This window comes from Nocardia sp. NPDC058518 (assembly GCF_042719655.1).
In the GTDB taxonomy this organism is placed as follows: Bacteria; Actinomycetota; Actinomycetes; order Mycobacteriales; family Mycobacteriaceae; genus Nocardia.
In genome coordinates, this window is record NZ_JBHXNJ010000021.1 from 46701 (window position 1) to 103709 (window position 57009).

General features: G+C 67.1%; 53 protein-coding genes (1 of these 53 cut by a window edge). 17 read left to right on the top strand and 36 right to left on the bottom strand.

The genetic code is table 11. The features are described from left to right. Positions 1-99: 99 nt before the first annotated feature. The gene (locus tag ACFWPX_RS29240; RefSeq protein ID WP_378930803.1) at positions 100-5565 is read right to left on the bottom strand and encodes a carboxyl transferase domain-containing protein; all 5466 of its coding nucleotides are present in this window, start codon (positions 5563-5565) and stop codon (positions 100-102) included. 566 nt (positions 5566-6131) lie between these two features. On the opposite strand from ACFWPX_RS29240, the gene ACFWPX_RS29245 reads away from it, so the two are divergent. Together ACFWPX_RS29245 and ACFWPX_RS29250 are read left to right on the top strand one after the other, a co-directional pair. Then, the gene (locus tag ACFWPX_RS29245) at positions 6132-7877 is read left to right on the top strand and encodes an FAD-dependent oxidoreductase (RefSeq protein WP_378930805.1); all 1746 of its coding nucleotides are present in this window, start codon (positions 6132-6134) and stop codon (positions 7875-7877) included. 139 nt (positions 7878-8016) lie between these two features. After that, the gene (locus ACFWPX_RS29250) at positions 8017-9570 is read left to right on the top strand and encodes an acyl-CoA carboxylase subunit beta (protein ID WP_378917214.1); all 1554 of its coding nucleotides are present in this window, start codon (positions 8017-8019) and stop codon (positions 9568-9570) included. Here the strand turns inward: ACFWPX_RS29250 and ACFWPX_RS29255 are convergent, their stop codons facing one another. The 9 genes from ACFWPX_RS29255 to ACFWPX_RS29295 all read right to left on the bottom strand — a co-directional run bounded on the left by ACFWPX_RS29255 (position 9571) and on the right by ACFWPX_RS29295 (position 18139). Beyond that, entirely contained in the window at positions 9571-10842 is a 1272-nt protein-coding gene (locus ACFWPX_RS29255; RefSeq protein ID WP_378930807.1) for a PucR family transcriptional regulator, read from the bottom strand. It lies immediately after the preceding gene. 243 nt (positions 10843-11085) lie between these two features. Further along, positions 11086-11253, bottom strand: coding sequence for a hypothetical protein (locus ACFWPX_RS29260; RefSeq protein ID WP_165610405.1), 168 nt, complete (start codon positions 11251-11253; stop codon positions 11086-11088). 183 nt (positions 11254-11436) lie between these two features. Then, positions 11437-12102 carry a GNAT family N-acetyltransferase gene (locus ACFWPX_RS29265; RefSeq protein ID WP_378930810.1) on the bottom strand — a complete coding sequence of 222 codons (666 nt, stop codon included), beginning with the start codon at positions 12100-12102 and terminating at the stop codon, positions 11437-11439. A gap of 51 nt (positions 12103-12153) precedes the next feature. After that, entirely contained in the window at positions 12154-12816 is a 663-nt protein-coding gene (locus ACFWPX_RS29270) for a hypothetical protein (RefSeq protein ID WP_378930812.1), read from the bottom strand. A 118-nt stretch (positions 12817-12934) separates the two neighbouring features. Then, a complete protein-coding gene (locus ACFWPX_RS29275) occupies positions 12935-13765 on the bottom strand; it encodes an alpha/beta fold hydrolase (RefSeq protein WP_378930814.1) in 831 nt (276 codons plus the stop codon). Between the two features lie 46 nt (positions 13766-13811). Beyond that, positions 13812-14324, bottom strand: coding sequence for a DUF1772 domain-containing protein (locus ACFWPX_RS29280; protein ID WP_378930816.1), 513 nt, complete (start codon positions 14322-14324; stop codon positions 13812-13814). Positions 14325-14372: 48 nt separating this feature from the next. Next, a complete protein-coding gene (locus tag ACFWPX_RS29285) occupies positions 14373-14834 on the bottom strand; it encodes a VOC family protein (RefSeq protein ID WP_378917226.1) in 462 nt (153 codons plus the stop codon). 49 nt (positions 14835-14883) lie between these two features. Next, entirely contained in the window at positions 14884-17079 is a 2196-nt protein-coding gene (locus ACFWPX_RS29290) for an MMPL family transporter (protein ID WP_378930818.1), read from the bottom strand. A gap of 118 nt (positions 17080-17197) precedes the next feature. Continuing rightward, positions 17198-18139, bottom strand: coding sequence for an alpha/beta fold hydrolase (locus ACFWPX_RS29295; RefSeq protein ID WP_378930887.1), 942 nt, complete (start codon positions 18137-18139; stop codon positions 17198-17200). Between the two features lie 90 nt (positions 18140-18229). Between ACFWPX_RS29295 and ACFWPX_RS29300 the strand changes: the two genes are divergently transcribed. Both ACFWPX_RS29300 and ACFWPX_RS29305 read left to right on the top strand, forming a co-directional pair. Beyond that, positions 18230-19078 (top strand): SDR family NAD(P)-dependent oxidoreductase, encoded by an 849-nt coding sequence (locus ACFWPX_RS29300; RefSeq protein ID WP_378917228.1) that lies wholly within the window; start codon positions 18230-18232, stop codon positions 19076-19078. 131 nt (positions 19079-19209) lie between these two features. Further along, positions 19210-19560 carry an Lsr2 family protein gene (locus ACFWPX_RS29305; RefSeq protein WP_056822989.1) on the top strand — a complete coding sequence of 117 codons (351 nt, stop codon included), beginning with the start codon at positions 19210-19212 and terminating at the stop codon, positions 19558-19560. A 58-nt stretch (positions 19561-19618) separates the two neighbouring features. On the opposite strand, the gene ACFWPX_RS29310 is transcribed toward ACFWPX_RS29305, so the two are convergent. After that, positions 19619-20869: a lipase family protein gene (locus ACFWPX_RS29310; protein ID WP_378930889.1), complete on the bottom strand. Its 1251-nt coding sequence runs from the start codon at positions 20867-20869 to the stop codon at positions 19619-19621. Between the two features lie 379 nt (positions 20870-21248). Between ACFWPX_RS29310 and ACFWPX_RS29315 the strand changes: the two genes are divergently transcribed. Continuing rightward, complete coding sequence (locus tag ACFWPX_RS29315) at positions 21249-21890, top strand: hypothetical protein (RefSeq protein WP_378930820.1); 642 nt, start codon at positions 21249-21251, stop codon at positions 21888-21890. Here the strand turns inward: ACFWPX_RS29315 and ACFWPX_RS29320 are convergent. After that, the gene (locus ACFWPX_RS29320) at positions 21855-22226 is read right to left on the bottom strand and encodes a cupin domain-containing protein (protein WP_378930822.1); all 372 of its coding nucleotides are present in this window, start codon (positions 22224-22226) and stop codon (positions 21855-21857) included. The two genes, ACFWPX_RS29315 and ACFWPX_RS29320, sit on opposite strands and share 36 nt — an antisense overlap. Positions 22227-22290: 64 nt before the next feature. On the opposite strand from ACFWPX_RS29320, the gene ACFWPX_RS29325 reads away from it, so the two are divergent. Then, the gene (locus ACFWPX_RS29325) at positions 22291-23715 is read left to right on the top strand and encodes a PLP-dependent aminotransferase family protein (RefSeq protein WP_378930891.1); all 1425 of its coding nucleotides are present in this window, start codon (positions 22291-22293) and stop codon (positions 23713-23715) included. Between the two features lie 15 nt (positions 23716-23730). Here the strand turns inward: ACFWPX_RS29325 and ACFWPX_RS29330 are convergent, their stop codons facing one another. After that, a complete protein-coding gene (locus ACFWPX_RS29330; RefSeq protein WP_378917237.1) occupies positions 23731-24237 on the bottom strand; it encodes an SRPBCC family protein in 507 nt (168 codons plus the stop codon). 103 nt (positions 24238-24340) lie between these two features. On the opposite strand from ACFWPX_RS29330, the gene ACFWPX_RS29335 reads away from it, so the two are divergent. Both ACFWPX_RS29335 and ACFWPX_RS29340 read left to right on the top strand, forming a co-directional pair. After that, positions 24341-25243: an alpha/beta fold hydrolase gene (locus ACFWPX_RS29335; RefSeq protein WP_378930824.1), complete on the top strand. Its 903-nt coding sequence runs from the start codon at positions 24341-24343 to the stop codon at positions 25241-25243. Positions 25244-25253: 10 nt separating this feature from the next. Then, a complete protein-coding gene (locus ACFWPX_RS29340) occupies positions 25254-25982 on the top strand; it encodes a MerR family transcriptional regulator (RefSeq protein WP_378930826.1) in 729 nt (242 codons plus the stop codon). Positions 25983-25988: 6 nt separating this feature from the next. Here the strand turns inward: ACFWPX_RS29340 and ACFWPX_RS29345 are convergent, their stop codons facing one another. Continuing rightward, complete coding sequence (locus tag ACFWPX_RS29345) at positions 25989-26885, bottom strand: LysR family transcriptional regulator (RefSeq protein ID WP_378917243.1); 897 nt, start codon at positions 26883-26885, stop codon at positions 25989-25991. 120 nt (positions 26886-27005) lie between these two features. On the opposite strand from ACFWPX_RS29345, the gene ACFWPX_RS29350 reads away from it, so the two are divergent. After that, a complete protein-coding gene (locus ACFWPX_RS29350) occupies positions 27006-27881 on the top strand; it encodes an alpha/beta fold hydrolase (protein ID WP_378930828.1) in 876 nt (291 codons plus the stop codon). A 16-nt stretch (positions 27882-27897) separates the two neighbouring features. Here ACFWPX_RS29350 and ACFWPX_RS29355 read toward each other — a convergent pair whose 3' ends face one another. Next, positions 27898-28776 carry an alpha/beta fold hydrolase gene (locus tag ACFWPX_RS29355; RefSeq protein WP_378930831.1) on the bottom strand — a complete coding sequence of 293 codons (879 nt, stop codon included), beginning with the start codon at positions 28774-28776 and terminating at the stop codon, positions 27898-27900. Positions 28777-28884: 108 nt separating this feature from the next. On the opposite strand from ACFWPX_RS29355, the gene ACFWPX_RS29360 reads away from it, so the two are divergent. Further along, entirely contained in the window at positions 28885-30864 is a 1980-nt protein-coding gene (locus ACFWPX_RS29360) for a BTAD domain-containing putative transcriptional regulator (RefSeq protein ID WP_378930833.1), read from the top strand. A gap of 26 nt (positions 30865-30890) precedes the next feature. Here ACFWPX_RS29360 and ACFWPX_RS29365 read toward each other — a convergent pair whose 3' ends face one another. The 5 genes from ACFWPX_RS29365 to ACFWPX_RS29385 are packed head-to-tail and all read right to left on the bottom strand — an operon-like array spanning position 30891 to position 36033. Then, entirely contained in the window at positions 30891-32162 is a 1272-nt protein-coding gene (locus ACFWPX_RS29365) for a hypothetical protein (protein WP_378930835.1), read from the bottom strand. 43 nt (positions 32163-32205) lie between these two features. Beyond that, positions 32206-33690: a flavin-containing monooxygenase gene (locus ACFWPX_RS29370; protein ID WP_378930837.1), complete on the bottom strand. Its 1485-nt coding sequence runs from the start codon at positions 33688-33690 to the stop codon at positions 32206-32208. After that, positions 33687-34247 (bottom strand): NAD(P)/FAD-dependent oxidoreductase, encoded by a 561-nt coding sequence (locus ACFWPX_RS29375; RefSeq protein ID WP_378930839.1) that lies wholly within the window; start codon positions 34245-34247, stop codon positions 33687-33689. Before ACFWPX_RS29375 ends, ACFWPX_RS29370 begins: the two co-directional genes overlap by 4 nt. Next, positions 34244-35170 (bottom strand): ferritin-like domain-containing protein, encoded by a 927-nt coding sequence (locus ACFWPX_RS29380; RefSeq protein WP_378917258.1) that lies wholly within the window; start codon positions 35168-35170, stop codon positions 34244-34246. The genes ACFWPX_RS29375 and ACFWPX_RS29380 overlap by 4 nt, the downstream gene beginning before the upstream one ends. 26 nt (positions 35171-35196) lie before the next feature. Then, entirely contained in the window at positions 35197-36033 is an 837-nt protein-coding gene (locus tag ACFWPX_RS29385) for an SDR family NAD(P)-dependent oxidoreductase (protein WP_378930841.1), read from the bottom strand. Between the two features lie 108 nt (positions 36034-36141). Between ACFWPX_RS29385 and ACFWPX_RS29390 the strand changes: the two genes are divergently transcribed. Next, entirely contained in the window at positions 36142-36783 is a 642-nt protein-coding gene (locus ACFWPX_RS29390) for a TetR/AcrR family transcriptional regulator (protein WP_378917324.1), read from the top strand. A 43-nt stretch (positions 36784-36826) separates the two neighbouring features. On the opposite strand, the gene ACFWPX_RS29395 is transcribed toward ACFWPX_RS29390, so the two are convergent. Both ACFWPX_RS29395 and ACFWPX_RS29400 read right to left on the bottom strand, forming a co-directional pair. Next, complete coding sequence (locus ACFWPX_RS29395) at positions 36827-37834, bottom strand: phosphotransferase family protein (protein WP_378930843.1); 1008 nt, start codon at positions 37832-37834, stop codon at positions 36827-36829. Positions 37835-37845: 11 nt separating this feature from the next. Next, positions 37846-39054 (bottom strand): acyl-CoA dehydrogenase family protein, encoded by a 1209-nt coding sequence (locus tag ACFWPX_RS29400; protein WP_378930845.1) that lies wholly within the window; start codon positions 39052-39054, stop codon positions 37846-37848. A 129-nt stretch (positions 39055-39183) separates the two neighbouring features. Here ACFWPX_RS29400 and ACFWPX_RS29405 point away from each other — a divergent pair, with 129 nt between their 5' ends. Further along, entirely contained in the window at positions 39184-40107 is a 924-nt protein-coding gene (locus ACFWPX_RS29405; RefSeq protein ID WP_378930847.1) for a TetR family transcriptional regulator, read from the top strand. 37 nt (positions 40108-40144) lie between these two features. Here the strand turns inward: ACFWPX_RS29405 and ACFWPX_RS29410 are convergent, their stop codons facing one another. From ACFWPX_RS29410 to ACFWPX_RS29420, 3 genes are all read right to left on the bottom strand, one after another. After that, positions 40145-40624: a DUF6328 family protein gene (locus tag ACFWPX_RS29410; RefSeq protein WP_378917266.1), complete on the bottom strand. Its 480-nt coding sequence runs from the start codon at positions 40622-40624 to the stop codon at positions 40145-40147. Between the two features lie 140 nt (positions 40625-40764). Further along, entirely contained in the window at positions 40765-41907 is a 1143-nt protein-coding gene (locus tag ACFWPX_RS29415) for a N(5)-(carboxyethyl)ornithine synthase (RefSeq protein ID WP_378930849.1), read from the bottom strand. A gap of 108 nt (positions 41908-42015) precedes the next feature. After that, positions 42016-42306: a hypothetical protein gene (locus ACFWPX_RS29420; protein WP_378930851.1), complete on the bottom strand. Its 291-nt coding sequence runs from the start codon at positions 42304-42306 to the stop codon at positions 42016-42018. Between the two features lie 516 nt (positions 42307-42822). On the opposite strand from ACFWPX_RS29420, the gene ACFWPX_RS29425 reads away from it, so the two are divergent. Continuing rightward, on the top strand, positions 42823-42984 hold the full coding sequence (locus ACFWPX_RS29425; protein ID WP_378930854.1) for an SAM-dependent methyltransferase: 162 nt from the start codon (positions 42823-42825) through the stop codon (positions 42982-42984). Positions 42985-43270: 286 nt separating this feature from the next. Next, a complete protein-coding gene (locus ACFWPX_RS29430) occupies positions 43271-43987 on the top strand; it encodes a GNAT family N-acetyltransferase (protein WP_378917273.1) in 717 nt (238 codons plus the stop codon). Between the two features lie 31 nt (positions 43988-44018). On the opposite strand, the gene ACFWPX_RS29435 is transcribed toward ACFWPX_RS29430, so the two are convergent. Beyond that, on the bottom strand, positions 44019-44855 hold the full coding sequence (locus ACFWPX_RS29435) for an alpha/beta fold hydrolase (RefSeq protein WP_378930856.1): 837 nt from the start codon (positions 44853-44855) through the stop codon (positions 44019-44021). Positions 44856-44939: 84 nt separating this feature from the next. Next, positions 44940-46196 (bottom strand): aspartate kinase, encoded by a 1257-nt coding sequence (locus ACFWPX_RS29440; RefSeq protein WP_378917277.1) that lies wholly within the window; start codon positions 46194-46196, stop codon positions 44940-44942. Between the two features lie 206 nt (positions 46197-46402). On the opposite strand from ACFWPX_RS29440, the gene ACFWPX_RS29445 reads away from it, so the two are divergent. Then, a complete protein-coding gene (locus ACFWPX_RS29445; protein WP_378930893.1) occupies positions 46403-47536 on the top strand; it encodes an ACT domain-containing protein in 1134 nt (377 codons plus the stop codon). Between the two features lie 28 nt (positions 47537-47564). Here the strand turns inward: ACFWPX_RS29445 and ACFWPX_RS29450 are convergent, their stop codons facing one another. Further along, positions 47565-48317, bottom strand: coding sequence for an SDR family oxidoreductase (locus tag ACFWPX_RS29450; RefSeq protein WP_378930858.1), 753 nt, complete (start codon positions 48315-48317; stop codon positions 47565-47567). A gap of 102 nt (positions 48318-48419) precedes the next feature. On the opposite strand from ACFWPX_RS29450, the gene ACFWPX_RS29455 reads away from it, so the two are divergent. Next, the gene (locus ACFWPX_RS29455; protein WP_378917281.1) at positions 48420-49274 is read left to right on the top strand and encodes a helix-turn-helix transcriptional regulator; all 855 of its coding nucleotides are present in this window, start codon (positions 48420-48422) and stop codon (positions 49272-49274) included. A gap of 9 nt (positions 49275-49283) precedes the next feature. Here the strand turns inward: ACFWPX_RS29455 and ACFWPX_RS29460 are convergent, their stop codons facing one another. Together ACFWPX_RS29460 and ACFWPX_RS29465 are read right to left on the bottom strand one after the other, a co-directional pair. Beyond that, the gene (locus ACFWPX_RS29460; protein ID WP_378917283.1) at positions 49284-49559 is read right to left on the bottom strand and encodes a YggT family protein; all 276 of its coding nucleotides are present in this window, start codon (positions 49557-49559) and stop codon (positions 49284-49286) included. Between the two features lie 175 nt (positions 49560-49734). Then, positions 49735-50622, bottom strand: coding sequence for an alpha/beta fold hydrolase (locus ACFWPX_RS29465; RefSeq protein WP_378930860.1), 888 nt, complete (start codon positions 50620-50622; stop codon positions 49735-49737). A 90-nt stretch (positions 50623-50712) separates the two neighbouring features. Between ACFWPX_RS29465 and ACFWPX_RS29470 the strand changes: the two genes are divergently transcribed. Continuing rightward, entirely contained in the window at positions 50713-51309 is a 597-nt protein-coding gene (locus ACFWPX_RS29470) for a TetR/AcrR family transcriptional regulator (RefSeq protein ID WP_378930862.1), read from the top strand. A 52-nt stretch (positions 51310-51361) separates the two neighbouring features. On the opposite strand, the gene der is transcribed toward ACFWPX_RS29470, so the two are convergent. The 6 genes from der to ACFWPX_RS29500 all read right to left on the bottom strand — a co-directional run. Then, on the bottom strand, positions 51362-52777 hold the full coding sequence (gene der / locus ACFWPX_RS29475) for a ribosome biogenesis GTPase Der (protein WP_378930864.1): 1416 nt from the start codon (positions 52775-52777) through the stop codon (positions 51362-51364). Continuing rightward, positions 52774-53478, bottom strand: coding sequence for a (d)CMP kinase (gene cmk, locus ACFWPX_RS29480; RefSeq protein WP_378917328.1), 705 nt, complete (start codon positions 53476-53478; stop codon positions 52774-52776). Before cmk ends, der begins: the two co-directional genes overlap by 4 nt. Before the next feature lie 38 nt (positions 53479-53516). Next, on the bottom strand, positions 53517-54902 hold the full coding sequence (locus tag ACFWPX_RS29485) for a pseudouridine synthase (protein WP_378930866.1): 1386 nt from the start codon (positions 54900-54902) through the stop codon (positions 53517-53519). An 8-nt stretch (positions 54903-54910) separates the two neighbouring features. Continuing rightward, entirely contained in the window at positions 54911-55567 is a 657-nt protein-coding gene (scpB, locus tag ACFWPX_RS29490) for an SMC-Scp complex subunit ScpB (RefSeq protein WP_378917293.1), read from the bottom strand. A 70-nt stretch (positions 55568-55637) separates the two neighbouring features. Beyond that, entirely contained in the window at positions 55638-56522 is an 885-nt protein-coding gene (locus ACFWPX_RS29495) for a segregation and condensation protein A (protein WP_378917295.1), read from the bottom strand. Beyond that, positions 56519-57009: the 3' portion of a ParA family protein gene (locus ACFWPX_RS29500; RefSeq protein WP_378917330.1), read on the bottom strand. Its footprint extends 343 nt past the window's final position; only the last 491 of its 834 coding nucleotides appear in the window; its start codon lies beyond the right edge, outside the window; its stop codon occupies positions 56519-56521. The genes ACFWPX_RS29495 and ACFWPX_RS29500 overlap by 4 nt, the downstream gene beginning before the upstream one ends.

Below are 57009 nucleotides of genomic sequence, written 5' to 3' on the forward strand. Positions count from 1 at the left end.
CCACCCGGGCCCGCCCCGGTCCTAGCGGCGCTAGGGCGCCTGTAGGGCCCGGGAAGACCGGGCCGCGTGGAATTCCGAGCCCGGTCAGCCGAGTACTGACTACGCGGGCAGTCGAGCCTCGATCGCGCCGATGATCCGCGGACGCAGATCCGCGACGCTGACGATGGCGTCGACCGAGCCGACCTCGACCGCGCGCTGAATGTTGTGCACGCGGTCGAACTCCGCGGCCACATCGCCCAGCTTCTCCGCACGAACCGAGGACCGCGTCTCGTCGAGTTCGGCGCTCAACGTCGCGCGGTCGGTGCCGACGGCAGTCGCGACCCGGGATTCCAGCTCCCGCACGCGCGGATCGGCCGCGGTCCTGGACTTCACCTCACCGGCGAACACCACCGCGGCGGCAGGCGCACCGCCGAGGACCGAGGCGAACGACCCCTCCAGTGCCAGCACCGTCATGTTCGGGTTCAGCGCCTTCGAGAACACCACGAACGCACCGCCGTGGTAGCGCGAGATCACGCAGAACACGATGGGGCCGTCGAAATTGACGATGGCGCGGCCGATTTCGGCGCCGTACTCGAGTTGCAGCTTGCGCATCGATTCGGGCGAGCCGTCGAAGCCGGACAGGTTGGCCAGCACCACCAGCGGGCGGTTACCGCTGGCGGCGTTGATGGCCCGTGCGGCCTTCTTCGACGAACGCGGGAACAGGGTGCCCGCGGTGTAGGTGTCGGGCCCGTCGGTGGACGGGAAGCCGCGCCGTGCCACATTGCGTGACTCGATACCCAACAGGCACACCGGGATTCCGCCGAGGTGCGCGTCGTGCACCACCGCGGTCTCGGCGTCGGCCATCCCGGCCCAGCGTTCCAGGACCGGGTGGTCCTGATCGGCCAGCGCCCGCATCACCGTGCGAATGTCGAAGGGCTTCTTGCGATCCGGGTTGGCGGCGGCGGAGAAGATCTCGCCGACAGTGGCGAAAGTGCTGTCCGCCAGCACATGCGGGAAGGCCGAGATATCGCGATCGACGGGATCACCGGTCTCGGCACGGCGCGGTGCCTGCTCGCCGGGGGCGACGTAGGTGTGGTCGTAGTGCGCCATCAGTACACCGCGGGCGGCGGACAGGTTCGGTGCCCAGTACTGGGCCTGCCCGTTCGGGCCCATCACGCGGTCGTAGCCGCCGATGCCGAAGTTGTCCTCGGCCGAGACGCCGCCGGAGAAGTCGAGCGACTGCTTGCCGGTCAGGACCATGGCCGAGTCGGGGGTCATGACCAGCACGCCCTTGGTGTGCATGAGCATGGTGGCCTCGGCATTCCAGTACGGCTGCGCGCCGACATTGATGCCCGCGACCACGATGTTGATCTCGCGACCGTCCTGGGTGAATTCGACGATCCGCTTGAGCGCGGCCGCGACCCAGTCCATGTTCTCGGTACCCGAGGCCATCGAGATCCGCGCGCCCGAGGACAGCGCGTACCACTCGAGCGGTACCTGCATGCTCTCGGCCAGATCCAGCGCCGCGATCACGCGACGGCATTCCGGTTCCGAGAGCGCGCCGAGGGACTTGGTGGGGTCACCGAGCAGCAGCACGCGGGTGACGCCCTGCGGATGCTGCGCGGTCGGCGTGGTCACCACACCGGCGACGATCGCCGCGGTGTTGTGGCCCTTCGGCCGATCGACCGGCACCAGCACATGGTCGGCATCGAGATCGTATTCGGCGAAATCGCCGAGCAGCGAGGTCAATTCGTACGGGTACACGGTGTTGCGCGCCGCGGCACGCAGCACCTTCTGCCGGTACTCGTCCAGCGGTTCGACGGGTTCGTCGGTCCGCTCGCCGACCGTCACCTCGGATTCGCCGTTGGGACGGAACGAGATTCGCACACCGACCTTGGTCAGCTCGCCGGTCTCGGGATCGCGCTGGCGGGCGATGAGCAGGATCTCCTCGAGCCCGGCGCCCGCGGCCGTCGGCAGCACGTGGCCGCCGATGGTCTCGAGCTCCGCGCGGGTGACATCCATGTGCGGCCAGATGTACATCACGATGCGGTTGGTGTTGAGCCGCTTGGCCGAGGGGAACCGCGACTGCGCCCGACGGATCGAGTCGACGCAGGTGGCGATGGCGCTCTCGGCGGTGGGCAGAGCCACCAGTCGGCCGTCGTGATCACGCAACGCCGCGAGGTCACGGACCTGGGCGAAGGCGATGAGGCGCTCGTCGGAGGGGTTCTCCTTGGCGACGCCGCGGAACAGGTAGACCTCCTCGTCCGAGGACGGCAACCGGGTGAGGTCGAACTTGCGCAACCGCTCCAGCTGCATCCGCTGCGCGATGTAGGGGTGCAGCCCGCGGATCAGCCGTTCCTCGGCCATGCCGGTCACCGACGGACGGAACGTGAAGTGGTGGTGCATGACCGAACCGCCGCTGCCCGCGACGGTGGCGGTGATCCGGTGCACCTGGTTGGGCACCGGGTGCGCGCCGAGCACCTCCTGCAGGGCCGCTGCCATCGCGTCGAAGTCCTCCGGCTGCGATTCCCAGCTGAGGTAGATGTCGGCGTCGATGGAGACAGCGCCGCTGGCCAATTCGGCGAGCCCGTCCAGTGCCCCGTCGAGCTTGTCGAAACTCACGGCGGTCGAGACCAGCATCGAACCGTAGCGTTCGGCGACGACGAACGTGGTGTCGCCGACCTGTTCGGTACGGACCCCGGTGAGACCCTTGTTGCCGTAGTAGCGCCGCGTCAGTACCTCGAGCATCGAGGTGTGGTCGGGCTTGTCGCGCTCGAGCCGCTGGCCGAGCAATCGCACCAGCGGTTCGGTGCTGCGCACCATCTCGGCGATCCGGGCGCCACGATCGTCGGCGGCCGGATTCGCGTCCAGGTAGCTCAGGTGCTTGCGGACGTTGGTGTACACGCGAGCGCGGTTGCGGCGCAGCAGCGGCTGGCCGTACCAGCTGTAGACCAGTCCGCGGGCGAGGTCGGCGATCGCCGGGAAACGCACCTGCGTTGCCGCCACCAGGCGCTCGAGCGCCAAACCGACGGGTTCGCGCAGCACCTGGTCGGGCATCGGCTCGGTCAGCCATTCACGCAGCAGCGTCGTGATGACGGCGACGGTGTCGGCGGGACGCTGCTGGGCGAGGAAGATCCGGAAGACCGCCGCTTCCAGCTCGGGCGAACGATCCAGCTCGGTGACGCCGTAGTGCCCAAGCGCCGCGCCGAGCTCGGCCTGGTAGGCCTGCGGCAACCCGGCCCGCTCGACGTCGAGGCTCTGCAGATAGGTGTGGAAGTACTCGCGGGCACTGTGTACGTGACCGTTGCCGTGGTCGTCGTCGGCCGAACGGTTGTGGCTCAGTTCGGCGAGGTCGGCGAAGACCTGCACCAGCTCGAGCTCTTCACCCAGCGGGCGCCGGTTGTCGCTGACGGCTTCGCGGCGGGCCGTGAGGTAGTCGTCGAGGACGCGGCGGTCGTCGTGCGGGTCCACGTCGAAGCCGAGCAGCAGACTGCGCAGATCCTGCAGGCCACGCGCCACCCGCTCGTGGGCACGCAACGGCGTTGCCTCGCTGGGCAGGTCGAGTTCGACGGTGCCGGTGGTGGTCACGGTCTCGGCGGCTTCGTCGTCGTCGGCGAGCGGTTCGAGCCGCAGCAGCGGCGCGCCCGCCTCGACCTGGGTGCCGACCGAGACCGTGCACTCCTTCAACTTGGCCCGGAACGGTGCGCGGAGCACCGTTTCCATCTTCATGCTCTCCAGCACGAGCAGGGGCGCACCGGCCTCGACCTCGGCGCCGACCTCGAGCGGTGTGCCGACGACCAGCGCGGGAGCGGGCGAGCGGACGACACCGCCTTCGTCGCGGCTGATCCGATGGGTCACGCCGTCGACGTCCACCACGTGCGTGGGCCCATGGGTGCCGGTGATCAGGCGGTAGCGGGTGCCATTGACGACGATCTGGCCGGTGTGGTGATCGAAACGTTCGAGATCGACGTCGGCGGTGCGCAGGTCACCACCGGCCTCGATGCCGACACGGAATCGGTTGGCACCGATCCGCGCGACGCGCACGCGATAACCCGCGCCACGCAGTTTCAGATCGAGCGGCCGTCCGCTCTCGTGCTGCACCTGCGGACGTCCGCCGGACGCGGTCGACAGCAGTCGATGCCGCTCGACCCGCTCGTCTTCCTCGTAGGCGTCGATCGCGGCCACCGCCAGCGCGACGGTGGAGTGACGGTGGGTCACCAGGCGGCCTTCGCCGCGCACCCGGTCGATCCAGCCGGTGTCGGCGCTGGCGTCGATGACCTCGGGCTGATCGAGCAGGTCGAGCACGAAACTCTTGTTCGTCGCGCCGCCTTCGATGACGACCCTGGTCTGGGCCATGGCCCGGCGCAGTCGACCGAGGGCTTCGTCGCGGTCGCGACCGTAGGCGATGATCTTGGCGATCATCGAGTCGAAGTCGGCGGGGATCGTGTCACCCTGGCTGACGCCGGTGTCGACGCGAATGCCGGGGCCCGCGGGCAGATCGAGTCGCACGATGCGACCGGGGGCAGGCGCGAAGTCGCGGTCGGGGTCTTCGGCATTGAGGCGAGCTTCGATGGCGTGGCCGCGCTCGGCCGGCGGCTCACCCTCGAGCCGGATACCCGATGCCACCCGCAACTGGGCGTGCACGAGATCGAAACCGGTGGTGAGCTCGGTGATCGGGTGCTCGACCTGCAGGCGGGTGTTGACCTCGAGGAACGCGAACAGTTGGTCGCCGGGGTGGTACAGGAACTCGACGGTCGCCGCGCCGCAGTACTCGACCGCGATCGCGAGGCGCTCGGCCGAACCCTTGAGCTCGGCGGTCTGCTCGGCACTCAGCACGGGAGAGGAGGATTCCTCGATCACCTTCTGGTTGCGTCGCTGCACCGAGCAGTCGCGCACGCCCAGCGCCCACGCGGTGCCCTGACCGTCGGCGATCACCTGGACCTCGACGTGCCGGGCGCCCGTGACCAGGCGCTCCAGGAAAACGACGCCGCTGCCGAAGGCGCGGGCGGCTTCCTGCTTGGTGCGCTCGTAGGCGTCGACGAGTTCGGCCTCGTTGGTGATCACGCGGATGCCGCGACCGCCGCCACCGGCGGTGGCCTTCAGCATCAGCGGGTACCCGATCTCGGTGGCCGCTTCGATGGCGTCTTCGACGGTGTCGACCGCGCCCCGGCTCCACGGCGCGACCGGCACACCGACTTCCTCGGCGATCAGCTTGGCGCCGATCTTGTCACCCAGCTTGCGCATCGCGTCGGCACTCGGGCCGACGAACGTGACACCGATGTGGTCGCACAGTTCCGCGAAGGCGGGATCCTCGGCGACGAAGCCCCAGCCCACCCACGCCGCGTCGGCCTTGGTGGCGACCAGTGCGTTCTCGAGGGCCTTGAGGTCCAGATACGGCCGTGCCGACGCCGGACCGAGGTCATAGGCGATATCGGCTTCCCGGACGAACGTGGCATTCCGGTCGACGTCGGTGTACAGGGCGACGGTTTCGATCGGTAGCCCGGTCGCCGCCGCCAGATCACGGACGGCGTGGATGAGGCGCATAGCGGCCTCGCCCCGATTCACGATGGCGATACGGCTGAACACTCGCCGACTCCTTCCATTTACCCAGGACATCGTCCTGCGGGTGAGGTTTGCAACTCCCGGTCCGTGCGCAGTCTGCACCTCCGTGTCCTATAAGGAAACACTGTGCGCGGGTTACCGGCACGTAGCCAGGACACAGGAGGCCGCCGAGCACCATACAACTCGACGAACGCGAGCAATCGAAGACGCCGAGATGACGGCTGGCGGGCGTGGCGATGCCCCCCAGTTGAACAATCACATCCCCCAAGCGAGTGGACGGCCAAGGTCTGCGGTCCCGGACCATCCACTCACTTCGAAATCCTATCAATCATGTTGACCTACAACATATTCGAGGTGACATCCCTCTCGTCCCACGGATCGCCGTCACCGGTGTCGTCGGCCCGGAAGGTCCGTCGGCACCGGCGCGGCGCGGACCGTCGGCGGCGGGACGTTCGCGTACCGCGAGATGTGAAACGCGGGTGAACCATCCACTGTCATCCGTTCCATAACTTCGCACCCGGAATCGTGAGTTCTGCCAGTGGGCGCGCCGGATCGGTCCCTTCGGCGCGCGGGCTTCTACCGTCGGGTCCGTGTCAGAAGACTCCCCAGGTAACGCCACCCCCTCCTACGACTACGACGTTTTGATCGTCGGGTCGGGGTTCGGCGGCAGTGTCACGGCCCTGCGCCTGGTGGAGAAGGGGTACACCGTCGGCGTTCTGGAGGCCGGTCGCCGGTTCGCGGACGCCGACTTCGCCGCGACCAACTGGGACCTGCGCCGATACCTGTGGGCCCCCCGATTCGGCTGCTACGGGATCCAGCGCATTCACCGCCTGCGCGACTGCTTCATCCTGGCAGGCGCCGGCGTCGGCGGCGGTTCACTCAACTACGCCAACACCCTCTACAAACCCGGAGCGGCGTTCTTCGGCGATCGACAGTGGGCCGGTATCACCGACTGGGACGCCGAGCTCAGCCCCCATTACGACCAGGCGCGCCGCATGCTCGGCGTCGTGCGCAATCCACACATGACACCGGCCGACACCATCATCGAGTCGGTGGCCGAACAGATGGGAGTCGGTGACACCTTCGTGCCGACCCCGGTCGGCGTGTATTTCGGCGAACCAGGCCGGACCGCCCCCGACCCGTACTTCGGCGGCGTCGGACCCGAGCGCACCGGCTGCATCGAATGCGGGGAGTGCATGACCGGCTGCCGTCACGGCGCCAAGAACACCCTCGTCAAGAACTACCTCGGGCTGGCGGAGCAGGCCGGGGCCGTGGTCTCGCCGATGACCACCGTGACCGCGATCCGGCCGCAGTCCGACGGCAGCTGGCTGGTCGACACCGCGCGCACCGGACGCTGGGTCCGCAAACACCGCGCCACGCTGTCGGCGCGACATGTCGTCCTGGCCGCGGGCACCTGGGGAACACAGCACCTGCTGTTCCGGATGCGTGACACCGCGATTCTTCCCGAGCTCTCGCCCCGGCTGGGTGTGCTGACGCGCACCAATTCCGAAGCGATCCTCGGCGCCGGGCGTACCGAGGTCGACCCGGCCGTCGACATCACCAAGGGCGTGGCGATCACGTCCTCGTTCCATCCCACGCCGAACACCCATGTCGAGCCGGTGCGCTACGGCAAGGGGTCCAATGCCATGGGGTTGCTCAACACCTACCTCGTCGACGGCGATCACCGGCTGCCGCGCTGGTCGCGAGTCCTGCTGATCGCCGGGCGCCACCCGGTACAGACCGTGCGGCTGTTGCGCACCAACCGGTGGAGCGAGCGCACGCTGGTGCTGCTGGTGATGCAGAGCCTCGACAATTCGATCACCACCTACACCCGGCGCGGGGTATTCGGCCGACGGTTCACCAGCAAGCAGGGTTTCGGCGAACCCAATCCGTCCTGGATTCCGCCCGGTCACGAGGCGACCCGCCACGTCGCCGCGAAACTCGGCGCCACACCGGGCAGTACCTGGCCGGATGTGTTCAACGTCCCGATGACCGCGCACTTCATCGGCGGCTGCGTGATCGGTACCGATGCGAGCGACGGCGTCATCGACCCCTATCACCGGGTCCACGGCTACCCCAGTCTGAGCGTCGTCGACGGTTCGGCGATCTCGGCCAACCTCGGTGTCAATCCGTCACTGACGATCGCCGCCCAGGCCGAACGCGCGGCCGCGCTGTGGCCCAACAAGGGCGAACCGGATCCGCGCCCGGCGATGGGCGTTGCGTACGAGCGGATCGCCGCGGTGGCACCGAACAACCCAGTCGTTCCCGTCACCGCGACCGCCGCCCTTCGCCTGCCGATCTGGCCGGTGACCGCGTCCACCCGCGAGGACCGCTGAGCGCGGTGTAGAGAATGCGATGAGATCGCCGACCGAGACTTTGTGACCTCTCCCGCCTCCCCCGCTTATCGCGCTGCCGCACCGTGATTCGACTACCGTCGCGCACAGCATTTGAGTTGGTTGGAAGGTGGCAGTAAGCGTGGTAAGTACCAAGGCGAAGCTCGACGGGCTGGCCGAGATTCTGGCGATCGCCGCGGAACCAGCAGGTGAGGCCGCCGTAGCCAAGCGAGCGAAGAAGGGCGTTCCCAGCGTTCGCGAGCGGATGAACATGCTGCTCGACCCTGGGACATTCATCGAAATCGGAGCGTTGGCACGACAGCCCGGACAGCCTGATGCCCTCTACGGTGACGGACTGGTGACCGGTCGTGGGCTGATCCATGGCCGGACAGTGATCGTGATCGCTCATGATCCGACCGTGTACGGCGGGTCGGTCGGCATCACGGCGGCGCGCAAGTTCATGCAGGCGCTGAAACTCGCGTTCGACAACGGTTGCCCGGTGGTGACGATCAACGAATCCCCCGGTGCACGGGTTCAGGACGCGGCCGGTTCGCTCGCCTCGTTCGGCGATATGACCCGGGTTCTGGAGAAGCTGTCGGGCTATGTGCCGCAGGTGTCGATCATGCTCGGCAAATGCGCCGCGGGCTCGGTCTACGGGCCGATCAATACCGACGTGCTCGTCGGCACGAAGGATACCTACATGTTCGTCACCGGGCCCGACGTGATCAAGGCCGTCAACGGTGAGGACATCAGCGCCGAGGCGCTCGGTGGCGCGGAGGTGCAGGCCAAACGCGGCACCCTGCATCACGTCGCGGACAACGAGCAGGAAGCCTTCGACTGGGCCCGCAACTACCTCAGCTACATGCCGGCGAGCTGCCTGGAACAGCCGCCGGTCGTCAATCCCGGCCTGGAACCCGACATCACCGCCTACGACCTGGAACTCGAGACGATCATCCCGGATTCCGATCGTGCGGGGTACGACATGCACGACGTCCTGTTGCGCCTGTTCGACGATGGTGAATTCCATGAGATCCGAGCGGCTTTCGCCCCGAACCTGATCACCGGGTTCGCCAGGGTCGACGGCTATCCGGTCGGCGTGATCGCCAATCAGCCACTGGTCCTCGGCGGGTCCGTCGACGCCGCCTGCTCCGACAAGGGCACCTACTTCATCCGGCTGTGCAACGCCTTCAACATCCCGCTGATCTTCGTCACCGACACTCCCGGTGTACTGCCCGGCCTCGATCAGGAAGACGCGGGCGTGATCATCCGGGGCGGCCGGATGCCGCGGGCGATCATCGAGGCGACAGTACCGATCATCAGCCTGGTGGTGCGCAAGTCCTATGGCGGCGCCTACGGAATGATGGGCTGCCGTCAGGTCGGTGCCGACGTGAGCTTCGCCTGGCCGACGGCCCGGATCGCCGTGATCGGCGCCGAAAGCGCGGTCGACCTCGCCGCCAAACGCCAATTGGCCGCTGTCCCCGAGGAACACCGCGCCGCAGCGCGCGATTTCATGATCAACCAGTACAACGAGACCATCGCCACCCCGTGGGTCGCCGCCGAGCGCGGCTACATCGACGCGGTCATCGAACCCTCACGCACCCGCCTCGAGATCCGGCACGCACTGCGCCTGCTGCGCGACAAGCCGCCGGTCAAGCCGGAGTTCAACCCGCGTAAGCACCCGCTCTATCCCATGTGATCAGCCTGCGCGCGAACTGGTTTCGCTAGGACCTCGATAGAGCTCTGTTGATCCGGATCCACGATGGGCCCGGATCAACAGAGCGGCACGTAGATGGCAGAGACCGGAAACATCGTTGAGATCGAACCCGGTCATCTGGCCGATCCGTTTCAATCGGTAATCGACGGTATTCGTGTGGATGAACATGGTGCGCGCGGTCCGCGAACGCTGCATATTCGTGGACATATATACCTCGAGCGTTCGCAACAGCTCCGGATGCGCTTCGAGCGAATCGACGATGGAACTCAGATAATCGCGCGCGGGGCCCGGCCGGGTCAGTTGATATTCGAATGCCAATTCGTGCGGGCGATATACCTTGCTCGGACCACCGAATCGATGCACGATTTCGACGAGTTCGTGGACCTGCTCGGCGGCGCGCGGAATTTCGGTCGGCGTCGCCAGCGTCGCCACCGCGCGCACCGGCACCTGTGCCGCGGCGGACAGGTGGACGATCAACTCGTCCAGCTCGGCTTCGGCGAATTCCGGGGCCGGTAGCAGCAACGTGCCGCCGTCCACGCTCAACAGCGAGAGCACCTTCCCGTCGCACCGGTCGGCCAGTTCGGCCTGAACACGGCGCAATTTGCGGCGAGCGACGACTTTCGCGTCGAGGGACGGGTCGAATTCCTCCGCGTGCGGCGGGAGCTCGAGGGCCATCACGTGATAGCGGTCGGCGACTTCGATGCCGCACTCCCGTGCCATCGTCGAGGTGTTCTGGCCGCCGAGCAATGCCGAGGTCAGGGTGTGCACCGCGGTGTGGTGCTCACTGTCCACCGACCGCAGTTCACGGACGTAGGCCACCGAGACCGCCGAGGTGATCATGTTCTGGGCGTCCATCAGCCGCCGGGACACCCCGACGACGGTGTCGTAGTCGTGGTTGGTGACATTGGTGATGACTAGGTCGAAGCCGAGTTTGAAGCCCTCGTGCACGGCGTCGTGGATGGTGTCGATCGGGATTCCCTCGCGCGCCCAGTCGGCGGCGGCGGCCTGTACCCGCTCCACACGCCCCGGGATATCGCGGCCGTCGAGCATGCTTCTGGTCAGTTCCAGACAGACGCGAGTCACCGTGGTGACGTCTCCGTCGAGCGCTTCACCGGGCAACGTGCCACACGGTACGACGTTCTCGATGAAATGCACCACCATCTGGCGGGATATCGTTCGCACATCCTTCAAGGGGTTCGAAACCGGCCGCCCCGAAACGGTCAGGAACGGTTCGATGGAAGTTGCGCCAGCCATGATGAATCCTTCCCACCCAGATCACTGGGCAAGCCCCCAAACTACCGTGAACAACAATCCCCCGTCCAACCTTCGCTTGTGACAAAGAGTAAGAGAAGGCTGAATCATTGATGCTTTCCGACAAAGACGCCCGCAGCCTGCGGGTCCACTACGGTGCGGCGGTGGCGGCTGTCGATCAGGAGCCGCGCACATCTTCACCCCGTGACCGGTGTCGCCACCGCCGCATGTATCCGTGTTAGCCGGTTACAGGCACAGGCTGACCTCGAGCACGGGGAGCGGAAGGGGGACACACACTTCCACCGAACCCGAGACGGGCGCCGGAGCCGCTGCCGTGGCGGTACCGGCGCCGATCGCACCGGCGGACAATACGATGGCGGCGACGGCGAGCGGACGGGAAATTCTGGAGTTCATACGGTCATCCTTATTTGCACTGTGTGAAACATCCCAGCTTCGGGACATCTCGATCAGATCACGAACACCACGCCGATCGCTATCACCGTGCACAGGTTTTGACGTTCCTATTCCCTATCCGCGGAATTGTCATGGATTCCCACAACAATTTCCACCGCGAACTACTCGCGTTTCGTAGCGCCTTCAGGTATCGCGTGACCTTCTACTGCGGGCATGGTCCGGGATCGATTGCGGCACTTGACGCATGAGCCATCTGCGCGGGCCGCCGCCGGGCAGGTCGATCACCGCGGTCGTGTCGAATCCGAGGCGTTCATAGAAGGAGACGTTGTTCGGGTTCGTTGTTTCCAGGTGCACGGGAACGCCGTCGGCGGCCGCCCGATACATTCCCGCCGCGATCAGGTCCCGTCCATGTCCGCGTCCGCGTGCCGCCGCGGAGACGCCGACCGCCATCAGGTGCCAATGCTGCTCCTGCACGCCTGCCGCGCCGGTTACGCGGGCGCCCCTCCGCGCACGTGCGGCGTGCGAACCATAGATGTGCCACTCTTTCAGCTCTCGACCCACCGTCGCTCGGGGCAGGATGTGAAAGGTGGCCAGCCACACCGCCACGCCGACGATCGAGCCGGTGCTGTCGAGGGCGAGGTCTACTCCATCGCTGCAATCGCGTGAATCATCGAGAGACGAGCGAAACGACCGGACGAGTCGGGTCCTGCGGCTGGATTCTTTGGGGTGCAGCCACAGGGTCGCCGGGTCCGCCGCCAAGGACGCTGCCAGCAGTTCGGCGGCGACGCCGAAGTCCTTCCTGTTGCCGGGGCGAATCCGCCGAGCATTTTCCTGTACCGCATCTCCCACGGTCGCCAATGTTAGTAGCGGAGTTGTCCGTCGGCTCCTCGAGCAGGGCAGTCAGACCGGAACCGCTCGGCCGCGCAAGTAAGCGACGACGTTCTCGGCGCCTGACTCGTCCGTATCCGCAGCCGATAATCGGAACCGGGTCACCGCATCATCGAGTCGTGGTCCCGGGCCGTGTTCGGCGAGCAGAACGACGATCGCCTCCAGGGCTGCGAGTTGCGGATTCGGGTCCGCCAATAGTTCGTTCAGGTAGGCGTCCGGTTCCAGCAGGCGCAGCGCCCGGCGCGCGTAGGCATGGACACGCACCGGCAAGTCGGCACGAATGGCATCGACGTCGGCCTGGAGTGCGGGGCGCTCCCGGTGGGCCGGATCGACCCGCAGCGACCACAACTCGGTCAACTCCTGGCTCATCCCGCGCTCGTCGATCAATGCGGGCCCGGTTGCCTGTTCGAGCGCGGTCGGTGGGAGTCCTCGCACGGTATCGCGCCAGGTACAGAATTCCCACCACGCCATCGGCGTCGCGCGCAGTTCCAGGCCGAATCCGATCGCCTGCTGACCGTCTGTCCAGGTCCGCTGGGTGCGGGTGCGGCGGATCGTTGCGACACCGCCGTCGGTGACCTGCGTCCATGCAGCTTCCGTTCCGTGAAAGCCATATGGCCGCAACAACTTTCCCGCCTCGCGTGTCAGGCGGCGTAGCGCAGAGTCCGGTCCGTCCATGTGAGCCAGACTAAAGGGGCGCACCGACAAGTTCGGTTCACCGGCGAACAGCGCCCGCTGTGGCCGCATGTCGCGGTGGGCGGGAACCACGCTCGACCGCGACGGCGGTTCGTCCGGACTAGGAATCGATGACGCGCGTGCCCGTCGTCGCGGCGAGCACCGCGGCGGTGACCGGATCGGGCGTCTCGACCATCACCAGATGACCCGCACCGTCGACGACGATCGCGCGCGACGGTTTCAGCGTGCGGTTCAGCGTGGCACCGGCTTGTGCGCTCAGCACGCGATTGTGGCTGCCCCAGACCGTGGTGATCGGGGGAAAGTCCGCGGGCGGCACGAAGTTGTCCAGTTCGCCGAGGAGCGGAATCTCGCGCGAGATCGCGGCAGTGACCATCAGCCGACGGGGTTCGGTCCAGCTCTTGCGCAAATGCGCGACGATCTCCGCGGGCGCTTTCCCTGAACCGAGCTGTTCTGCCACGATCAGCCCGGCCACCGGGCCGGGAATGCGGACCCGTGCGAGCAGCGAGTCGATGTGCAGTTGCCGGCCGAGCCGGGCCGCCCATCCGGTTCGGGTCGGCCGCAAGGTGGCCGGGGTGAGCGGGCTGCTGATGACCAGCGACCGCACCCGGCCGGGATGACGCTGGGTGTAGAGCAGCGACAACGCGCTGCCGAAACAGTGGCCGACCAGCGTCACATCGCGCAGATCCCGCTCCTCGAAGAACGCGGTGACCATGGCCAGATAGTTCTCGACCGTGTACCCGTCGTCCGGGGCGTCGGAGTCGCCGTATCCGATGAGGTCGATCGCGACGACCCGATGGGTCTGCTTCAGTGCGTCGAATTGCGCACGCCAGATGTGACGGTCACCGCCGAGGTTGTGCAGGAAGACGATCGGTGGCCCCGCACCCGCCTCGTCATAGGCGATCGAGGTTCCGCGAAAGTCGAAATGGCGCATCCCCGGGCTTCCTTCCAGTGGCAGCCACGTGACCACGTCGTCGTGGTCAATCCACGGTAACGCCGACACCCTCGCTCGCACGGCGAAACTCCCGCTTCGCCTCGCCGGAACACCACACCACCAGCGCGATGATCAGCGCGAACGCGGCCAGCGCTGTCCCGGTACGGAGGAAATGGAAGAAATCCCAGCGCTCGAGGATGGCGGCGTAGTCGGCGGGCGCTCCGTCGACGGCCCAGGCGTTGATCTTGTGGTTGATCGGCACGTTGCCGAGCCGGGTGATGAGGAACGACCCGACGACCAGCACCGTGGCCGCCGCGGCGAGCACCCGGTCCCTGCCGGTCTGCACGACGGCCAGGGCGAGGCAGCTCAGCGCGGCGGCGGCCATGGTGAGTTGCATGCTGATGCTGTTGTTCTGCATGAGCTCGGTGTGGAATTCCAGGCGCATCTGCAACGGGACTCGATGAAAAGTCGGGACCAGATTCGCGGCACCGTAGCCGAACGCACCGGTGAGAAGGCCGGTGGTGAGCAGGGCGAGCGCGCGTATCGGAGCGTGTTTCATGCGGTAGAAACTAGCTCCCCATTGCTAACTCTGACAATAGTGTCAGAGTTAATCCAGGCAGAACTCGTTGCCCTCGGGATCGGTCATCACGATCCACCCGGCACTCATCGGCGGCTCGGGCTCGAAGCGCTCGACCCGCTTGCCACCCAGCGCGACCAGCCGCTCGCACTCCGCTTCCAGCGCCGCCATCCGCTCGTCCCCCTGCAACCCGGGTGCCGCCCGGACATCGAGATGAACCCGATTCTTCGCGACCTTGCCCTCCGGCACCTGCTGAAAGAACACCCGCGGGCCATGTCCTTCCGGATCCTCGATCGCCGACTTCGAATTGCGCTCCTGCGCAGGCACACCGATCCGCGCGAGAAACTGATCCCACACGACAAGCGGGTCGACCCCGGCAGGCACCTCGACTCCCGGCGGCCCCGGATGCACATATCCCAGCGCATCACGCCAGAAGGTCGACAGCGCGGCCGGATCGTGCGCGTCGAAGGTGATCTGAATGTGGCGGCTCATCAGTACTCCGTTCATGGCAGTTGGACACACGGCGTGACAGACCTTCGCGTCACCGTATGCCAGGGGTCCGACAATCTGCCGCTGTGATTGCCGGGGACGGTGATTCGCCGAGTCCGAATCTGGCGTGGACGGTCTTCATCCAGGCCGGGGCCCACCAGCAGTCGTCGCCGAGGAGTTTCATCGTCGCGGGGACGAGGAGCATGCGCAGGACGGTGGCGTCGATGATCAGGGCGGCGATCATGCCGTAGGCGACGTATTGCATCAGGACCAGGTCCGAGAAGGCGAAGGCGCCGGTGACCACGAGCAAGATCAGCGCCGCCGCGGTGATGATGCGGCCGGTGTGCGCGGTGCCGATCCGGACCGCCTCGGTGGTGGTCGCACCCTGGGCCCGCGCTTCGACCATGCGCGAGAGCAGGAAGACCTCGTAGTCGGTGGACAAGCCGTAGATGATCGCGATGATCATCACCAGCATGTTGGCCTGGATGGGTTGCGGGGTGAAGTTCAGCAGGCCCGCGCCGTGACCGTCGATGAAGATCCAGGTGAGGATGCCCAGCGTCGAGCCGAGGCCGAGAGCGCTCATGAGGGCGGCCTTGATCGGCAGGATCAGCGAACCGAAGGTCAGGAACATCAGCAGCGTGGTGACGAGCAGAACGAGGGCGATCATCCACGGCATGCGCTCGAGCAGCGCGTCGAGCGAGTCCTTCTGGATGGCGGGGACGCCGCCGACGAGCATCCGCACACCGTCGGGAAGTTCGATGCCACGCAGGTAGTCGATGGTGGCGTCGGCGGAGTCGGAGTCCGCGAGCGTGGTTTTGGTGCGGTACACGTCCGACTGCACCGGCGACCGCGACGGCAGTTCGAACTTCGCCGCCAGACCGGGGGCTTGGTTGGCCATCTTCAGGGCCGTGCCGATCGCGACGCTGTCACCGGAGACGAAGATCAGGTCGATCGGATCGGAGCGACGGCCGGGGAAGGTCGCGTCGATCTGTTCCTGGGCGACGCGAGTGCTGTTGTCCGGCGGCAGATACCGTTCGCTGAAGCCGCCGAAGGCGAGATTGCGAGCGGGCAGAATCAACAGCACCAGGATCACGCACAGCACGCCGGCGACCTTCACCGGATGCTTCATCACCCACTGGGTGCTGCGGCCCCAGAAACCGTTCTCCACTTCGTAGGCGGACTTCGTTCTCCTGAGCCGCCTGCTGCCCCACATATCCACGCGCGCACCGAGCATCGCGAGCATCGCGGGCAGCAACGTAATCGCGGTGAGCGCGGCCAGCGATACGGTCGCGATGGCGCCGTAGGCGATGGATTTCAGGAACCCCTGCGGGAACAGGAGCATGCCGCCCGCGCTGGCGATGATCATCGTCGCGGAGAACACCACGGTGCGTCCCGCCGTCGTCATGGTGCGCCGCACGGCTGCCGCGGTGTCGTGGCCCTCGGCGAGTTCTTCGCGGAAGCGACTCACGATGAACAGCCCGTAGTCGATCGCCAATCCGGCACCGATCATCGAAACAACCGGCGCGACAAAGGAATTCACCTCGGTGAAGTAGGTGAAGGTACGCACGATCCCGCTCGCGCCCATCATCGTCAGCCCGCCGACGATCAACGGCAGCGCAGCGGCGACCACCCCGCCGAAGATGAAGAACAGCAGCAGCGCGACCACCGGGAATGCGAGGAATTCCATCCGCCGGATGTCGTCGGACAGGGTGTCGTTGAGTGTTCCCGCTACCGGTTGCAGGCCGCCCACCTGCACATCGATACCGGGAATCGCGAAGGCGTCCTTCACCTTTCTGGTATTGCGCAGCATCTCGGTGTCGTTGTCGCCGACGATGGCGACGGCGGCGACCGCGCGGGTGCGATCCGGTGTGGCGAACAGGGAACCACTCGCCCGGCCCGTTTCGGTCTGCCAGTAGGCCCCGTTGACGCCGGCTATCGCGCCGGAATACGCACGCGGCAGGCTGTTGAGGTTGTCGACGATCTTACGACTGAACTCGGGATCGTCGACGGTCTTGCCGGGCGGCGCGGTGTACAGCACAACCACATCCACGTCGTGGTTGCGACCGAACGCACTGTCCGCCAACCGCGCCGCCAGCGCGGATTCCGATCCGGGATCGTCCATGCCCCCGGAGCTCAGCTGATCGTGCAGCCCCAGCCCGTACCCGCCGAGCGCGAGCAGTGCGGCCACGACGACGCCGAGCACGGCGAACCGGAATCGATAGACCAGATCGCCCCAGCGCGTGAACATCAGCTCGCCGCCCGTTCGTCGACTCCGAGTGCAATCTCCAAGAGGCCGCATCCTTTCAGTGGTCAGCCTGATGTGCCTCCCACCTAAAGTACCGCCACTTCGCGAGATCGCCCCTGATCTAGGACCGCGCGCGCTGATCGGCGCCGACCTCCCGCAACGCGGTGATCAGGAAGTTGTCGACCGCCTCGGTTCGTTCGAGGTGGACCAGATGGCCCGCGCCCGGAAGTTCCACTACCGCCCGGAGATCGGTGACGTTCGCGCGTAGCGTGGCGAGCGGGTCGCGGCCGCTGAAGCCCTCCATGTCGGGGTCGTTCTCGCCGTAGAGGAAGTAGGTCGGGACCTCGATCTTCGCGTCTGCGAAGGGCTCGGCGAGTTCCCAGTTGCGGTCCAGGTTGCGGTACCAGTTCAAGCCACCGGTGAAGCCGGTCCGTTCGAATTCTGCGGCGATGGTGTCGAATTCATTCTCGCTGAGCCACGTCCACGGCAGCGCGGGCGCCTGGGGAAGCACATCCAGGTAGCCGAGCCCCGGCGGATTCTTCCAGGTGTCGAGATAGTGGTAGTCGCCGGAGAGCGAGAAGTAGACGCGGGACAGGAATTCCCTCGGTCGCGCGGCGAGTTCGACGTCGGCGACACCGGGCTCCTGGAAGTAGGACAGGTGCAGGAAGTGGCGTTGGGCGGCCTTGGTCCAGAAGGCCGAGGGCGCGCGGGGCGGACGCGGCGAGTACGGATTGTTCAGCACCACGAGGGCTTCGACGCGCTCGGGAGCGCGCAGCGACAGTTCCCACACCAGTTGGGCGCCGAAATCGAGGCCGACGAACACGGCCTTCTCGGCGCCGATGTCGTCGAGCAGGCCGAGAAGGTCGCCGATCACGGCCGCATTGGTGTAAGCGGCGACATCGGCGGGCGCCTCGGTGCGGCCGTAACCGCGAAGGTCGGGCGCGATGGCCCGGAATCCGGCCTCGGCCACCGCCTCGATCTGGCGGTGCCAGATGTACCCGGTGTGCGGAAAGCCGTGACAGAACACGACCGGGTAGCCCTGCCCCTGCTCGGTGACATGCATCCTGATTCCGCCCGTGTCGAGGAATCTCTGCTCCACTACCGCCTCCAATTTCTAGAACGTGTTCTGATTTGACGGTAGTGTCCGGAGGTCATGAGCGGAACACCCAAGATTCTGGCCGGGCGCGTCGCGGTCGTCACCGGGGCCAGTCGCGGCATCGGCAAAGGCATCGCCCTGGAACTGGGCGCGGCCGGCGCGACCGTGTACGTCACCGGACGCACCACCGAGCCCGGGAAGCTACCCGGCACGGTGCACGACACCGCCGCGATGGTGACCGAACTCGGCGGGCACGGCGTGGCAGCGGTCTGCGATCACCGCGACGACGACGCGGTCGAGAAACTCTTCACCCGGATCCGCGAGGAGCAGGGTCGCCTCGACGTGCTGGTCAACAACGTCTACAACTCCCCCGCCGCCGCCCGCTGGCTGGGCCGCAAGTTCTGGGACGTGCCACCCAAGGCATGGGACGAGACCTTCGACATCGGCGTGCGATCACATTATGTGGCAAGCGTGTTCGCCGCTCCGCTGCTGATCGAGTCGGCCGGGCTCATCGTCAACGTCTCCTCCCCCGGCGCTCGGCGGTACATGCACAACGCCGTCTACGGCGTCGGCAAGACCGCACTGGATCGCCTCACCGCCGACCTCGCCCACGACCTGGGCGGCACCGGCGCGACCGCGGTCTCGATCTGGCCGGGGATCGTGGATACCGAGCTGCTGCAACTGGTCCCGGCCGACGAGCACGGCCACCGCCGGGTCACCCTGCCCGGTGAGGGCACCTTCGACCTCGACACCGCCGAGACGCCCCGTTTCCCCGGGCGCGCCGTGGTGGCCCTGGCCGCCGATCCGGGCCGGTCGACACGCACAGGGCAGTCCTGGAAAGTCGCCGACCTCGCCGAGGATTACGGGTTCACCGACGTCGACGGACGAATCCCGCGCGCCGACTGAATACACCGACTACCGCGATGAGCCACAACGCCGCGCGAGCTGATCGCCACTGATGCCGAGCGAATAACCCGCGCCGCGGTCAACTAAGATCAGCGACGGTAATTCTCGGCACCCGAACGAACAGGACTCCCATGGCGCGCAAAGTCGTTGTCACACTTGTCGATGATTTCGATGGCACGTCCGCTGCCGATGCGACTGTCACATTCGGAATCGATGGGGCAGCCTACGAAATCGACCTGTCCGACGCCAACGCGGCAGAGTTGCGTGAGGTGTTCGAACAGTGGGTTCCGTACGCGCGTCGCACCGGTCGGGCGAAGGCGGGCGCAGCACGTCGCCTCGGCTCGGCACCGGCGGCCGAATCCACTCGCCGCAACGATCTCACCGAGATCCGGGCGTGGGCTTCGCAGAACGGGCACACCGTGTCCAGCCGCGGCAGGATCTCGGCGGAAGTCATCTCGGCCTATGAGCAGGCATCGGCGTAAAGCTGCGGTTCGGCAACAGCACGGCGCGCATTCCCTCCGCGCGCCGTGCTGTTTTCGTCTAGTTGGGCAGCGGAATTTCGGCTTTGAATCGCTCCCCCGGCGGTAGACCGCGCAGCACCGCGCTGATCCAGGCCACTGCGGACGGCCAGCCCGCGACGGCGTTGACGAGGTGTTCGGGCAGCGGCATCGTGTAGAACCGCAGGTCCGCGCCCCGGTTCCAGTAGTCGTTCACCGTCGGCAGTACCGCCGATGTCGGGATCAGCTCGTCCCAGATTCCGTGCCACCAGAAGATGGGGCTGTCCGGAATATGGTGCCCCAGACTCTGATCCGCGAGAACTTCCATCACACCCGGCGCCGTTTCGAGTGACTTCCCCGGCTGGAAATAGGCACTGATCGGCCGGTACGCGCCTGTGGCGGCGATCGTGTAAACGCAGCGACCCCGCATATCCGCCACGATCGCCTGACCTTCGGGTGTCAGCAATTCCTTCGCGTCGAACTGTTCGGGGAATTCCCGCGACAACGCGGCGAAGCCGAGCCACATCGTGAAATTACTGGCGCCGGTAAGGCCCGGCTGCTGGGCGATCGCGTAACGGGCCTGGGCCCGTAGATCGGCTGGGAATCCACCCACCGCGGTGCCGAGCAACCGCACATCGGGGGCGTAACTCTCGCGGAGTTCGGCCGCGCGGATCGAACCCGAGCCTCCGCCGGAGTACCCGTAGAGCGCGATCCCGGAGTCCGTCAGGCCCAACGCCGAGTTCTTCATGGCGCGCAGACTGTCGAGCACCATTTTGCCCTCGTCATAGGTGTTGAAGGTATTGAACTTGCCGTCGAAGTCGGCGACGTTGATCGCGAACCCCTGCGCGAGCCAATAGACCGCCAGCGCGGCTTCTTTCATCGTGCCCGTCTGCAACGTGTAGGACGGGTTGCACGACGAATCGGTCGAGTCGATGGCCTCCTGGAACGACACCACCGGTCGCGGACTGCCCGACCACGGGATGCCGGGGATGATCACCGAGGTAGCGGTCACGATCGGGTTGTCGTGCACGTCGTTGCTCCGGAACAGCAGTTGTTCGGTGTGCACCGGGAAGGGCAGGCCGAGCAGGCGCGTCTGCACCGTTCGGGAGCGGACGATCTGGCCGGGCGCGTAGGAATTCAGATCCGCCGGATCGTCGTACCAGGGATCCTCAGCGGGCACCGGGATCGGCAGCATGTCGTAGAGCTGCGGTTCGGCGGGCAGCCGCGGGAGCTGGTTCTGGTCCGGTGGGAAGCTCGGATACGGGTCGCCGGAGGCGTTGCCGACGCTCGACATCGCCAGCCACACCGCCACCAAAGGCACTGCCGCCCACCTCGTTCCGAACACTCGTCCCCGATTCGGCCGACCGCGCCCACCCAGGCGACTCGGACGAACGGTGGCTGCCGCGCTGCGCTGCATGGCGTCTCCTCTACTAGGTGACGCTGATTACAGCACGCACACTTGTTTCTAACAAGAGTTCTTGTTCATTAATGTCCCAGCTACCCGCCGTTGACAAGTCACCAGTCGCGGCGACCGCTACGACGACGACAAGCCCGCAAGCCACTGGCCGAACGAATCACTGTGCGCGAGTGGGCAACAGGCATGCGGAGAACGGCTCGCGATAGAGTGCGCGGGGACGTTCGCAGGGGTGTAGCGCTTGATTCGGGGGAATATCGTGAACGAACTCTTGGCCTTGATCGGGGTGGGTGGGCTGATCCCGACGGTGATCGCCGCGGTGTCGGCGTGGTTCTCGACGACATTCAGCCGCCGGATCAACAAGCGGACCATCGAAGGCACCATGACCGGGGACGCCGTTCCCGTCGTCTCGACATCGACCGACCCGGCCGTTCCGGACACCGAACACACCCAGACGCCACGTCATCGAACGGAGGAATACCTTCGGCAGGTGCGCAGTGCGATGGCACAGAGCACGGCGTTCTTCTGGGCGTACATGATCAGCGGTTGCTGCGGAGTCGTGGTGGTTCTCGCCGCCGCGTCGATGGTCGCGTTCGGTAATCGGGATGCCGCCGCCGCGACCTCGATCATGGGTGCGGTGCCGGTCGGGATCACCGCGTTGTTCTACAAGCGTTCCACCGACCTCGACAAGATCGTGGGCGAGAATCTCACACGCCTCGGCAAAGCCGACGAGATCGCGGAAGCCAACCGCGCCGCGCACGACGTGGTCTCCCGGATGGGCGTCGGCACCGATCAGGATCGACTGCTGGCCATGATCGGTGTGCGACAGCTCTTTCCGACGGCCACGCCCGCGGAAGTCGCCGAACTACTTCGTACCGTGCCTGTCGAATCCGGACGGTGAGCTGCCGTATTGCGCGGTCTCCGGGCGCTCGATCAAGAGCACGTGCGCGACCGCGTCGGCGACCGGTCGGTGCCGAATCCCCTTGGGCACCACGAACAATTCGCCCGGGTGCAGGGTTACGGGGGCTCGGTCTTCCAGGTCGATGCGGAAGGTGCCGTCCCAGCAGAGGAAGAGTTCGTCTTCGTCATGGTGGTGCCAGGGGAATTCGCCCGCCAGCCGGGCCACGCGGACGACGGTGTCGTTGACCATTGCCAGCTCGTGTTGCCGGAAGGGGCCGGGCAGGGCGGCGATGGCCGCGGGGATCGATACGGAACCGGTGGTGCTAGAGGCTGTCATGGTGATCATCGTCGGGCCGTTCGGGGCGACGATCCAGCGCCAATCGGCCATAATTGGTTTGGTGATGGATCCAATCACGGTGACTGATCGGCTCGGTCGCTGGTCGGCGGGGCGTGGGCCGCTGTATGCCCTGCTCGCGGCGGGACTGCGTGGGCTGATCGATGACGGCGAACTCCCGCCGGGCACGCTGCTGCCGCCGGATCGCAAGCTGGCCGTCGCGTTGTCGGTCGGGCGGAGCACCGTGGTGGCGGCCTACGACCTGCTCCACGACGAAGGGCGAATCGTTCGACGGCAGGGCAGTGGCACGCGCGTCGCGGGGACACCGCGGGTCGATCCGCCGGAAACCACCAGTGAACCGATGTTTCTCGACCTGCTCGAACCGCGGTCCGATGTGATCTCGCTGGCTTGCGCGGCACCGGACCGGCCGCCTGTCGAATTGGCCGAGTCCTATGCGGCGATGCTGCCCGCGCTGGCCGCGACGACCGACGACATCGGCTACTACCCGTCCGGCCATCCGGTGCTTCGGGAGGCTGTCGCCGAGTACTACCGAGGGCGCGGTCTACCCACCGAGGCCGGGCAGATCCTCGTCACCACCGGTGGGCAACAAGCGCTTTCACTCCTCGCGCGGGCTCATCTGCGGCCCGGCGATCGAGTACTCGTGGAAGCTCCGACCTATCCCGGAGCGCTGGAAGCTTTCCGCGCGGAAGCGGCGGTCGTGTCCGGATTGCCGCCCGGACTGGACGGTTTCGCGGAGGCGATCCGCGAGCAGCGACCGACTCTCGCCTACGTGATCCCCACCTTCCAGAACCCGACCGGCTCGGTGCTGTCGCCGCTCCCACGGCGCAGACTCGCGGAAACAGCCGCAGCGGAAGGGATTACGCTCATCGATGACGAGGTACTCGCCGAGCTCGGCTTCCCCGGCCACGAAACGCCCCTACCATTGGCCGCGTTCGCAGACACCGTGATCACCATCGGTTCGCTGAGCAAAAGCGTCTGGGGCGGACTGCGAGTCGGCTGGATCCGCGCGGCTCCCCCTGTCGTCGCCAAGCTGGCCAGGCTTCGCGCGGTGCACGACCTGGGCGGCAACCTTCCCGCGCAGCTGGCCGCGGCCGAGCTACTCCCCCGCCTCGACAGCCTGCTGCGCGCACAAGCCGCCGAACGCGAACGTCGCCACGACCACCTGCGCGCCGAACTCGCCCGCCGAATCCCCGAATGGGACGTGCCGCCGGTCAAGGGCGGACAGACCCTGTGGATCCGGCTGCCACACGGCGACGGCGCCTCCTTCGCCCAAGCCGCACTGCGCCACCATGTTTCGATCCTCGCGGGCAGCGGCCTCGATCCGACCGGCGGCAGCGAACGCTACCTGCGGATCCATTTCCTGCATCCGCTGGACACCCTCACGGCCGCGGTCGACCGGCTCGCCGAAGCCTGGCGCACCTACCGCCCACCGAACAGACCCGCCGTCGCGACACCACCTTTGGCGATGTGAGGACCGCGGCCGCCCTCACCCCCGATCGCCCTCCGCCTCGACGTGCGCCCGGATCCAGGCGAGGTTGGCCCGCATCCCCTTCGCCCATTCGTCCAGCCGACGGGCGATGATCCGGCCCTCCAAATCCGGCGTCGCGGTGATCGCGAACGTCAATCCCGACGGCCCAGGGCCGACCCGAGCCCACTGCCGCAGCAGCGCTCCCTCGCGCGCCGGATCGACCTCGAATCCCCAAGTGGCACTGACCCCCTCCGCGCCGAGGACGTTCCACACCCAGCGGCGGCCCGGCTCGACCTCCACGATTTCGCACTCGGTTTCCCAGGTGCCCAAGGCGGGGTGGCTGTTGTACCCGCGGAACCGGGCGCCGATCTCCACCCGGTCGGCCGGGCCGATCCATTCGACGGCGGTGAGCTCGCCCGCGCAGCGCACCGGCAGCTCTATATCGGTGACCAGCGCCCACGCGGTGGCGGCATCGCAGGGGACCCGTTCGGTCACTTCGATCGTCGGACAGTCGCGGTAGCGCACGGGTGACTCTCTTTCGGTCCGGCAGACGAATATGTCAGAGCCCATAATTCATATCAGAGGAGGGGTTGACCTTGACGCTGCGTCAGGGTTGCACTCTGGTCGCATGACGAACGACAACACAGCTTCGACCAGGCTCGCCCCGCCGGTCGGCGGATTCACCGAGATCGACGGCAAGCGCATTTTCGTGCACCGGTCGGGCAGCGGCGGCCCGGCCGTGGTGTTCCTCCCTGGCGCGAGCGCGGTCGGACTCGATTATTTCGGTGTGCAGCAACAGGTTTCGCTGTTCACCACCGCCGTCGTGTACGACCGCGCCGGCACCGGCTACAGCGATTCGCTGCCCTTGCCTCGCACCGCCACGGCGGTCGCCACGGAACTGCGCGAGCTACTGCTCGCCGAGAACATCCCCGGCCCCTATGTGCTCGCGGCCCACTCCCTCGGCTGCCTGTACGCACACCGGTTCGCTCAGCTGTACCCGCAGGACGTGGCCGGACTGGTCTGGATGGACGGCTTGCATCGCGACTGGGACGAGTTCATGCCGCAGGCGATGCGGCTGGCCGCGGCGGCGGCACCTGCGCCTGATCTCGAACAGGTCGAACAGATGCGCACCGCTCTGCGCGGGCTGCGCGGCGAGTTGCTCGCGGACTACCCCGAGCACGTGCGCCTGCCCCTGATCGATGCCAGGTCGAGTGCCGAGTGGATCCGTGTGGGCTTCGCCGAGCGCAACGGCTTGACCGACGTGGCAGCCGAACTGCGTAGTGGGCCGAACCTTCCTGATGTTCCGCTGGTGGCGCTCACTGTGCTCGGCGCCGATCCCAGCCAGTCCGCTGCGGCGCTGTCCGAGATGCACGACGGCAGGCGGCGAATGGATGCCGCCGTGGTGAACGGGGTTTCGCGAGGGGAACAGCGCATCATCACCGACACCGTGCACCACCGACTCTGCTTCGACCGTCCCGATGCCGTGGTCGAGGCGATCCGCGATGTCGTCGACCAGGTGGCAGGCCCCTAGAATCGGCGCGGTGCTCACCATCGGCCAACTCGCGGCGACCGCCGGCGTGACCGTGCGCACCGTGCGCCACTACCACCAGGTCGGGCTGTTGCCCGAGCCCGAGCGCGACGCCTCCGGCTACCGGCGCTATGCGGCGCAGGCGGCGGTGGATCTCATCCGGATCAGGACCCTCGCCGACGCCGGTGTTCCGCTGTCAAGGATCGACGCGCTGCTCCATGCGCAACCGGCCGAATTCGCTGCGGCCATCGGCGATATCGACGAGCGATTGCAGCGCAAGATCGATCAACTCGCCGAGTACCGCCACCGGATCGCCGCACTGGCGAGCGGCGAAAGCCTCTTCCTCCCCACCGAAGTGGTCGCCATCCTGGACCGGATGCGCGGTCTCGGCGTCAGCGAACAACGGGTGCGCCTGGAGCGCGACGCCTGGATCCTTCTGCAAGCGTTGGACGCCGATGCTCTCCCACAGCGGGTCCGCGAGAAGAACGCCGAATTCGACGATCCCGAAACCACACGCCTGTACCTCGCGGTGGACCGATCAGTCGACTGGGACCCGCACGATCCGCGCCTCGACCGGCTCATCGACGACCTGGACGCCTGGGAGATCCGGCACAGGCGAGGCACCACCCGGTCGACCGAACTCGTCGCCTCGCGAATCTCCGAGTCCTCCCCTTCCTGGCAGCGCATCGTCGACGCCCTCACTCACCGCGCCGAACAGCGAGCCACCGAGCACGACAGCTGAGGTTCCTCAGGAGCGCCGCTGGGCAGCAACGTCGCTCGCGGTCCGGACGAATGCCTGTACCCGTGCGGTGAGTCCCGTGTTCAGCCAGCCCAGGCCGAATTGCAGTGGTGGGGCGTCGGTTACGGGGACGAAGGTGACGTCGGGGCGGACGTAGAACAGCGGGGCCTGTTCGGTTGTCAGGTACACGCCCTTGCCCGCGCCGACGAGGGCGAGGATCTCCTGGAAGGTCGCGGCGGTCGGGCCCGGTTCGATGGGGCGGCCGGACGGGGTTCGTTCGGGATGGTGGAACTGGTCGAAGTACGCGGGTAGTTCCGGCGGATTCCGGATCATCGCGACCTCGGCGAGGTCTTCCAGCGATAGCGAGGCCCTGCGGGCGAAATCGTGGCCGGACGGGACTGCGAGCATTTTGGCCTCGGAGATCAGCGGCGGGCCGATGGTCATATCGGGCTCGCGCATCGGAAAGCAGCACAGCATGGTGTCGACAGCACCGCTGCGCAACCGACTCGCACCGTCGCTGAGCTGCAATTCCGTGATCCGCACAGCGCATTCGGGATGCCGGGCCTCGAAGATCTCACCTATTTCCAGCAGATACCGCCCACCGGCCGACCCGAAATAGCCGACCCGCAAGGTGCCGTGGAGTCCGCGTCCGGCCAGTTCGGCATTGCGGACGCTGCGCCGAACCTGCTCGTAGGCGGGACGAAGTTCCTCGCACAACTGACGCCCGACCGGCGTCAGGACGACCTTGCGGCTGGTCCGCTCGAACAGCGCCACCCCGACCTGACGCTCGAGCCCCTTGATCGTCTTGCTGACATGGGCCGTGGAGACCCGCAGCCGCTCGGCGGTCCGGCCGAAATGCAGTTCCTCCGAGAGCGTCAGGAACGCCTCGATCTCGTTTCGCTCCACGGCCGCCTTCGATCATTGCTCACCGGTTAACGACCCTTGGGTAATTTGTCGTTGATCATCCCCGGCGAACACTTGATCATAGATCCGTCTACGAAAAACGTTCAGAGAGGTCGGTTCGACATGGCGGTAGTGTCCGTCCCACACATCAGGCACAGGGTCGTCGAGGTCGACGGAGTACGGGTCTTCTACCGGGAGACCGGACCGGCGGACGCACCGACACTGCTTCTCCTGCACGGCTTTCCCTCGGCATCGCATCAGTTCCGGCGGCTCATGGACGCACTCGGTGGGCGATTCCGGATGATCGCCCCTGACTACCCCGGTTTCGGGCACACCGAGGTCCCCGACGGTTTCGTCTACTCCTTCGACCGTCTCGCCGACATCGTCGAAGGCTTTGCCGACGCGGTGGGTCTGCGACGATTTGTGCTGTACACCTTCGACTTCGGCGGACCGGTCGGCTTGCGCCTTGCCGCCCGTCGGCCCGCGCAGATCGCAGGTCTGATCGTGCAGAACGCGAACGCCTACGACGAAGGCCTGTCCGACATGGCGCGCGCGATGACCGCGAACAAGCCGGGACAGCCGGGCGCCGAGGACAACGTTCGACAGATCCTCGAACTGCCCGTCACCCGCGGCCAGTACGAGGGCGGCACCACCGATCTCGAGCTCATCGCTCCCGACGGCTGGACTCTGGACCAGCATTTCCTCGACCTCCCGGGCCGCAAGGACGCCCAGGTGCTCTTCGCCCTCGATTACCACACCAATGTGGCGCTCTACCCGGTCTGGCAGCAGTGGTTGCGCGAGCACCGGCCGCCGACGCTGGTGCTGTGGGGTCGCAACGACGCCTTCTTCCCCGAGGCAGGCGCCCATGCCTACCGCCGCGACCTCCCCGATGCCGCGGTCCACGTTTTCGACACCGGACATTTCGCGCTCGAAGAGAATCTGCCCGAAATCGCGCCGATAATCTGCGATTTCATCGACACATTGCCGAATAGCTACTGAACCCGCGCCTTTCGTCTCAGCGCAGGACCAGGTCGCGGAGCGCGGCCGCGACAGCGTCGGGGTCCTCCTCGGCCATGAAGTGACCCGCGTCGACGGTGCGGTGGTCGAGATCCGGTGCCCAACTCGACCACAGTGCCGCCGCCTCGAATCCGAGTGCGGCGCCCCAGTCCTGCTGCATGACCGTCACGGGCATGGACAGCCGGGTGCCTGCCGCGCGGTCGGCGCGGTCGTGGTCGATATCGATGGTCGCCGAGGCGCGGTAGTCGGCCACGATCGAAGGGACGGCTTCGCGGCAGGCATCCAGATACGCGGCGCGCACGGGCGCGGGGATCGCGGCCGGGTCCTTGGTCCACTGGTCGAGGAAGTAGGCGAAGAACGCGTCGGCGCCGGCGGCGATCATCTGTTCTGGCAGGCCCGGCGGCTGCGCCATCAGGTACAGGTGGAATCCGACGGCGGCGGTCGCGCCGTGCAGCACGTCCCACATATCGAGGGTGGGTAACACATCCAGGCATGCGAGGTGGGTGATCGTCGCGGGGTGGTCGAGTCCGGCCCGGAAGGCCACCAGCGCGCCGCGGTCGTGGCCGGCGAGCGCGAAGCGTTCATGTCCGAAAGCCGCTGCCACGGTGACGATGTCTGCGGCCATCCGGCGCTTGGAGTAGGTCTCGGGTCCGGTTGCGGCGGGTTTGTCGCTGTCGCCGTAGCCGCGCAGGTCCGGGACTATCACCGTGTGGTCGGCGGCCAGGTCGGTGGCGACGTGACGCCACATCAGGTGGGTCTGTGGGAAGCCGTGCAGCAGCACGATCGGGGTTCCCGAGCCCGCGACGGCCACGTTGAGTGCGACATCGTCGGCGGCCGGGACGCGGTGGTAGTCGAATCCGGGAATGGTGCGGGTCATCGTGTGGGCTCTCCTCGGTCGAAGGCTGGTCCGCGGGGTCTGTGCGGATCGAGTTCGAGCGTGCGGTGTCGCGATGAGCAGCCGATGAACGCGCACTACATTGGCCTGATGCGGTTTCAGGTGCTCGGTCCCGTCACCGTGCACGACGACCTGGGTGGACCGGTCGCGCTGCGCGGTCCGCGCTACCGCGAGGTGCTCGCACGGCTGATCCTGGCCAACCGGCGCGTGGTTCCGGTCGGTCGGCTGGTCGATGATCTGTGGGACGAGCCGCCCGTGGACGCGGTGGGCGCGGTGCGCACCTTCGTCGCCGGACTGCGGCGGGCGCTCGAGCCCGACCGCCCGCCTCGCACGCCGGCGCGCCTGCTGGTCACCGAGGGGCTCGGTTACGCGCTGCGGGCCGAACCCGATGCCGTCGATGCGTGGCGATTCGACGATGCGATTCGGGTGTCATCGACTCTCCCTGCGGGACAAGCCTTCTCACTGCTCACGGAGGCGCTGGGCTGGTGGCGGGGACCGGCCTATACCGACTTCGCCGATGCGGGGTGGGCACAGGCCGAACGATCGCGGCTCACCGAGCAGCGACTGCTGGCGGTCGAACGCCGTGCCGAAGCGCAGTTGGCACTGGGTGCCGCCGCGGCAGCGGTTCCCGACCTCGACGCGCACGTCGCCGAGCATCCGTGGCGTGAGGACGCGTGGGGACTGCTGGCCACCGCCCTGTACCGCTCGGGTCGTCAGGCCGACGCACTCGCCGTCCTCGCCAGGGCACGGCGGATGCTGGCCGAGGATCTCGGCATAGACCCCGGTCCGGCATTGCGCCGCCTCGAACACGACCTGCTGCGCCAGGCAGCACACCTCGACCCGGTCGCGGCCGATCCCACCGTGCGGGTCTGGGAACAGGCGCGTGCCGCGTACGACAGCGCGGTCCCGCCACGCACCGGGACGCGGCTGGAATCGACCGCCGGACTGATGCGCGACCTCGCGGTCACTGGCGGCGGCGGGTTGGCAGCGGCACGCGCACACCGGCTTTCAGCTGTCGTCGCCGCCGACGAGCTCGGAGACGCCGAATTGACCGCGCGGGTGATCGGCATCTACGACGTTCCCGCGATCTGGACCCGCTCGGACGACCCCGCGCAGGACCGACGGCTCGTGGACATCGCCGAGAAGACACTCCTGCGGCTGCCCGCCCACGACGAGGCCGACCGAGCGAGACTGCTCGCGACCATCGCCGTCGAATCGCGCGGCGCCCTGCCGGTGGACGATCCGACCGAGGCCGGGCTGCGCCCGCTGCGTGCCGCCCGCCGAGCCGAGGAAATCGCCCGGCGGCTGCACGACCCCGCGCTGCTGGCCTTCGCGCTCAACGGTGTATTCATGCAGAGCTTCCAGCGGGCCGGACTCGCGCAGCGACGCGAAGCCCTCGGCACCGAGATCGTCGCGGTAGCGGCAACCAGCAAGCTCGCCACCTACGAGGTGCTCGGCCACCTCATCCTCGTCCAAACCCGCTGCGCCTGTGCCGATTACACGGGCGCCGACCAGCACGCCGACGCCGCCGACGCGCTCGCGCAACGCTACGAACTGCCGCTCGTGAAGGTGTTCACCACCTGGTACCGCGCCTTACGTACCAGTGCCACAACAGATCTCGCGACGGCGGAGGCGGCCTACGAGGCAGCAGCCGCCACCCTCACCGGAGCAGGCATGCCAGGACTCGAGCACGGCATATTGCCGCTGGCCCAACTGAGTCTGTATCTGCGCCATCACAACACCGGCAAGATCGCGGCGATCGCTCCCGACACGGACTGGGGACCCTACAAATCCTGGGTCGAGCCCACCCTGCTCGTCGCGCGAGGCGAACTCGCCGGGGCGCGAGAGGCCCTACACAACCTCACGTCCCCGCCGCGCGACCTGCTGTTCGAAGCGCTATGGGCCATCGTGGCACACGCCGCCACCGCCGTCGACGATGTCGAGGCCATGCACCGAGCCAGAATCCACCTGTCCCCCGCGGCGGCCGAAACCACCGCCCAGAGCGGACTTCTCAGCGTAGGCCCGGTTCGCACCCATCTCGACGACATCGACACCGCGATGTCGCTCTGACGCGCTCGCAGCCACCTGCACACCGATCAGGTGAAGAATGAACTTCGCACCGGGCCTGGCGATTTCATCGGCGTGCGAGGCCCGATCAACCAGTTGTCGCAAGTGTTCGCGACGAAAGTCGTCACGGCGGCGTCGAGGTCCGATGGGGTTGCACCGTCACCGGAATCAGGAGTGCCGTCGGCCGAAACGATTTCCTCGGCGATCTCGGCTTCCGATCGGGAGTCCGCGGCCACCGGTTCGAGGCCGTTGTCGCCGAGTCGCTGTCTCGCGGCCCAGGGTTCGACGACGGTTTGGTGCAGCAGACCGCTGACATCCGCGGCCACCGCGGGCGGCTGGGTCCAGCACGTGGCGTGTTCGTAGAGGATCTGGCCGGGGGCGCGCTCGTGCAGGGTGGCGATGAGGTCGTCGGCGACAGTGCGCAAGTCGTAGGCGACGACGACGGTGTCGGTGGCACCCGGTTCGTACTCTTCGGTGGGCAGGCCGAGCACGCGGGCAGCCGACAGGCCGAGAATACGATCGGCCCGGCCTGGCAACAGAGAAACCGAGCGCGGCTGCCGGCTCGCCGCGGACAACACCAGGGCCAGCCGATCGAGGCTGTAGCGGCACAGCTGCGGGTTGTCGCCCAGATAGGCCCAGCGGCCGGTCATTCCGGCGTCGAATCCGTACGGCGACAAGGTAGCCAGGTAGCCACCGGTCAAGGTGAACTGCCACCCGCGCAGATCCTGGTGATCCAGTGCGGTCACGGCGCCGGCTCGACCGGCGCGCGCGAGCATGCGCCCCACGCGCTCATAGGCGAATTTCCAGTCGTCGTCCGGCACGGGCAGCCGGGCGAACTCCGCGAGCGCCCGGGGCAGATCCGCGGACAGGATCGAGTTGTAGACCAGCAGATAGCGCTCCGGCCACGGCTGCAGGTCCGATTCGTGCCGGACGAGGACTTCGACAGCTTCGGCGTGCCGGTGTTCGTCTTCGAAGGCGGTGACCAGCTCGGCGAGCGCCTGGCGCGAGGTAGGGGCCAGCTCCAGCGCATGGCTGAGCACCGGGATCGCGGCGAACGAGATGCCGTACTCGACGCATTCGTACCCGAGCACGGTCAGCGCCCGCGGGTCGGCCGGGTCGTCGAGCACCGCACCGGCGGCGGCAGCCAGATCCCCGAACTCCGCCGCGGCGGCCAGCTCGGCCAGCACCGTCGCGAGCTCACGCAGCGGCACTCGCTCGGCGACGAAACGCACGGCACGGACCGACCCGGCCAGATCCCCCTCGGCGAGTAGCTGCCGGGCTTGTTCCAATTCGATAGTCATCGCCCCCATCGTGGGCGAGAAACCTCCGGGCGGCAAATGACAGCTAGGAGAAGACGTAGTCGGTCAGGGGGAAATGACCACTGCGCCAAGCTGATTCGAGGGTGGAGTTGGGGCGTAGGGGCACATCGCCGTGTTTGTCGAAGTAGTAGCTGTTGGCGGTGGCGCAACTTTCGTCCCAGAACACCTGGCCGCCGCGGCGGGCCAGCATCTCGCGGAAGTAGCGGTCGTTGGCTTCCTCGGTGACCTCGATGCGGTCCGCGTCGTGCGTACGGGCATGGTGCAGGCAGCGCAGGATGTGGCGGGTCTGGTTCTCGATCAGGGTGAAGTAGGACGCGCCGTTGTAGCCGTAGGGGCCGATGATGGAGAAGAAGTTCGGGAAGCCGGGGACGCTGACGCCCTCGTAGGCTTGCAGCCGGTTCTCGTCCCACCAGGTCTCCAGATCGCGGCCGTCGATGCCGCGCAGGTCGTAGGTCGGCATATTGCCCGATTCCATGACCTTGAAACCGGTGGCGAGGATCAGCACCTCGGCGGGGTGTTCGGTGCCTTCGGCGGTGCGGATGCCGGTGGCGGTGATCTCGCTGATCGGGTCGGTCTCCAGGGTCACGTTCGAACGATTGAACGTCGACAGATAGTCGTTGGAGAAGCTGGGTCGTTTGCACCCGAGGGCGTATTTCGGGGTGAGCGCGGCCCGGATGGCGGGGTCCTTCACCTGGCGCCGCAGATGGGCAAGGCCCGCGCGTTCGCCGATCGCGGCAGTGGGCAGGGAGCGGTGATAGTGGGCCGCGAGCGGGAAGGTGAACTCGACGTAGGTCTGGCTCACCAGGCGAGTCAGCGTTCGTCCGCCGGGGACCTTCAGTGCCAGGCGGGCAGCGAGGGGCAGCGGCAGGTCGGGGCGGGGCAGGCACCAGATCGGCGTGCGCTGGAACACCGTCAGGTGCTCGACCCGCGAGGCGATCTCCGGGATCACCTGGACCGCGGAGGCGCCGGTGCCGATGATCGCCACGCGCTTTCCCCGCAGGTCCTGGCGGTGATCCCAGCGTGAGGTGTGCATAACTGTCCCCGAGAAGCTCTCGATGCCGGGGATCTCAGGAAGTTTGGGTCTGGTGAGGACACCGGTCGCGCTGATCACGAACCGCGCGGTCAGTTCGGTGCCGTCGGCGGTGTGCAACACCCAGCGGTCGGCACGCTCGTCGAAGTCCGCGCCGATCACGGTGGTACCGAAGCGAATTCGTGGTCGCAGCTCATATTTGTCCACGCACGATTCGGCATAGGCCTTGAGTTCGCGACCGGGCGCGTAGACCCGCGACCAGTCGGTGCGCTGCTCGAAGGAGTACTGGTAGCTGAACGACGGGATATCCACGGCGACACCGGGATAGGTGTTCCAGTGCCACGTGCCACCGACACCGTCGGCCTCGTCGATGATCAGGTAGTCGTCGAACCCGGCCTTGCGCAGCTCGATCGCCACGCCGATCCCGGAGAATCCGGCTCCTACGATGATGATCTCGTGGTCGATTCCGGTGGTGGTCATGCGATCTCCTTCATCAGTTCCGCCGACGGATGCAGGCGGCCGGGCCGAGTGACCGTGCGCACGACATGGCCCGCGTCGTCGGCGTAGACGATGCTGTCCACCCGGTGCTCGATGCCGTCGACGGTGCGCACGCCCAGCGGCACCAGCCGCGCGATCGGCCAGGTCACCAGGGTGCAGTGTGGTTGCCGCAGGGTGCGGTAGTAGCTGTTGTGCACCGCGACGCCCGCGGTGTCATCCGGTGTCAGGCGGTGACGCAGCCACGAATCATGCACCTGGACACGGAGATTGATGCGGGCGACGAGCCGGACCAGTCTTTGCGGAGCTCGACGCAGCGTCGTCGCGCCCGACAGCGGTACCCGCGGGAGGACCCAGACCGCCTCGGTCTGGAACACCGTCACCCGCGCGGCCTCGGCGGCGATGCCGGGCAGCAGGCGGGCGGCCGCCGCCCCGCTGCCGATGATCGCGACCCGCTGACCGGTGAATTCGTGCCGGGGCGCGAAAGCCGTCCGGTGCACCTGGGGCCCGGTGAAGGTGTCGGCGAAACGGAGCGTCGTCATTTCGCCACCGGTTCGTAGGTGAGCTCGTCCGACCAGGACGGCCTGCGGCCGAGGACACGGATCGGGAACCGGTCGATGCAGGCATTGGACACATCCGCCAGCAGCTGGAACGGCTGACGGCGGTGAATGGTGGCCTTCCCGTGCATCTTCACCACGTGGTAGAGCGGGACCCGGCGGATGGCCGGGCTGCGCTCCCCCACATTCTCGTAGCGGCGCACCGCCTGCCACAGCTTCTCCTCGTCGAGGCCCAGCGCGATGATGTTGGTCGACATCCGCGACAGCAGTGGCGCGTACAGCAGCGCGCCGAGCACGAACGACGGGCGCACCGCGAAACCGGTTGTCTCGATGGCGATCCGGCGCAGCGGGCCCGCGCCGAGCTGTTCGAGAACCTGGAAACCGACTGCCAGGTGCCGGGATTCGTCGCTGTTGATGTGCCGGAACACCTCGTGACACACCGGGTCCTCGACCTCGTCGAGCAGGAATTTCACCAGCGCGCCGTCGAGTGCGGTCTCCAGCGAGGGGATCACGGTGCCGAGCACAGGCAGGGTCAGCTGGTCGGCGTAGCGGTCGAGCCAGCTGATCACCAGGCGAATGTTCTTGTTGGGCACCGGCATCGAGGCGCCGTCGGCCAGCATGCCCCAGCGGCGCATCAGCGCGAGTTCGGCGTTGGCGTGCTTCTGTTCCTCGGCGTGGAAGTACCGGTAGATCTCGCGGAGCGGGCCGGGTGGGGCCTGGTGGGTCAGCGCGGCAAAGCCGCGAGCGCCGACATGTTCGATCCACACCAGATCGGCCATGAAGGTGGCCAGCCGTGGGCGCTGTTCGTCGGTGATGGTGTCGGCACCCGGTGCGTCCCAATCGATATCGGCCAGCGCCCACTGCTTGGCGCGAATGGTGGCGAGCATATCGGGATAGGCGAACGTCATTGTTCGATCTCCTTCGGTGTGATGGATCAGCGCACGACCCGCTCCAGCAGTCCTGCCGAACGGGTGTAGGCGGTGGGCAGCCATCGTTTGGCCTGCCAGAGCATCTTGGCCTCGAGCTGCGGCACCACGTAGAGCTCGCCGCGGTCGACCGCGTCGAGGGTGGTGCGGACGATGGCGGCCGGTGCGCGCCCGGTCCAGCGCAGCAGCAGCCCGCCCAGACGCTCGGCGGTGTCGTCCATGGGCGAATCCGCCTGCATGATATTGGTTTTCACGCCGGTCGGACACAGCACCGTGACGCCGACGCCGGTGCCTGCCAGCTCGGCCGACATCGTCTCCGACAGCGCGAGCACACCCGCCTTGCTGACGTTGTAGGCGGCCATCCGGGGTGCCGCGCCGAACGCGGCCGCCGAGGCGACGTTCACCAGCGATCCACGCCCCGCCGCGCGCAGGATCGGCGCGAAGACGTGGCAGCCGTGGATGACGCCCCAGAGATTGACGCCGAGCGTGCGCTGCCAATCATCGAGGGCGAACTCGCCGACCACCGGTCCGCCCGCCCCGATACCGGCGTTGTTGACGACCACGGTGGGCGGGCCGCCGAACCAGTCCTGCGCGGTCGCGGCCAACCGCGTGACCTCGTCGATCACGGTGACATCGCAGCGGGTACCGATCGCTTTGCCGCCCGCCGCCTCGACGAGTTCGGCGGTATCGGCCGCACGGTCGGGATCGATGTCGGAGCACACGACACGGCCGCCGCGGCGACCCAATTCGACGGCGAACGCGCGTCCGATGCCACTGCCCGCGCCGGTCACCACCGCATCGGCGTTCGTGGTCCGGCGATGACCGCCGAAAGGGAACAATCGCATGGCAACTCCCGGTTCTACCCGGCGAGGCCCTAACTGGTGGCATCTGCCACCATTGGCCGCACCTGACACCAATTAGGCGCGCGGAGGAGTACTTTGTCAACCATGGATGTGCGCGCACCGGCTCGGACCTGGGGAGGGCGGACCGCCGACGAGCGCAGGGCGCAGCGGCGGGTCGGCCTGGTCGAGGCCGCCCTCGATATCTGGCTCGACAACGGCTGGGCGGCGGTGACCATGCGCGGTGTCTGCCAGCGGGCCTCGCTCAACGACCGCTACTTCTACGAGCACTTCGCCGACCGCGACGAACTGCTCGCCGCGGTCTGGGACGAGGTGTGCACCGAGGTGTTCGCCGAGCTGGCGAGCGTTGTCGCCGAACACGCCGACCGCACACCACTCGAGATCACGCGCGCGGCCATCGCCCGCACTGTCGAGTTGCAGACCGATCTGCGCGGCCGGGCACGGATTCTGCTGGCCGATCACGCGGGCAGCGCCGTGCTCGAACAGCGCCGCAAAACCATGCTCACCGACGCCACCGATCTGCTCATTGCCGCCGCCTGGCCCTATCTGCGCCCCGATATCGACGAAACCGCCATGCGCATGAGCACGCTGGCAGGCATCGGCGGCTTCATCGAACTGCTGTCCGCCTGGCGCACCGGCGTGCTCGACGTGGACGCCGAGCGGATCGTCGAACACACCAGCGCCATCGCTTCGCAACTAGGCGTGATGTTCCTTCCCGCGGAGATCATCGGATAATTCGCACCGCGTCGCGTCGAGCGATCCGACGAGCTGAGGGCTGTTACTTCGCCGACCCATTCAGTGCGCGCAGACCGGCGGCCATGAATTCCGGGGTTGCCTCGGCGGCCCGGTCGGCGGCAGAACCGGTGTCGGAGCCCTGGTTGGCGCGGTGGGTGATGCCTTCGCCGATGATGCCCAGTTTGAAGTTGGCCAGGGCGAGGTAGAAGCCCCAGTTGTCCAGGTCGCGCCCCGACGCGGTCGCGTAGGTCTGAGCGAGGGTATCGGGGCTCGGCAGGCGGGAGCTGGTCCACGCCGCGTGGGTGCCGAGGATCAGGTCGAATATCGGCGCCCGGTAGACGCACATCAGGGCGACGTCGGTGAGCGGGTCGCCGAGTGTCGACAGTTCCCAATCGACCACGGCACGAACGATTTTCGGGTCCGCGCTGTCGAGGATCGTGTTGTCGATACGGAAATCCCCATGCACGATCGAGGCCGACGATTCCCGCGGGATCGCGGCGGTCAGCGCGGCGTGCAGGGTTGCCACGTCGGGAAGTTCGCGGGTTTTGACCCGCTCCCACTGCGATGCCCAGAGGTTCACCTGCCGGGTGACGAAACCGTCCGGCCGACCGAATGTTTCGAGGCCGACAGCCGCCGGGTCGATCGCGTGCAGCTCGGCGAGGACGCGAACCAGCTCGAGCGCACTGGAATTCACCTGATCATCGGTGAGCGCCGCCAGCTCGTCCTGATCTCGAAACACCGTCCCGTCGACGAACTCGACGACAGTCATCGGCGCTCCGAGCGCGGATCCGGTCGCGTCGAAGGCGATCGTCTTCGCCACGGGCACAGCGGATTTCCGCAGCGCGCTGGTGACGGTGTATTCGCGCCCCATGTCGTGCGCGGACGGGGTGAGTCCAGCGACCGGCGGGCGGCGCACCACCCAGCGCGACACGTCGTCGGCGGCGGCGAACGTCAGATTGGACCGGCCACCACTGATCAGTTCGACGCGCAGCTCCCCGCACACCTCGACGCCGTGGGCGCGCAGGAACTGCTCCAGTGCGGCGATGTCCATGCCCGGCAGCGTCATTCGGAGTCCCGTTTCGCCCGCTTGGCCGCGCTGACCGCGCGTTTGGCGATGGCCCAGCGGTGCACCTCGGAGGGGCCGTCGTAGATACGGAACGGACGCACCTCCCGGGACAGGCGGGCGAGCGGCAGGTCGGCGGAGACACCCAGACCGCCGCACATCTGCATACTGCGGTCGACGATGCGGAAAATCGCTTCGGCGGCATAGGTTTTCGCGATGGAGGTCGCGTTCGCGGCGGGTTCACCACGGTCGAGCTCCCAGCACGCGCGGGTCAGCAGCGCGCGGGTGGCGGCGATGTCGATCTCGTTGTCGGCGATCATCTTCTGAACCATGCCGAGGTCGCCGAGCCGCGAGCCGAAGCCCGCACGCTGCGCCACGTGCGCGACCGCGACGTCATGGCCGCGGCGGGCGGCGCCGAGCCAGCGCATCACATGGGTCATGCGGGCGGGGCCGAGTCGCACCTGGGCGTATTCGAAACCGCGGTCGACCTCGCCGAGGACCGCCGACTCCGGGACCAGCAGGTCGTCGAAGAAGACCTCACAGTGGCCACCGATCATCGACTTGTCGAGGGTGTCGAGATGGCGGCCGACGCGGATGCCGGGACTGTCGGCAGGGGCCAGGAACATCGTGGCGCCGCCGCGTTGGCCCGGCTCACCCGAGGTACGAGCCATGATAATGAAGAAGCCCGCACCGTCGGCGCCGGTGATGAACCATTTGTGGCCGCTGATGCGCCAGCCGCCGTCGGCGCGGACCGCACGGGTGCTCAGCGCGGAGGGGTCCGAACCTGCGCCGGGGGCCGGTTCGGTCATGGCGAAGGCCGAACGCACCTCGCCGCGGGCGAGCGGAGCGAGGAACTGCTGTTTCTGCTCCGGGTCGGCGATATGGGCGAGCATGTGGACGTTGCCCTCGTCAGGAGCGGCGATATTGAGGGCCGTGGGGCCGAACAGCGAATAGCCCGCCTCCTCGAACACCGGCGCGCGGTTCGACATGTCGAGGCCGTGGCCGCCGTATTCGATCGGCGCGTGCGGGGCGAAGACGCCGGCGTCGCGAGCGGCCTGCTGGAGTTCCACGCGCAGTTTCTCACCGCCGGCCGCGGCGATGTCGCCGTCGTGCGCGTCTTCGACCGGGATCACCCGTTCGCGGATGAAGGCGCGGGTGCGGTCGGCCAAGCTCTGCACCTCGGACGGGTAGGACAGGTCGATCGGCACGGGTCCGCTCCTCGGCTCGGTCGCCGAACGATCGCTCGGCAATACACTGCAACGACAGTGGCATGCGTGGATCAGCACTGTCAACAGGCCTGGTCACTGCGATAAGATTGTTCAGCTATCCTGAACACTGTGGAGTCGACGGCAGCCGAACAGCATGCGGTGGGTGCACGGGTACGCCTGGCAAGGACCACGGCGGGGTTGTCACTGCGGGCGACCGCCCAGCGGATCGGCGTCAGCCCGGCCACGCTGAGCGCCATCGAGACCGGCAAGACCGGCGCCTCGGTTGCGCGTCTGCGATCCCTCGCTGCCGAGTTGGGCACGACGGTGCCCTGGTTGATCGGGGACCAGCGCACCGATGCCGCGCCTGCCGCCGAGTCCCACTCACGCCTACCTCGGCCCGCCGCGCCCCGCCTGCGCGACGGAGCCGACGAACCCGGCCCCTCTGGCGCAGCGGATTCCTGGCGTGCGTTCCCGCCACTGGATATCGACCCGGTGCTCGCCGCCGCCATCGACTCCTTCGTCGAGACCGGCTACCACGGCGCCACGATGCGCTCGATCGCGGCGCGGGCAGGCATGAGCGTGCCCGGCGTCTACCACCACTACCGCGACAAACAGGACCTGCTGGTCCGCGCACTCGACCTGACCATGGACGAATTGCACCGGCGGGTGCGTGCGGCCCGCGTCGACGGCGCGAACGGCCGCGAACGCGTGACCTGTGTCGTCGAGGCGCTGGCCCTTTTCCACACGCACCACCGCGAACTCGCCTTCATCGGCGCCAGCGAGATGCGCAGCCTGAACCCGGCAGACCGCGATCGAATCACGGCTTCCCGCAACGAGATCCAGTACCTTCTCGATGCCGAGATCGATGCCGCGCTCGCCGAGGCAGGCAGGTCGACCGCCCATGCGCGCGACGCGGGGCGTGCCATCGCGACAATGTGTACCGCACTCCCCCAATGGTTCCGGCTCGACGGCCCGTCCTCCCCCGAACAGATCGCCACCGCCTATGCGGATTTCGCCCTCGGACTGCTGGGCTTGGCGGTCGAACATCCGTAAGAATGACCGCGCGCCGAGGTGAGACACAGCCGGTGCGCTAGCGCCGATAGATCAACGGCTGGACCACCCACAGCCCGAGAAATAGCACGGCCGCGACAATTCCCGCGATGACACCTGCGACGGTGCCGACGACCATATCGAAGATCAGCACGGCCATGCCCGTCAACGCGACGCCGAGCAGCGCGATTCCGAGGAGTGCCAGGCGGTGGGCACCGATCACGAGCACGTCGAGTCGATGCCGGCGGAACAGCAGACGGTGAATGGCCACGGGGGCGACCAGCAGGGCGGTCGCGGCGATGGCGGCGGAAACCACCACGAGATAGACAACGCGCAAGGGGGTGCTCAGGGTGTCGAACCTCGATTGGAACGGCAATGTCAGCAGGAAACCGGTCAGTACCTGTACGCCGGTCTGCAGGACGCGCAATTCCTGCAGGAGCGAGGACCAGTTCCGATCGAGGCGCTGGGTCGCGTTCTCGCCGCGCTCTCGCTCGTTCCACGCGGCGTCGTATCCGTCCATCGCCGCTCCTCGCGACCGCGAAACAACTTCCGATTTCCTGCCATCTTACTGCGCATATGTCATAACTCAGCCGACCGATCGCGAGCAGAAAGACCACCGGCGCGCGGGAGACACCCCCGCGCGCCGCTGATGACCGAAGGTCAGTTCACCGCGTATGGATACACGTCGGAGCGACCCTGGAACGACAGGATCCGCGGGTTCTGCACCCGACCGTCGCGAATCTCGATCGCACGACGAATCGTTTCGCTGTCATCCCACGCTTCGGGGCCGCCGAGCACGACGGGCAGGTACTCGAGCAGAGCTTCGGAGTTCTCCCATGTCGCCGAGTTCCAGAGGAACGAGGGGCTGTGGTCGACACCGTAGTAGTGCAGATCGTCACCGACGGTGAACATCGGATCGGCGAACGAGGTCGGGCGCGAGAACTCGAAGCCCATCCCCTCATCGCAGGAGACGTCGACGAAAAGTGTTCCGCGCGTGAACAGTTCGAGGTCGTCGTTCATGACGAACGTCAACGGGTCCTCGGTGTCCTGGAACATGCAGTTCACGACCACGTCGTAGTTGGCCAGCATCTTCGCCAGCGGTCCCGGCTCGGGTGCCTCGAGCGCGAGCGTCCGGCCGGGCAGTTCCGGATCACGCTGGAAATGCTGCATCCGCACCGAGGCGAACGGCGAGGCCACTGCCGACACACTGCGCTGAGTCAGCACCGTCACATCGCTGATCCCCATCGCCGACAGTGCCCGCACCGCACCACGCGCGGTGGCGCCGAAGCTGATCACGGCCGCACGCATCCGGCGACCGTAATCACCGGTCACGCCGCGCAATTGGAGGGCGTGCATGACCGAGCAGTAACCGGCCAGTTCGTTGTTCTTGTGGAACACGTGGACGCTGAAAGCACCCGACTTCGTCCAGTGGTTCATCGCCTCCCAGGCGATCAGGGTCAGGTCGCGGTCGACCGCCAGCTGGGTCATCCGCGCGTCCTGCACGCAGTGCGGCCAGCCCCACACGGTCGTGCCGGGGCGCATCTGCGCGAGGTCTTCGGCCAGCGGCTTGGCCAGCAGGAGAACATCGCACTCGGCGAAGAGTTCTTCGCGGGTGCGATGGCCCGCTACGAGCGGGGCGAGGACATCGTCGGGGTAACCGAATCGGTCACCGTAACCATGTTCGAGAAAGATCCGACCGCGCAGTTCGGGATCGATGCGGTCGAGGTGAGCCGGGTGGATGGCCAGCCGGTGTTCGTTTTCCTTGCGAGAGGTCGCGACGACGCCGACGGTCAGGTGTTTCACAGTTGCTTCACCTGGTCAGCCTACTCGTAGGCCTTCAGCACTCCGTTTCGCCGAAATCTGAACGGGGAATGTATCTCACCCCCTGCGTGGGATACATTCCCCGATCGGCTAGCGCCGATGCAGCGACCAGACGGCGACCGCACCCCAGAGGGCCAGGCTCACAGCCGCGGCCATATAGAGGACATAGGCCAGCACGACCAGGACGGACCCGTAATTGCCCACCCAATCGCCGAGGCGCAGCAGACCGGCCACGCCGAGACCGAGCAGAATCAGGCCGAGGACCAGCCCCGGTGTCGCCAGCGGCGCGATGGACGATTCGACGGTCGAGGTCGCGGCGACGCGGCGACTTCGGCCGGTAACTGTCAGGTTGCTGTTCGATTCGAAGTAGATGCTGCTCATAACAACGAGGTCCCTTCCTGACAGTCGCCCCGACACCGCCGATAAGTGATCCGTAGCGGATCTTTCGACGACCGTCGCGCCGCGGCGCACGCGCGGGGCGTTCGTGACCGCGAATCTGCGTCGACCCGGTGGATGATCACGAATGGTTAACGTTCAGCAATTACGAGCTTGCCAGCTACAACAGTCAGAGAATAGATGGTGTGATCTGCATCACATAGAACACCCGTACGACACAGATGGATAACGCGCGTTACATTTCCAGGAAACACGGGTCGGAACTGGCGAAACCCCAAGACAACTGGACATTTGCCCAAGAAACCGACACGTGTGTCATTTATCGAACCGTTACGGCCCTGACGTGGGAAAACGTGGCCAGATGCACCTCGCGATCCAGTTGGTACCTCCGTGAGCTGTCGACACGGCACCGTGACGGAATCCGCTCGGCGAACCTCGCTCACATCCGAAACCCCTACGCCCCGAACCGCTTCGGTGTCAACGACGCGCAGAAACCGTGCCGTGACACGGGCGTTCTTGCTGGCGACCAACGACAACACCGCCGTGATCCACGCCGACGTGCGCGATTCCGAGGCGATCAGGGCCGATCCGGAGATCGCCCGGCTGATCGATCTCGACAAGCCGATCGGGATCGTCTTCAGCGCGAACGCTGGCAGCACGTGAACGAGGATTCCGCAGACGTCGGCGCACCCGATCGGGACCTGTCGGTCTGGGAGGAACTGATCGTCGCGGCGATCGCCGAAAAGCGGTAGGACGGGGATCGTCGCGCAGGAAACATTCCGGCCGCGACATCCGGCGTTCGATGTGGGGATCGCGCCACGTTCGGCTACTGTCCTTCTAGTTTTCGATGCTGCTGGATCGTTCGTGTCGCTTCGCCGAAGTCGCGTGCCGCGTGAGATCCACGCCTCGTGCTTTCGGCGACCCTCTCAGACGAAGGACGCCGGTCACCATGCCCGCACCCGTTATCCTCCACGGCCGCATCGCACGGCTGGAACCTCTTGCACCCCATCACGTTCCCGGACTGGTCGCTGCCGCCGCCGCGCTCGACGGACCGGCCGGGTTCACCATCGTCCCGCACGGCGAACAGGAGGCGCGCACCTATGTATTCCAGGCCGAGGCGGCGCAGCTGGCAGGCACGGCGCTGGCCTTCGCGATCGTCGCCGTCGCCGACGAGAGTGTGGTCGGGGCGACCCGATTCACCCGGCTCGACTACTGGCAGGGGCCGCTGACCTGGCCGTTGTCCGCCGAACCCGTCACCGCGTTGCCCGGCGGGGCGATCCCCGACGCCGTGGAGATCGGCAACACCTGGCTCACCCCCGCGGCGCGGGGCGGTCAGGTGAATCTCGACGCCAAGCTGTCGCTGCTGTCACACGCCTTCGAGAGCTGGGGTGTGCGGCGGGTGACCTTGCGCGCCGATGCCCGCAACCTGCGCTCCCGGGCGGCGATCGAACGCCTCGGCGCGGTGAGTGACGGTGTGCGGCGAGCACATTCGCGTGGGCTCGACGGCGCGGTACGAGACACCGCGTTCTATTCGATCCTGCACGACGAATGGCCGGGAGTGCGCGGTCGGATCATCGAGCAACTGGCCGCGCGCGCGTTGCGGCGGGCGCCGTTGATCCCGGCGACCGTCGAACCGTTGCGGGCCATGGCCGCACCGATCGGCTGACCCGGCGCGATCGATCCGGCCGATCGGCGTATCAGCGGCTCGACACAGATTCGACCCGGTCGCTGATCAGCTCGGCCAGCTCGGCCGGGCGCTCCTCGGGTAGCCAGTGGGAGGCGCCATCGATCACGGCGAGGCGGTAGTCGCCGACGACGTGGCGCTCGGTCAATTCGGCGCCACGTCGCGCCAGCGCGGTGTCGCCGGTGCTCCACACATGGGTCACCGGCACCTCGACCGGTGCCGAAACCATGCCCGGCGCCAACGACAGCACCGCGCGATACCAGTTCATTCCGCCGGTGAGCGCACCGCCGTCGACGATCTCGCTGTGTACCCGGGAGATAGCGTCCTGACTCATGCCGGTCTTGGCCAGCAGCCCGTCGAGCAAGGCAGGGCGGGTGCGCAGGACACGTTCCGGCAGCATCGGGATCTGGAACAGCGCCATGTAGTAGGAGAGGGCGAGTTGGTTGCTGGTGAACAGCGAACGCAAGTAGGCCCCAGGATGCGGCACCGATACGGTGACCATCGTGCGGACCAGCTCGGGCCGGGTGGAGGCCATCGACCACGCGACCATCGCGCCCCAGTCGTGCCCGACGAGGTGGACAGGCCCCCGGCCGATGGCGTCTACCAGGGCCACCACGTCGCCGACCAGCTCGGACACCCGGTATGCGCGCCTGCCGCGCGGTCGCGCGCCCGGCGAGTACCCACGCTGATCGGACGCCACGGTGCGGTAGCCGCGGGCGTTGAGCAGGGTAGTGAGTGCTGTCAACGAGGTCGAGGTCTGCGGGAAACCGTGCAACGCGACGATGACCGGGCCATCTATCGGGCCGGAATCGACCACGTCGAACTCGAGCCCGCCCCGGGTGAAAGACATCAACCTTGTACCCAACGAAGCCTCCGATGGACTCGACTGATCTGCAAAATTACGCGGGACTCCGACGTGGCGTCAACGTCGCTGTCACCGACCGGTGCCGCCGTGCACCACGGCGACTTCCGCCCCACCGAGGTCGAAAGCCCGGTGCAGAATGCGCACAGCGTCGTCGAGGTCGGTGTCGCGGACCAGCACGGAGATGCGGATCTCCGAGGTGGCGATCAGGTCGAGGTTGATGTTCGCCGCGGCCAGCGCCTCACAGAAGGTGGCCGTGACGCCCGGATTGTTGCGCATGCCCGCGCCGATCAGCGAGACCTTGCCCACGCGATCGTCGTAGCGGACGTCGGCGAAGCCGATATCGGCGCGCCGGTCGCGTAGCAGGGCCACCGCACGCGCGCCGTCGGCGGCGGGCAGGGTGAAGGTGATATCGGTGCGCCCGGTACCGGTGTTCTGCACGACCATGTCGATGCCGATCTCGGCGTCGGCGACCGCGCGGAACACCTTGGCCGCGTAGCCGGGTTCGTCGGGCAGGCCGACGACGGTCACCTTGGCCTCGTTGCGATCGTGCGCGACGCCGGTGAGCACGGCCTGGTCGGCGGGGATATCGGCCATCGAACCGAAGACGGTGGTGCCGATCGTGTCGGTGTAGGACGAGCGCACGTGCACGGGCACCTGGTAGCGGCGCGCGTATTCGACGCAGCGCAGCATGAGAACCTTCGAGCCGCAGGCCGCCATTTCCAGCATTTCCTCGTAGGAGATCTGGTCGAGTTTCTGGGCGTCGGCCACGATGCGCGGGTCGGCGGTGAAGACGCCGTCGACGTCGGTGTAGATCTCGCAGACATCGGCACGCAGTGCCGCGGCCAGCGCGACGGCGGTCGTGTCGGAGCCGCCACGGCCGAGGGTGGTGACATCGTGGTTGTCCTGGCTCACGCCCTGGAACCCGGCGACCAACACCACTTCACCGTCGTCGAGGGCGCGGCGCACCCGGCCCGGGTCGACTTCGATGATCTTGGCGCGGCCGTGGGCGCCGGTGGTGATCACGCCGGCTTGGGAGCCGGTCAACGACCTGGCGTCGGCTCCGAGTGAATGAATTGCCATGGCCACCAAGGCATTCGAGATCCGCTCCCCGGCGGTGAGCAGCATGTCCAGCTCGCGCGGTTCCGGTGCCGAGGCGATCTGCCCCGCCAATTCGAGGAGCTCATCGGTGGTGTCGCCCATCGCCGAGCAGACCACCACCACGTCGTGCCCCTGCTTCTTCGTCTCCACGATCCGCTCGGCGACCCGCCGGATCCGCTCCGCGGTGGCTACCGACGAACCGCCGAATTTCTGCACAACCAGGGCCATCTGCGAAGTCCTCTCCCCTGCTCGCCCGCATGCGATCCGCGGGTGACCCCTCCGAGTATCCAGGCAATCCGGGCACGGCCGTACCAATTCGGAAACGAAAACGACTGCCGCCGAATAGTTTCGGACGAGATACTGACGGTCAGGGGGTGGCGCGCGAAGCGCCGGCTCCCGGTTCGGCAGCTCTCGGCGTTAGGCGTATTCCGGTGATCGATCAGCACTTCCGTTCCGCTCGTTCCGCGCTGGAGGTCGCCGTTCTCGGTACCGGCGCGCTTGCCGAAGAGGTGGTGCGGATCTTCCGCCACACCGTCGATGATCTGAGCGAACGCGCCGGGACGCGGTTAACGCTCGGGGCGGTGTCGGGTGCCGATCTACTCGTCGACGCGACTGCGACCACCGCATCGTCGACGACAGTGCTCGCCGCGCTGCGTGCGGGCAGGTCGGTGGTCACCGCGAATACGGAACTGATCGCCGAACACGGGCACCGATTGGCCTCGGCCGCCGAGGAATACGGGGCGGACCTGTGCTTCGAGGCAGCGGTCGGGGGCGGGGTGCCGGTAGTGCGGCCACTGACCCAATCGCTGTCGGGCGATCGGGTGCGACAAGTGCTCGGGGTCTTCCCCCTCGACGGGGCGAATCCGGTTGCCCAAGCCGCGATCCTGGCGACGATGGCGTTTCACACCAGAGTGGAAGTCGCCGATGTGCACTTCGAGGAGTTCGGTGCGGCCGACCCACACGCCCTCGCCGCCGCGGAAGCGTTGTCACTGCGGCTGCGACAACTCACCGTCTGCACCAGGGTCAGCGAGCAGTCCGGCCCCGAAGACGGTGGCAAGGAACAGATTTCGGTGCGCGTACACCCTGCGCTGATTCCTGCCGCCCACCCACTCGCCCAGGTGGACGCACCGGCGGTGACCGTCGAGGCGGACTGCGCTGGGCAGCTGATGTTCTCGGGCCGTCATGCCCCGAGAGCCACTGCATCGGCGCTGCTCGGCGACCTGGTCACCGCCGCACGCAACCGCGTCAACGGCGGCCGCGCACCCCGCGCCTCCTACTACGCCGAACTCCCCGTCGCGCCGCTCGGCGACACCCCGACCCGCTTCTACCTGAACCTGCACGTCACCGACCACGCCGGCGCCCTGGCCCGGGTCGCATCGACCTTCGCCGACCATGGGGTGAGCATCGAGCGGGTCCGTCAAGAGCACCACAACGACGCCGCCCACCTGATCGTGCTCACCCACCGCGCCAGGGAATCCGCCCTCACCGACACGGTCGACGCGCTCACCGACGCGTCCTGTGTGCGCGCGGTGCGCACGCGATGGCGAGTGGAGGGCGCCGACGGCTAGCCGTGGAGCCACACCAGCGGAGTGCGAATCATCCCTGCTCGGTGGGGACGACGATGAGTTCCGCCACGTTCACCCGCCGTGGGGCCGAGATGGCGAAAGCGATCGCGTCGGCGATGTCCTCGGGGACAAGGACTTCCAGTCCGTCGCGCCATGCGTCGAGCTCAGCGCGCCGGTTGTCGTCGCGCATCCCCGCGCCGAGTTCGGTGCCGACGAAGCCGGGTTCGATGTTCTTGACCCGAACTCCGCGTGGGCCGAACTCGGTTCGCAACGTGCGGGTCAGGTGCGCTACCGCGGCCTTGGTGGCGCAGTAGACACCGTAGTTGGGGAACGCGAGATGGCCGCCGATGGAACCGACGAGCACCAGGTCGGCGCGGCGACCGGCATCCGCGGCGGCGAGCAGGTCATCGATGAAAGCTCTTCCGGTGTAGAGCAATCCGTTGACGTTCGTGCCCACCATCTGGTCCCATTCGTCGATCTCGGCGTGCTCGAACGGCGCGCCGAGCATGACGCCGGCGTTCGCGACGACCAGATCGACCGGACCGAACGCGGCACGCACTTCGGCTGCTGCGTCCAGTACCGACTGCCGAACACTGACATCGGCGGTCACCGCGAGGGTGTTCGCGCCGATATCGTGAGCGAGTTCTTCCAGCCGATCCTTGCGCCGCCCGAGCAGCGCGACCTTCATGCCGTCAGCCGACAGTCGCCGCGCGGTGGCGGCACCGATGCCGCTGGATGCTCCGGTGACGACGGCGACCCGGCTTTCGATGTTGTTGTTTGTCATGGCCACAACGTTCGTCTCGGCCGTCGTCGGGTGCCAGGTCGGAAACCTCCTGGTAGTGGGAGGGCCACCCAGCGGAAGCGGGGTCGGCATACCCTCGAAGACATGGATTCCGACAATCGTCTCGGGGCGTTCCTACGGGCCCGACGCCAGCAGGTCAGCCCCGAAGAGTTCGGGATGGCGGGCGGCGGCCAGCGCCGGGTGGCCGGGCTGCGCCGCGAAGAAGTCGCCATGCTGGCCGGGATGAGCGCCGACTATTACATCCGGCTCGAACAAGGCCGCGATAAGCATCCGTCCGATCAGATCGTGGCGGCGTTGGCCCGGGTGTTCTCGCTCGACGACGACGGCACCGCGCATCTGCGGGAGTTGGCGCGCCCGGCGCCGCGGCGCACACGGGCACCGCGACGACCGGAACGGGTAACGCCGAGCCTGCTACGCCTGATGCGCACCTGGTCGGACACTCCGGCGCTGGTCTACGGCCGGTACATGGATGTCCTGGCCGCGACTCCGCTGGCCATCGCGCTGAATTCCTGTTCGGCGCCGGGAGTCAACCAGGTCAGAATGGTGTTCCTGGATCCCGAGGCGCGCAACGTTTTTCCGGATTGGCCGGCGATCGCCGCGGAGACCGTGGCCGGTTTACGGGTCAGCGCAGGCACCGATCTCGACGACCCACGCCTGACAGAACTGGTCGGCGAGCTGTCATTGAAGAGCGAAGACTTCCGCCGTCTCTGGGCCAAGCACGAAGTCCGCGCGAAAACAGCCGGGGAGAAGCGCTTCATCCATCCGCTGGTGGGCGAGATCGCCATGTCCTACGAGACGTTCACGGTGAACGGCGCGCCGGGGCAGACGCTCGTCGTCTATCACGCCGAGCCTGCCTCCGATGCCGAGCAGTCACTGGCTCTGCTCGGCAGCATGCCCGCCGTCGATGCTCCCATGAGCTCATCGACCCCTCGGCGATGAGCACCTCGACTACAGGCTGAAGGCGACCGCGCGCAGGATCAGGACGGCGATGAACACCGCGGTGAAGGCCAGGTCGAGGGAGAAGTCGCCGATGCGGATCGGCTTCAGCACCTTGCGTACCGGCGCGATCACCGGTTCGGTCGCGGCGTGGGTCACCTCCCGTGCCTTGCGCGCCCACTGCGGACCGTTGCCGAGCGCGTCGATCCAGTCCACCACCAACCGGGCGATCAGCAGCAGCAAGAACACGGTCAACACGTAGCCGACCAGGGTTCCGATAAGACTCATGACGCACTCCCTCGCGGAGGCCACAGAGGACCTCTTACCGCTATCAACGTGCCCGACATTGCCAAGGTGTCCACCACCCGGTAGTTCTCAGTCGATTATCAGGCCTGCGGCCGAATTTCGACGTGATCGCGGGCGCGGCGTGGTGGCACCTGAAGGCAATGGCGAGCGGCGTCGACTACTCCCCGTGGCGGGCGTCCGTCGGCTCGTAGCGGCGGGTGAAGTCGAGAATGCGGGCGGTCACCGGCTTCGGGATCTCGTGGAAGAGGCCGTGCCCGGCCCCGCGGAAGATCTCGACTTCGCAGGTGGGGACGTTGTCGCGCAGTCGCTGCTCAGCGAGTTGCGAGTCGACCACCAACGACTCCGACCCGAGCAGTACCAGCGTCGGCATGGTGATCGTGGCCAGCCGCTCGTCGGTGAACATCTTCGGGTAGCCGATCGAGGGGGCATACCCCAGCGCTGCCTTCACCCCGTCGAATTCCGCGTCGGTCAATGTGACGCCGGGGTTGAGCCGTGCGTTCATCGCACGCAGGTTCTTGTCGGTGGGCCGGGCACCGACCCGGATCATCGTCCACAGCAGGCTCCACTTGATCTTCGTCAGCGTGCCGCCCGGCTCGAGCACGGTCAGGCTCGCCAGCCGACGCTGCGTAGTGGTGGCGATCGCCATCGCCTGCCATCCGCCCTGCGAGTAACCGACCAGATGGACCTGGTCGACGCCGAGCCCGTCGAGAACCTCGCCGAGCCAGGTACCGAAGCCGTTTTCGTCGATCGGTGCGGTCTGCACGCTCAGGCCGGGAGCGCCGATCATTTCGGGCATGTAGACGACGCGGTCACGAGCGAAATCCTCGATGACGTGGTTCCAGGACAGGCTGTTGGCGCCGAGTGAGTGCATGAGCACGATCGGGACACCATCTCCCGCACCAGATTTGCGGACACGAGTGGAACCGAAAGAAGTGGAGACCTCGAGCAGGGTCGACGGCACCGTCCACTGTTTCTCCAGTTCCTGGTAGGTCCGCAGGTACTCCTCGCGCGCCTTGTCGTTCTTGAACCGTCCGATCTTGGCCATGACCACCCCTGTTTCTCGTTGGTGATATCACCGTACCATAAAGGTGGTATGGGCGTACCATGAAAATCTCCCGGGACAGAAGGAGGCGACGTGCCACGTTTGGCCGATCACGAAGAACGGCGCAGATCGATCACCAGCGCTGCGCGGCGGGTCATCGTCCGGGGCGGGCTCGAAGCCGCGACCTTCCAGTCCGTCGCCGCCGAAGCGGAGGTCTCGGTGCGGTCGGTGCAGTACTACTTCGGCACCAAACGGGAGTTCCTGCTCGCCACACACCGCGCGGTCGTCGAAGACTCCGGTGCCCGGATGGCAAAGGGGTTCGCGACCCTCGGACCGGACGCCGGTCCGCGCGAGATCGTCCGCACGATCCTGATCTCGGTCCTGCCCCTCGACGAACCCAGTCGGTGCGACGCCGTGATTCTCGGCATCTTCCACGCCGCGACGCTCACCGGTCCCGATGTCGCATCGGTCGACACCGCGGGAGCACCGAACTACATCGTCGACGCGGTCGCGGGACAACTACGGCAGCTGCGTGGCCACGACGCCGACGAGAAGACACTCATCGCCGATGCCGAGGTGGCCCTGCTCGCGGTCGGTGGGCTGGCACAGGGAATGCTCACCAACGACGACTATGCTTCGCGCGCAACACAATTGGTCGACCATCTGCTGGACCGAGTGCTCGTCGACTGAAAACGAAGAGCCCCGGCGATATTCGCCGGGGCCCACTCGTCTACCGCTCGAATTACTTCTTGCGTTCCTTCTTCTCGCGCACGCGCACCGAGATGCGCACCGGCGAACCGTCGAAGCCGAACTCCTCACGCAGACGGCGCTCCAGGAAGCGGCGGTAGCCTGCCTCGAGGAACCCGGTGGTGAACAGCACGAACGTCGGCGGGCGAGTACTCGCCTGGGTGGCGAACATGACGCGGGGCTGACGGCCGCCACGCATCGGCGGCGGGGTGGCCGCGATGACTTCCTTGAGCCAGGTGTTGAGGCGGCCGGTGGAGATGCGCTTGTCCCAGGACTCGAGCGCGGTTTCCATCTGCGGCACCAGCTTCGCCACGGCGCGGCCGGTGTGGGCGGAGATGTTGACCCGCTGCGCCCACGGCACCCGCACCAGATCGCGATCGATCTCGCGCTCGAGCATGTAGCGGCGGTCCTCGTCGACCAGGTCCCACTTGTTGAACGCCAGCACCAGCGCACGACCGGATTCGGCGACCAGGCTGATCACGCGCAGGTCCTGCTCGGTGATCGGCACCGAGGCGTCGATCAGCATGATCGCGACCTCGGAAGCCTCCAGCGCCGACTTCGTGCGCAGCGACGCGTAGAACTCGGTGCCGGTGGCATTGGAGACCTTGCGGCGCAGACCGGCGGTGTCGACGAACTTCCACGTCTTGCCACCCAGCTCGACCAGCGAGTCGACCGGGTCGACGGTGGTGCCCGCGACATCGTGGACCACCGAACGCTCGTCGCCTGCCAGCTTGTTGAGCAGGCTGGACTTGCCGACGTTCGGCTTGCCGACCAGTGCCACGCGACGCGGTCCCGCGACAGCGGTGCCTTCACGCGGGGTCTCGGGCAACGCGCCGAGCACGTCGTCGAGCAGGTCACCGGTGCCGCGACCGTGCGCGGCCGAGACCATGCGCGGCTCGCCCAGACCCAGCGACCACAGTGAAGCTGCCTCGAGTTCGACCTTCTGATCGTCGACCTTGTTGGCCACCAGGATCACCGGGATCTTGGAGCGACGCAGCTTGCGTACCGCGGCCTCGTCGGTCGTGGTCGCGCCGACCGTGGCGTCGACGACGAGCAGGATCGCGTCGGCGGTCTCCATCGCGACCTCGGCCTGGCGAGCGACGTGCTGCTGCAGACCCTTGGCGTCGGGTTCCCACCCGCCGGTGTCCTGCACCATGAAGCGGCGCCCGGCCCAGTTGGCCTCGTACGAAATGCGGTCACGGGTCACACCGGGAACGTCTTCGACAACCGCTTCGCGTCGGCCGAGGATGCGGTTGACCAGGGTCGACTTGCCCACATTGGGGCGCCCGACCACGGCCAGCGTCGGCATCGCGATGTGCTGTTCGCCGTCACCGTCCCCATCGATATCGAGGACTTCCCATTCGGACTCGTCGGTCCAGGTTCCGTCGCCTACGAGAATCTCTTCGATCATCGCGGACCTCCTGTCGTGGCCGAAAGCTGCTGAGCCACCACGCGATACAGCTCCTCGATGGTCTGCGCCATCGTCAGGTCACTGGTGTCGACGAGCACCGCGTCGGCGGCGGGGCGCAACGGCGACACTGTGCGGGTGGAGTCGAGGGTGTCGCGGCGCTGCACGTCGGCCAGCACGGCCGCGTAATCGTCGCCGCGGCCCTCGCGGATGTTCTGAGCATTGCGCCGCTCGGCGCGTGCCTCCGCGGAGGCGGTGAGATAGATCTTGGCGTCGGCGCCGGTGAGCACGACGGTGCCGATATCGCGGCCTTCGACCACGATGCGTCCCGACATCGCCGCGATCTCACGCTGCAGGGCGACGAGCTGCTCGCGCACCTGCGCCACCGCGGAAACCGCGGAGACGGCCTTGGTGACGGCGTCGCCGCGGATCTCGTCCGAGACGTCTTCGCCGTCGAGTTCGATCACCTCGTGGCTGGGATCGGTGCCGATGGAAAGCGGCAGTGCCGCAACGGCTTCCGCGATCGCGACCGCATCCGCCAGCTCGACACCAGAGCGCAGCACGCGCAGCGTCGCGACCCGGTACATGGCACCGGTGTCGAGGTAGCGGGCGCCGAGGCGCGCCGCCAGACGACGCGACACGCTGGACTTGCCGGTGCCGGAGGGGCCGTCCATCGCGACGACGAGCGTCGCGTCACCGGTCATCCGGTCGCCGGCGAACTCCAAGGGAAAGTCCACACCGTTCACAGCTGCACCGCCTCGTAGAGTTTGCCGATCTCGTCGCGGCCGAGCACCCGCAGCGTGCCGGGACGCTGGTCACCCAGTGCCACCGGGCCGAGGTGGGTACGTACCAGCCGGATCACCGGGTGGCCGACCTCGTCGAGGAGCCTACGCACGATGTGCTTGCGGCCCTCGTGCAGCACGAGCTTCACCAGTGACCGGCCCTGGTAGGCCTCGAGCACCATGAACTTGTCGACCTTGGCCGGCCCGTCCTCGAGCTCGACGCCTTCGCGCAGGCGCTTACCGACCAAGCGGTAGTTCACTTCGCCGTCGACGGTGGCCAAGTAGGTCTTGGGAACCTCGAACGAGGGGTGCATCAGTCGATGCGCCATCTCGCCGTCATTGGTGACCAGCAGCAGGCCCTCGGTGTCGGCATCGAGACGGCCGACGTGGAACAGGCGCTGACCAGCGGCGATCCGCTCGGCGATGATATCGCCGACGCAGGGGCGCCCCAGATCGTCGGACATGGTGGACTGCCAGCCCCTCGGCTTGTTCAGCACCAGGTGCACCAGTTCGTCGCGCACCACGACACGGGTGCCGTCGACGCGCACCACCGCGTTCTCGGCGTCGATGCGCAGACCCTGCTCACGCACGATCTTGCCGTCGACCTCGACGCGACCGGCGGCGATCATCTCCTCGGCGGCGCGACGCGAAGCCACACCCGCCTTGGCGAGGACCTTCTGCAGGCGTTCGCCTTCGCCCCACGGGAGCTTCTTGGGGCCCTCGGTGACGTCGGCGTGCTGGTGACGCGCGGGCTTGGCGTTGTTCAGGATCGTCGGAGCGACGACCTTCTTCTGCGGCTTCGCGGTCTTCTTGCGAGCCGCGAAGGCTTGGGTGCCTGCCGAAGCGCCGCTGCGCTGACCAGCCGTACCACCACGCTGTCCACGGTCGGCGTCACCACGCGGGTAACCGCCACCGGTGGAAGCACCGGTGCTGCGACGGTCGTCACGCTGGTAACCACCGGCAGACGGGCCACGACGGTCGCCACCGGCCGGGGCGCTACGTCGATCATCACGCTGGTAGCCACCGGGCGAACTGCCGCGACGGTCACCACCGGCGGAGCCGCCACGACGATCGTCACGCTGGTAGCCACCGGTGGAGGTGCCACGGCGACCGCCGGACTCCGCGTCACGCTGGGAACTACCGGCGGACCTGGCAGCTGTCTGATTGCCGCGCTGGAAGCCACCCGCGCCGGTGCCGCGGCGGCTCGGTGCCGCTGCGCGGGAGCCACCCTGCCCGGTGCGCGTACCCTCGCCACGGTTACCCGCGGTTCGGTTCGCGCCACTTCGGGGCTGGTCGCTGCGATTTCTTCGATCCGGTGTGCCATCTCGGCGAGCGGAATTATTCATCTGTCCTGTCAATCGTCGGTGCCGAGATCCATGTCGGACTCGGCGGGTTTCTTCAGCCTGGTGAACCGCGGATCGGTTTCCAGGCTCTCGCTGATCTCGTCGATCAGATCGACGCCGGGAAGCAGCGGCGCCAGCAGTGGCAGGTCGCCGAGCGAGGCGAGCCCGATCCGTTCGAGGAACAACTCGGTGGTGCGGTACAACGTGCCGTTGGTTTCGGGGTCCTGACCCGCTTCCGCGATCAAGCCTCTGGCCAGCAGCGTGCGCATCACTCCGTCGACGTTCACTCCTCGGACCGCGCTGACCCGCATGCGGGTCACCGGCTGGCGGTAGGCGACTACCGCCAAGGTTTCCAAGGCGGCCCGGGTCAGCTTTGTCCGGGCCCCGTCGAGCAGTACCCGCTCGACATAGGGCGCGTACTCCTGTCGAGTATAGAAGCGCCATCCGTCACCGACGAAACGCAGGTCGATGCCGCTACCGCGCGCGGACAGTTCGGCCGCCATCGCGCGCAGCACGGTTTCGACGCGCTCGGTGGTGTCGTCCAGGGCCGCTGCCAGCTGTTCTGTCGGCGCCGGAGCGTCGACGACCAGCAACATCGCCTCGAGCGCCGAGCGCAATTCGAGGTCGTCGAGTGGCTCAGAGGTGAATTCCACCACTGCCTCTGTCATGCTGCGCCTTCCTGGATGATCGAGGGCCCTACGTGGTCACGCTCCGCTACCGCCTCCGGGCCTGACCCGATCATCCGTAGTCCTCCTCGAAAGTCAACGCGGCTGCCTCGGCGTCCGGGTCGAGCTCGCCGAGCCAGCTGACGGCAAGGGGCCCGAGCGGATCAGGTTGGTCGAAGGCGATGGTCTTACCCCGGTACAACTCCAGCAACGCCAGAAACCTCGCCACGATTTCCACCGGGACTGTGCAGTCGACCACCAATTCGGCGAACGTCGTCCACCCACCGGGCCCGCGTTCCTTCAGCAGCGCCAGCACCAGCTCGGCCTGTTCGGCGACCGAGATGGTGTGCATGTGCAGATGCCCGAGCCCGACTTCGGCGATCGGGCGTGGTCGAAAGGCCGCCGCCGCGATCTCGGCGAACGCGGCGATATCCACCCCGAGGGTGACCTCTGGCAGCAGCCCTTCGAACTGCTCCTCGAGCGCCACCGAGCGCGGATACCGGCGCAGCGCCGCGGCTTCCAGCTCGGCGAGCAGCTCGGCGACCTGCTTGAACGCGCGGTATTGCAGCAGTCGCGCGAACAGCAGGTCGCGAGCGTCGAGGAGTTCGAGGTCGTCGGCGTCGGTCATCTCGCCCGACGGCAGCAGCCGTGCGGCCTTGAGGTCGAGCAAAGTGGCGGCCACGACGAGGAATTCGGTGGTCTGATCGAGAATCTTGTCCGCGCGCAGCTTGGTGTTCTCGGCCAGCTCGGCGGTCAATGCCTTGGTGTAGGCGATGAATTCGTCGGTGACCTGATGCAGCGCGACCTCGGTGACATCGAGTTTGCGCGAGCTGATCAACGTCAGCAGCAGATCGAACGGCCCCTCGAAATTGGTGAGCCGCAAGTGGAAACCGGGTTTCTCCGCGGCCGGCACCGCGTCTTCGGGTACTGCTTGCACCGCAGGTGTAGCTCCGATCACCGGCCAGACCGGTGGATGACTTCACGTGCCATCGCTCGATACGACTCGGCGCCGCCCGATTTCGGCGACCAGGTGGTGATCGGCTCACCGGCGACGCTGGCATCGGGGAAGCGCACGGTGCGCGAGATGGCGGTGTCGTAGACCAGATCACCGAACACCTCGACCACGCGCGACATCACCTGACGCGAATGCAGCAGGCGCGCATCGAACATGGTGACCACGATGCCGTAGAGGCTCAGCCGCGGGTTGAGCCGGTCGCGCACCTTCTCGACGGTGTCGTTGAGCAGGGCGAGGCCGCGCAGCGAGAAGTACTCGCATTCCATCGGAATGATCACGCCGTCGGAGCAGGCCAGCGCGTTGACCGTGAGCAGGCCGAGCGAGGGCTGGCAGTCGATGAGGATGTAGTCGTAGCGATCACGCACATCGTGGAGGGCGCGGCCGAGCGACTGTTCGCGGCCGACCTCGTTGACCAGCTGGATCTCGGCCG

What these genes read in the sequence shown, in the direction of transcription:
- ACFWPX_RS29450 (WP_378930858.1), bottom strand. Translation starts at nt 48,317, where the DNA reads ATGACAAACAACAACATCGAAAGCCGGGTCGCCGTCGTCACCGGAGCA.
- scpB (WP_378917293.1), bottom strand. Translation starts at nt 55,567, where the DNA reads ATGACAGAGGCAGTGGTGGAATTCACCTCTGAGCCACTCGACGACCTC.
- ACFWPX_RS29290 (WP_378930818.1), bottom strand. Translation starts at nt 17,079, where the DNA reads ATGTTCACGCGCTGGGGCGATCTGGTCTATCGATTCCGGTTCGCCGTG.
- ACFWPX_RS29430 (WP_378917273.1), top strand. Translation starts at nt 43,271, where the DNA reads ATGCCCGCACCCGTTATCCTCCACGGCCGCATCGCACGGCTGGAACCT.
- ACFWPX_RS29295 (WP_378930887.1), bottom strand. Translation starts at nt 18,139, where the DNA reads ATGCATGTCACCGAGCAGGGGCAGGGCTACCCGGTCGTGTTCTGTCAC.
- ACFWPX_RS29275 (WP_378930814.1), bottom strand. Translation starts at nt 13,765, where the DNA reads ATGCGCCATTTCGACTTTCGCGGAACCTCGATCGCCTATGACGAGGCG.
- ACFWPX_RS29305 (WP_056822989.1), top strand. Translation starts at nt 19,210, where the DNA reads ATGGCGCGCAAAGTCGTTGTCACACTTGTCGATGATTTCGATGGCACG.
- ACFWPX_RS29375 (WP_378930839.1), bottom strand. Translation starts at nt 34,247, where the DNA reads ATGACGACGCTCCGTTTCGCCGACACCTTCACCGGGCCCCAGGTGCAC.
- ACFWPX_RS29325 (WP_378930891.1), top strand. Translation starts at nt 22,291, where the DNA reads ATGGATCCAATCACGGTGACTGATCGGCTCGGTCGCTGGTCGGCGGGG.
- ACFWPX_RS29360 (WP_378930833.1), top strand. Translation starts at nt 28,885, where the DNA reads ATGCGGTTTCAGGTGCTCGGTCCCGTCACCGTGCACGACGACCTGGGT.
- ACFWPX_RS29280 (WP_378930816.1), bottom strand. Translation starts at nt 14,324, where the DNA reads ATGAAACACGCTCCGATACGCGCGCTCGCCCTGCTCACCACCGGCCTT.
- ACFWPX_RS29435 (WP_378930856.1), bottom strand. Translation starts at nt 44,855, where the DNA reads ATGTCTTTCACCCGGGGCGGGCTCGAGTTCGACGTGGTCGATTCCGGC.
- ACFWPX_RS29270 (WP_378930812.1), bottom strand. Translation starts at nt 12,816, where the DNA reads ATGGACGGACCGGACTCTGCGCTACGCCGCCTGACACGCGAGGCGGGA.
- ACFWPX_RS29380 (WP_378917258.1), bottom strand. Translation starts at nt 35,170, where the DNA reads ATGACGTTCGCCTATCCCGATATGCTCGCCACCATTCGCGCCAAGCAG.
- ACFWPX_RS29260 (WP_165610405.1), bottom strand. Translation starts at nt 11,253, where the DNA reads ATGAACTCCAGAATTTCCCGTCCGCTCGCCGTCGCCGCCATCGTATTG.
- ACFWPX_RS29485 (WP_378930866.1), bottom strand. Translation starts at nt 54,902, where the DNA reads ATGAATAATTCCGCTCGCCGAGATGGCACACCGGATCGAAGAAATCGC.
- ACFWPX_RS29310 (WP_378930889.1), bottom strand. Translation starts at nt 20,869, where the DNA reads ATGTCGAGCGTCGGCAACGCCTCCGGCGACCCGTATCCGAGCTTCCCA.
- ACFWPX_RS29410 (WP_378917266.1), bottom strand. Translation starts at nt 40,624, where the DNA reads ATGGACGGATACGACGCCGCGTGGAACGAGCGAGAGCGCGGCGAGAAC.
- ACFWPX_RS29385 (WP_378930841.1), bottom strand. Translation starts at nt 36,033, where the DNA reads ATGCGATTGTTCCCTTTCGGCGGTCATCGCCGGACCACGAACGCCGAT.
- ACFWPX_RS29395 (WP_378930843.1), bottom strand. Translation starts at nt 37,834, where the DNA reads ATGGACATCGCCGCACTGGAGCAGTTCCTGCGCGCCCACGGCGTCGAG.
- ACFWPX_RS29460 (WP_378917283.1), bottom strand. Translation starts at nt 49,559, where the DNA reads ATGAGTCTTATCGGAACCCTGGTCGGCTACGTGTTGACCGTGTTCTTG.
- ACFWPX_RS29355 (WP_378930831.1), bottom strand. Translation starts at nt 28,776, where the DNA reads ATGACCCGCACCATTCCCGGATTCGACTACCACCGCGTCCCGGCCGCC.
- ACFWPX_RS29300 (WP_378917228.1), top strand. Translation starts at nt 18,230, where the DNA reads ATGAGCGGAACACCCAAGATTCTGGCCGGGCGCGTCGCGGTCGTCACC.
- ACFWPX_RS29465 (WP_378930860.1), bottom strand. Translation starts at nt 50,622, where the DNA reads ATGGCCAAGATCGGACGGTTCAAGAACGACAAGGCGCGCGAGGAGTAC.
- ACFWPX_RS29285 (WP_378917226.1), bottom strand. Translation starts at nt 14,834, where the DNA reads ATGAGCCGCCACATTCAGATCACCTTCGACGCGCACGATCCGGCCGCG.
- ACFWPX_RS29350 (WP_378930828.1), top strand. Translation starts at nt 27,006, where the DNA reads ATGGCGGTAGTGTCCGTCCCACACATCAGGCACAGGGTCGTCGAGGTC.
- ACFWPX_RS29365 (WP_378930835.1), bottom strand. Translation starts at nt 32,162, where the DNA reads ATGACTATCGAATTGGAACAAGCCCGGCAGCTACTCGCCGAGGGGGAT.
- ACFWPX_RS29420 (WP_378930851.1), bottom strand. Translation starts at nt 42,306, where the DNA reads ATGAGCAGCATCTACTTCGAATCGAACAGCAACCTGACAGTTACCGGC.
- cmk (WP_378917328.1), bottom strand. Translation starts at nt 53,478, where the DNA reads ATGACCGGTGACGCGACGCTCGTCGTCGCGATGGACGGCCCCTCCGGC.
- ACFWPX_RS29255 (WP_378930807.1), bottom strand. Translation starts at nt 10,842, where the DNA reads ATGGCTGGCGCAACTTCCATCGAACCGTTCCTGACCGTTTCGGGGCGG.
- ACFWPX_RS29370 (WP_378930837.1), bottom strand. Translation starts at nt 33,690, where the DNA reads ATGACCACCACCGGAATCGACCACGAGATCATCATCGTAGGAGCCGGA.
- ACFWPX_RS29455 (WP_378917281.1), top strand. Translation starts at nt 48,420, where the DNA reads ATGGATTCCGACAATCGTCTCGGGGCGTTCCTACGGGCCCGACGCCAG.
- der (WP_378930864.1), bottom strand. Translation starts at nt 52,777, where the DNA reads ATGATCGAAGAGATTCTCGTAGGCGACGGAACCTGGACCGACGAGTCC.
- ACFWPX_RS29440 (WP_378917277.1), bottom strand. Translation starts at nt 46,196, where the DNA reads ATGGCCCTGGTTGTGCAGAAATTCGGCGGTTCGTCGGTAGCCACCGCG.
- ACFWPX_RS29335 (WP_378930824.1), top strand. Translation starts at nt 24,341, where the DNA reads ATGACGAACGACAACACAGCTTCGACCAGGCTCGCCCCGCCGGTCGGC.
- ACFWPX_RS29320 (WP_378930822.1), bottom strand. Translation starts at nt 22,226, where the DNA reads ATGACAGCCTCTAGCACCACCGGTTCCGTATCGATCCCCGCGGCCATC.